The sequence below is a fragment of the Azospirillum sp. UENF 112521 genome, assembly GCF_058780665.1.
Genome location: NZ_JBSNCI010000002.1, coordinates 336390 through 380000, shown reverse-complemented (window position 1 = coordinate 380000; position 43611 = coordinate 336390). Strand labels below are relative to the sequence as shown.

At 69.1% G+C, this 43611-nt stretch carries 47 protein-coding genes, 1 pseudogene and 1 riboswitch (2 of these 49 running past the window's edge); of the genes and pseudogenes, 24 read left to right on the top strand and 24 right to left on the bottom strand.

The genetic code is table 11. The features are described from left to right. The 3 genes from ACWPN8_RS03980 to ACWPN8_RS03970 form a co-directional block, all read right to left on the bottom strand. Positions 1 to 767, bottom strand: the 5' portion of a protein-coding gene (locus ACWPN8_RS03980) for a potassium channel family protein (RefSeq protein WP_109449522.1). It extends 271 nt beyond the left edge of the window; only the first 767 of its 1038 coding nucleotides appear in the window; the start codon lies at positions 765 to 767; the stop codon falls past the left edge of the window. Between the two features lie 160 nt (positions 768 to 927). Beyond that, complete coding sequence (locus ACWPN8_RS03975; protein WP_492239973.1) at positions 928 to 1542, bottom strand: 2-hydroxychromene-2-carboxylate isomerase; 615 nt, start codon at positions 1540 to 1542, stop codon at positions 928 to 930. Between the two features lie 102 nt (positions 1543 to 1644). Continuing rightward, a complete protein-coding gene (locus tag ACWPN8_RS03970) occupies positions 1645 to 2358 on the bottom strand; it encodes a response regulator (protein WP_042696260.1) in 714 nt (237 codons plus the stop codon). 251 nt (positions 2359 to 2609) lie between these two features. On the opposite strand from ACWPN8_RS03970, the gene ACWPN8_RS03965 reads away from it, so the two are divergent. The 4 genes from ACWPN8_RS03965 to ACWPN8_RS03950 all read left to right on the top strand — a co-directional run bounded on the left by ACWPN8_RS03965 (position 2610) and on the right by ACWPN8_RS03950 (position 5387). Beyond that, on the top strand, positions 2610 to 2795 hold the full coding sequence (locus ACWPN8_RS03965; RefSeq protein WP_109052013.1) for a hypothetical protein: 186 nt from the start codon (positions 2610 to 2612) through the stop codon (positions 2793 to 2795). Between the two features lie 46 nt (positions 2796 to 2841). Continuing rightward, positions 2842 to 3087 carry a hypothetical protein gene (locus tag ACWPN8_RS03960; RefSeq protein WP_492239972.1) on the top strand — a complete coding sequence of 82 codons (246 nt, stop codon included), beginning with the start codon at positions 2842 to 2844 and terminating at the stop codon, positions 3085 to 3087. 129 nt (positions 3088 to 3216) lie between these two features. Further along, positions 3217 to 4473: a hypothetical protein gene (locus ACWPN8_RS03955; RefSeq protein ID WP_492239971.1), complete on the top strand. Its 1257-nt coding sequence runs from the start codon at positions 3217 to 3219 to the stop codon at positions 4471 to 4473. Beyond that, positions 4374 to 5387, top strand: coding sequence for a hypothetical protein (locus ACWPN8_RS03950; RefSeq protein ID WP_492239970.1), 1014 nt, complete (start codon positions 4374 to 4376; stop codon positions 5385 to 5387). Before ACWPN8_RS03955 ends, ACWPN8_RS03950 begins: the two co-directional genes overlap by 100 nt. Before the next feature lie 43 nt (positions 5388 to 5430). Here ACWPN8_RS03950 and ACWPN8_RS03945 read toward each other — a convergent pair whose 3' ends face one another. The 5 genes from ACWPN8_RS03945 to thiO all read right to left on the bottom strand — a co-directional run bounded on the left by ACWPN8_RS03945 (position 5431) and on the right by thiO (position 8849). Beyond that, positions 5431 to 5895, bottom strand: a complete 465-nt coding sequence (locus ACWPN8_RS03945; protein WP_492239969.1) for a hypothetical protein — start codon at positions 5893 to 5895, stop codon at positions 5431 to 5433. A 29-nt stretch (positions 5896 to 5924) separates the two neighbouring features. Further along, complete coding sequence (locus ACWPN8_RS03940; protein WP_098740586.1) at positions 5925 to 6368, bottom strand: PaaI family thioesterase; 444 nt, start codon at positions 6366 to 6368, stop codon at positions 5925 to 5927. A gap of 168 nt (positions 6369 to 6536) precedes the next feature. Next, entirely contained in the window at positions 6537 to 7337 is an 801-nt protein-coding gene (locus ACWPN8_RS03935; RefSeq protein WP_492239968.1) for a thiazole synthase, read from the bottom strand. Between the two features lie 112 nt (positions 7338 to 7449). Next, entirely contained in the window at positions 7450 to 7671 is a 222-nt protein-coding gene (gene thiS / locus ACWPN8_RS03930) for a sulfur carrier protein ThiS (RefSeq protein ID WP_492239967.1), read from the bottom strand. Further along, positions 7668 to 8849 (bottom strand): glycine oxidase ThiO, encoded by a 1182-nt coding sequence (thiO, locus tag ACWPN8_RS03925; protein WP_492239966.1) that lies wholly within the window; start codon positions 8847 to 8849, stop codon positions 7668 to 7670. The genes thiS and thiO overlap by 4 nt, the downstream gene beginning before the upstream one ends. Then, a riboswitch (TPP riboswitch) is annotated at positions 8841 to 8940 on the bottom strand. It overlaps the preceding gene by 9 nt. 280 nt (positions 8941 to 9220) lie before the next feature. On the opposite strand from thiO, the gene ACWPN8_RS03920 reads away from it, so the two are divergent. Beyond that, complete coding sequence (locus tag ACWPN8_RS03920; protein WP_492239965.1) at positions 9221 to 11272, top strand: methyl-accepting chemotaxis protein; 2052 nt, start codon at positions 9221 to 9223, stop codon at positions 11270 to 11272. Between the two features lie 33 nt (positions 11273 to 11305). Here the strand turns inward: ACWPN8_RS03920 and ACWPN8_RS03915 are convergent, their stop codons facing one another. Further along, entirely contained in the window at positions 11306 to 12850 is a 1545-nt protein-coding gene (locus tag ACWPN8_RS03915) for a Y-family DNA polymerase (protein ID WP_492239964.1), read from the bottom strand. 187 nt (positions 12851 to 13037) lie between these two features. Between ACWPN8_RS03915 and ACWPN8_RS03910 the strand changes: the two genes are divergently transcribed. The 6 genes from ACWPN8_RS03910 to ACWPN8_RS03885 all read left to right on the top strand — a co-directional run bounded on the left by ACWPN8_RS03910 (position 13038) and on the right by ACWPN8_RS03885 (position 18732). Continuing rightward, positions 13038 to 13598, top strand: a complete 561-nt coding sequence (locus ACWPN8_RS03910) for a hypothetical protein (protein WP_492239963.1) — start codon at positions 13038 to 13040, stop codon at positions 13596 to 13598. A 119-nt stretch (positions 13599 to 13717) separates the two neighbouring features. After that, the gene (locus ACWPN8_RS03905) at positions 13718 to 14212 is read left to right on the top strand and encodes a HupE/UreJ family protein (RefSeq protein WP_492239962.1); all 495 of its coding nucleotides are present in this window, start codon (positions 13718 to 13720) and stop codon (positions 14210 to 14212) included. Between the two features lie 109 nt (positions 14213 to 14321). Beyond that, positions 14322 to 15599, top strand: a complete 1278-nt coding sequence (locus tag ACWPN8_RS03900) for a TAXI family TRAP transporter solute-binding subunit (RefSeq protein WP_492239961.1) — start codon at positions 14322 to 14324, stop codon at positions 15597 to 15599. 150 nt (positions 15600 to 15749) lie between these two features. Then, the gene (locus ACWPN8_RS03895; protein ID WP_109453048.1) at positions 15750 to 16211 is read left to right on the top strand and encodes a GNAT family N-acetyltransferase; all 462 of its coding nucleotides are present in this window, start codon (positions 15750 to 15752) and stop codon (positions 16209 to 16211) included. A gap of 114 nt (positions 16212 to 16325) precedes the next feature. Next, positions 16326 to 16994, top strand: a complete 669-nt coding sequence (locus ACWPN8_RS03890) for a glutathione S-transferase family protein (protein WP_109449542.1) — start codon at positions 16326 to 16328, stop codon at positions 16992 to 16994. Between the two features lie 94 nt (positions 16995 to 17088). Next, positions 17089 to 18732 carry a hypothetical protein gene (locus ACWPN8_RS03885; protein WP_492239960.1) on the top strand — a complete coding sequence of 548 codons (1644 nt, stop codon included), beginning with the start codon at positions 17089 to 17091 and terminating at the stop codon, positions 18730 to 18732. A 24-nt stretch (positions 18733 to 18756) separates the two neighbouring features. Here ACWPN8_RS03885 and ACWPN8_RS03880 read toward each other — a convergent pair whose 3' ends face one another. After that, the gene (locus ACWPN8_RS03880) at positions 18757 to 19467 is read right to left on the bottom strand and encodes a TetR/AcrR family transcriptional regulator C-terminal domain-containing protein (RefSeq protein WP_109449546.1); all 711 of its coding nucleotides are present in this window, start codon (positions 19465 to 19467) and stop codon (positions 18757 to 18759) included. A 113-nt stretch (positions 19468 to 19580) separates the two neighbouring features. Here ACWPN8_RS03880 and ACWPN8_RS03875 point away from each other — a divergent pair, with 113 nt between their 5' ends. After that, on the top strand, positions 19581 to 20225 hold the full coding sequence (locus tag ACWPN8_RS03875) for an MSMEG_1061 family FMN-dependent PPOX-type flavoprotein (protein ID WP_492239959.1): 645 nt from the start codon (positions 19581 to 19583) through the stop codon (positions 20223 to 20225). Between the two features lie 166 nt (positions 20226 to 20391). Further along, positions 20392 to 22272, top strand: coding sequence for a molecular chaperone HtpG (htpG, locus tag ACWPN8_RS03870; RefSeq protein WP_109449551.1), 1881 nt, complete (start codon positions 20392 to 20394; stop codon positions 22270 to 22272). A 109-nt stretch (positions 22273 to 22381) separates the two neighbouring features. On the opposite strand, the pseudogene ACWPN8_RS03865 reads toward htpG, so the two are convergent. Then, positions 22382 to 23509 (bottom strand): annotated as a pseudogene (locus ACWPN8_RS03865) (sensor histidine kinase); the annotation flags it as partial. A 460-nt stretch (positions 23510 to 23969) separates the two neighbouring features. On the opposite strand from ACWPN8_RS03865, the gene ACWPN8_RS03860 reads away from it, so the two are divergent. From ACWPN8_RS03860 to ACWPN8_RS03845, 4 genes are all read left to right on the top strand, one after another. After that, on the top strand, positions 23970 to 24401 hold the full coding sequence (locus ACWPN8_RS03860) for a Fur family transcriptional regulator (RefSeq protein WP_042701979.1): 432 nt from the start codon (positions 23970 to 23972) through the stop codon (positions 24399 to 24401). Positions 24402 to 24600: 199 nt separating this feature from the next. After that, on the top strand, positions 24601 to 24966 hold the full coding sequence (locus ACWPN8_RS03855) for a hypothetical protein (protein WP_109449555.1): 366 nt from the start codon (positions 24601 to 24603) through the stop codon (positions 24964 to 24966). A gap of 99 nt (positions 24967 to 25065) precedes the next feature. After that, the gene (locus ACWPN8_RS03850; protein ID WP_492239958.1) at positions 25066 to 25812 is read left to right on the top strand and encodes an HAD family hydrolase; all 747 of its coding nucleotides are present in this window, start codon (positions 25066 to 25068) and stop codon (positions 25810 to 25812) included. Between the two features lie 76 nt (positions 25813 to 25888). Beyond that, positions 25889 to 26263, top strand: a complete 375-nt coding sequence (locus ACWPN8_RS03845) for a response regulator (protein ID WP_492239957.1) — start codon at positions 25889 to 25891, stop codon at positions 26261 to 26263. 76 nt (positions 26264 to 26339) lie between these two features. On the opposite strand, the gene sigJ is transcribed toward ACWPN8_RS03845, so the two are convergent. From sigJ to ACWPN8_RS03795, 10 genes are all read right to left on the bottom strand, one after another. Then, on the bottom strand, positions 26340 to 27263 hold the full coding sequence (gene sigJ / locus ACWPN8_RS03840; RefSeq protein WP_492239956.1) for an RNA polymerase sigma factor SigJ: 924 nt from the start codon (positions 27261 to 27263) through the stop codon (positions 26340 to 26342). Then, positions 27260 to 27712, bottom strand: coding sequence for a carboxymuconolactone decarboxylase family protein (locus ACWPN8_RS03835; protein WP_492239955.1), 453 nt, complete (start codon positions 27710 to 27712; stop codon positions 27260 to 27262). Before ACWPN8_RS03835 ends, sigJ begins: the two co-directional genes overlap by 4 nt. A gap of 98 nt (positions 27713 to 27810) precedes the next feature. Further along, positions 27811 to 28068 (bottom strand): hypothetical protein, encoded by a 258-nt coding sequence (locus ACWPN8_RS03830; protein WP_109449563.1) that lies wholly within the window; start codon positions 28066 to 28068, stop codon positions 27811 to 27813. A 16-nt stretch (positions 28069 to 28084) separates the two neighbouring features. Beyond that, positions 28085 to 28549, bottom strand: a complete 465-nt coding sequence (locus tag ACWPN8_RS03825; RefSeq protein ID WP_492241369.1) for a DsrE family protein — start codon at positions 28547 to 28549, stop codon at positions 28085 to 28087. 57 nt (positions 28550 to 28606) lie between these two features. Next, the gene (locus ACWPN8_RS03820) at positions 28607 to 29395 is read right to left on the bottom strand and encodes a HesA/MoeB/ThiF family protein (protein ID WP_247873157.1); all 789 of its coding nucleotides are present in this window, start codon (positions 29393 to 29395) and stop codon (positions 28607 to 28609) included. A gap of 98 nt (positions 29396 to 29493) precedes the next feature. Then, positions 29494 to 30285 carry a hypothetical protein gene (locus ACWPN8_RS03815; RefSeq protein WP_492239954.1) on the bottom strand — a complete coding sequence of 264 codons (792 nt, stop codon included), beginning with the start codon at positions 30283 to 30285 and terminating at the stop codon, positions 29494 to 29496. Positions 30286 to 30439: 154 nt separating this feature from the next. Then, positions 30440 to 31399 carry a cysteine synthase A gene (gene cysK / locus ACWPN8_RS03810; protein WP_109449569.1) on the bottom strand — a complete coding sequence of 320 codons (960 nt, stop codon included), beginning with the start codon at positions 31397 to 31399 and terminating at the stop codon, positions 30440 to 30442. A gap of 110 nt (positions 31400 to 31509) precedes the next feature. Further along, the gene (locus ACWPN8_RS03805) at positions 31510 to 31965 is read right to left on the bottom strand and encodes an RrF2 family transcriptional regulator (protein ID WP_012972993.1); all 456 of its coding nucleotides are present in this window, start codon (positions 31963 to 31965) and stop codon (positions 31510 to 31512) included. A gap of 200 nt (positions 31966 to 32165) precedes the next feature. Then, complete coding sequence (locus ACWPN8_RS03800) at positions 32166 to 32474, bottom strand: DUF2218 domain-containing protein (RefSeq protein ID WP_492239953.1); 309 nt, start codon at positions 32472 to 32474, stop codon at positions 32166 to 32168. A gap of 36 nt (positions 32475 to 32510) precedes the next feature. Beyond that, positions 32511 to 33152 (bottom strand): PadR family transcriptional regulator, encoded by a 642-nt coding sequence (locus ACWPN8_RS03795; protein ID WP_492239952.1) that lies wholly within the window; start codon positions 33150 to 33152, stop codon positions 32511 to 32513. Positions 33153 to 33358: 206 nt separating this feature from the next. On the opposite strand from ACWPN8_RS03795, the gene ACWPN8_RS03790 reads away from it, so the two are divergent. The 6 genes from ACWPN8_RS03790 (at position 33359) to ACWPN8_RS03765 (ending at position 40115) form a co-directional block, all read left to right on the top strand. Continuing rightward, entirely contained in the window at positions 33359 to 35287 is a 1929-nt protein-coding gene (locus tag ACWPN8_RS03790; protein ID WP_492239951.1) for a hypothetical protein, read from the top strand. A 115-nt stretch (positions 35288 to 35402) separates the two neighbouring features. Next, positions 35403 to 36407, top strand: a complete 1005-nt coding sequence (gene trxB / locus ACWPN8_RS03785; RefSeq protein WP_492239950.1) for a thioredoxin-disulfide reductase — start codon at positions 35403 to 35405, stop codon at positions 36405 to 36407. Between the two features lie 121 nt (positions 36408 to 36528). After that, a complete protein-coding gene (locus ACWPN8_RS03780; protein ID WP_492239949.1) occupies positions 36529 to 37539 on the top strand; it encodes an ABC transporter permease in 1011 nt (336 codons plus the stop codon). Then, complete coding sequence (gene nikC / locus ACWPN8_RS03775; RefSeq protein WP_492239948.1) at positions 37536 to 38456, top strand: nickel transporter permease; 921 nt, start codon at positions 37536 to 37538, stop codon at positions 38454 to 38456. Before ACWPN8_RS03780 ends, nikC begins: the two co-directional genes overlap by 4 nt. A gap of 4 nt (positions 38457 to 38460) precedes the next feature. After that, positions 38461 to 39333, top strand: coding sequence for an ABC transporter ATP-binding protein (locus tag ACWPN8_RS03770; RefSeq protein ID WP_492239947.1), 873 nt, complete (start codon positions 38461 to 38463; stop codon positions 39331 to 39333). A 5-nt stretch (positions 39334 to 39338) separates the two neighbouring features. Next, on the top strand, positions 39339 to 40115 hold the full coding sequence (locus ACWPN8_RS03765) for an ABC transporter ATP-binding protein (RefSeq protein ID WP_492241368.1): 777 nt from the start codon (positions 39339 to 39341) through the stop codon (positions 40113 to 40115). A gap of 22 nt (positions 40116 to 40137) precedes the next feature. Here the strand turns inward: ACWPN8_RS03765 and ACWPN8_RS03760 are convergent, their stop codons facing one another. The 3 genes from ACWPN8_RS03760 to ACWPN8_RS03750 are packed head-to-tail and all read right to left on the bottom strand — an operon-like array spanning position 40138 to position 42610. Continuing rightward, positions 40138 to 40383 carry a helix-turn-helix domain-containing protein gene (locus ACWPN8_RS03760; RefSeq protein ID WP_014248848.1) on the bottom strand — a complete coding sequence of 82 codons (246 nt, stop codon included), beginning with the start codon at positions 40381 to 40383 and terminating at the stop codon, positions 40138 to 40140. A 31-nt stretch (positions 40384 to 40414) separates the two neighbouring features. Beyond that, positions 40415 to 40690 carry a BrnT family toxin gene (locus ACWPN8_RS03755; RefSeq protein WP_492239946.1) on the bottom strand — a complete coding sequence of 92 codons (276 nt, stop codon included), beginning with the start codon at positions 40688 to 40690 and terminating at the stop codon, positions 40415 to 40417. A 51-nt stretch (positions 40691 to 40741) separates the two neighbouring features. Then, positions 40742 to 42610 carry an EAL domain-containing protein gene (locus tag ACWPN8_RS03750; protein ID WP_492239945.1) on the bottom strand — a complete coding sequence of 623 codons (1869 nt, stop codon included), beginning with the start codon at positions 42608 to 42610 and terminating at the stop codon, positions 40742 to 40744. A 614-nt stretch (positions 42611 to 43224) separates the two neighbouring features. On the opposite strand from ACWPN8_RS03750, the gene ACWPN8_RS03745 reads away from it, so the two are divergent. Next, a protein-coding gene (locus tag ACWPN8_RS03745) for a helicase HerA domain-containing protein (protein ID WP_492239944.1) crosses the window boundary here: on the top strand, positions 43225 to 43611 show its beginning. 1164 nt of this gene lie beyond the right edge of the window; the window shows 387 of its 1551 coding nt (coding positions 1-387); the start codon lies at positions 43225 to 43227; its stop codon lies beyond the right edge, outside the window.

Sequence of the window (43611 nt, the reverse complement as noted above, 5' to 3'; positions counted from 1 at the left end):
GCGCCGAACAGGATGATGCAGAGCGAATAGAAGGTCAGGAAGGCGAAGGCCGGCAGGACCAGACGGGCCGATTGCTGGAAGAAGCCTTCGAACAGCAGGCCGGCATCGAGCAGGAAGATGGCGATGTCGCGCGACACCAGGGCGACGATGACGGCGATGGCCGACATGGCCAGCAGGAAGATGGCACCGATGGCCTGGGTGTCCATGTCCTGTTCGGGCACCAGGAAGGTCAGGGCGCCGATGCCCCAGACCGGCGCCATCCACAGGAAGACGCGGTCGAAATGGCCACCCTCGCGCAGACGCCGCGACATCACGATCCGCCGGATGTCCTCCGCCCGCCACCAGGCGCCGCCGAGGAAGGCGACCAGCGGCAGGACGAAGGCAATCGCCTGGATCAGCGGGCTGATGTTGTGGAAGTTGCTTTCGGCGAAAAAGACGAAGATGCAGGCATAGACGCCGATGAAGTTGGTCAAAGCCAGGGTGAAGAACTGGCTCCCCGGAAACAGGTAGTGGAAGGCGCCGACCACCAGCCCGACCGATCCCAGCAGGACGAAGGTCAGGTCGCCCGACACCGACCGGATCGACAGGGCGATCAGGCCGAGCAGCAGAGCCGTCAGCAGCGCCCCGCCCAGCCAGGACTTCGACGCCCCCCGGCCGCCATGCCCACCCCCATGCCCGCCGCCATGATTCCCGTGCGAACCGCCGGGCGGGACTGCCGGGGGCGGGCTGGAGGTCCGGGGACGGCGGTCGGGAACGATCTGATCCATGGGGCGGTAAACCGAAACGAGAGCAGGCACCGCGGCCGGCGCCCAACCGAAAGTCTTAGCCCATGGTTATAGCGGTTTGCCGGCCCCGACCGTCAGCACTTTCCGGCCCCGGATGACGATGCGGAGGCCCGGCTTTACCCGATGTCCTTGCCAGCCGCCCTTACCAGCCGCCGGTGGCGAGCCAGCGGTCGACCATGTCGAGCCGGTCCCAGCCCCAGAAGGGTTCGCCATCGACGATGAAGAAGGGCGAGCCGAAGACGCCGCGCTCCACCGCATCGTCGACCTCGCTGCGCAGCCGGTCCTTGACCGCCGGATCCTGGATGGCGGCGGTCACCGCGGCGCTGTCGATGCCGAGGCTGCCCAGTGTCTTCGCCGCGATCTCCGCCACCGTGTCGGCCGGGCCGATGTCCTGCCCCTCGCCGAAATGGGCATGATAGATGGCGCGGGCCAGCAGCTTGGCCTGCTCCGGATGCTCGTCGGCCAGCCAGTAGAAGGCGCGCGAGGCGGCGACGCCGTTGGCCGGGGCCGAATCGGGGAAGGTGAAGGGCGCGCCGGTCAGGCGGGCGATGCGTCCGACATCCTGGGTCAGATACTCGCCGCGCAGGGGCTGCTCCAGGTTCGGCTTCATCCCCGTCACCTTGAAGATGGCGCCGAGCAGGACTGGGTGCCAGGTGACGGTGCGGCCGTGCTTCGCCGCCAGCTCGTCGATGCGCAGGCTGGCGAAGTAACCGTAGGGGGAGCCGAAGTCGAAATAGAAATCGATGGGATCAGGCACGCGCGTTTCCTCTCCGACAGGTTTTCAGGAAAGGCTAACGCGGGCGTGGGAAGGCGTCCAGGGTGGCGTCCGGGGGAGCCACGGACAGGGATCGACAGGCCCTCAGACGGTGCGGACCTTGGCGTCGAAGACGTAGCCGGCGCCACGCTCGGTCTTGATGATGCGGGGTTCCTTCGGGTTCGCCTCGATCTTGCGGCGCAGGCGGAGGATCAGCACGTCGATGGAGCGGTCGAACACCTCCGCCCCGTCGACCCGGGTGAGGTCGAGCAGCTGGTCGCGGGTCAGCACCCGCTGCGGCCGCTTGACGAAGGCGGCGAGCAGGCCGAACTCCGCCTTGGTCAGCTCCACCTCGCGCCCCTCCTGGCCGCGCAGGCGCTGGGCGGTGAGGTCGAGTTCCCAGTTGGCGAACTGCACGACGGCGCGCAGTTCTTCCGGGCTGCGGGCCGGGCGGGCGTCGTTGGAGACGCGGCGCAGCACCGCCTTGATGCGGGCCAGCAGTTCGCGCGGGTTGAAGGGCTTGGTCAGGTAATCGTCGGCGCCCAGCTCCAGCCCGACGATGCGGTCGACATCCTGATCCTTGGAGGACAGGATGATGACGGGGATCTGCGATTCGGTGCGGATCTGGCGGACAAGCCCCAGACCGTCGCCGTCGGGAAGCCGCAGGTCGCAGACCACGAGATCGACAGGCTCGCCATCCAGGGCCTGCCGGGCCGATGCGGTATCCTGCGCCGTCGTGACCCGGTACCCTTCTCCCGCCAGATATGAGGCCAAAAGCTCCCGAATCGGCTCGTCGTCGTCGACCGCGAGAATATGCATGCCTGTTACCTCCCCAAACCTTCTTATCTCACGCGCGAGCGCCACGCAATGCGTTACAACCCCGTAACAGCCGCGGCTCTTTCGCCCACCGCGTGAGTTGGTTGAAACCCCCTGCCGCACCAGCGACATAAAAGTACCCTTGCGCGGACATTAACCAGAAACACGTTGCGGTTTAAATCCAGACCATCGAACAGGGACGGTCGCCCGCCAAGGGGCGACGGACCAATGCCGTGATGGGGGACTGCACCGCCATGTCGAACATCGATCATTGCCTGGAACGCCTGGCGCTGCTCGACCGCGCCGACCGCCTGCTGAACGAGGTGCGGGTCTATGGGCAGCATGGCCCGATCCGCGAAACGCTGGCGCAGCACCGGCTGCTGCTGGGGGAGGCAAGGCGCCATCTCGACTCGGCACGCTCGGTCGGACGGCCGGGCTGACGGGCCGGACGACAGGCCGCTGAAAGATAGAGACAAGGCCACGATCATGTCCGGCTGCACCGTCCCGGCACTGCCGATGCCGCACCAGCGCACCGCACCGCATGCCCCGGCCCACTCCCCGGCTCACCATAGGACCGCGAGGCGCCTGCCCGCCGAGGGCAACCGCCGTCCGGTGGCGGAGCGCTGCAGCCACCACCAGGGCTGCACGCCGAACCCGGTGCAGGTTGCGACCCTTAACGGCGCGCCGCTGTGGCGCACGATGATGGAACGCTGGCTGACAGCAGCGCCCTGACGGCGGCACCCTGACGCTCGGGCCCCACCCTTGCGGCCTTACCTGCCGCCTCCGGCAACGCTCTCCCTAATCCCGCCCGAATTCGCGCTTATGCCGACGGTCGGGAGCAACAGAACCGGAGAGACAATCATGACCCGTGCCATCCTTCTCGCCTCCACCGCCCTGCTGATGGCGGCCCCGGCCGCCTGGGCCGCGGCGGACGGACCAACCGGCGGGCAACTGGCGCTGACGCGGGTTCTGCTGTCCACCGGCGGCGTCGGCTATTTCGAATATGAGGCGACGGTCAGCGGCGATGCCGACCTGTCGCTGGAGGTGCGGCGCGATCAGGTCGACGACGTGCTGAAAAGCATCGTCGTCTATGACGACAAGGGCGGTGTCGGCACCATCGGCCTGCCCGGCGCCGAACCGCTGGACACCGCCTTCCGCGAACTGCCCTTCTCGGCGGGCGACCTCACCTCGCCCGCCGCTCTGCTGAACGCGATGCGCGGGGCGGAGGTAACGTCCGGCGGCTCCCGCCAGCTGACCGGCCGGCTGATGTCGGTGACTGAGGAGACGGTGCGGCTGCCGGGCAGCGACGGCGCCACCGCCACGCGCCACCGGGTGACGCTGATGACCGCTGACGGCCTGCGCCAGCTGGTGCTGGAGGAGGCCGATGCCCTGCGCTTCACCGATCCGGCGGTGCAGGCCCAGATCGACCGGGCGCTGTCGGCGGTGGCGGACAATGCCCGGCGCGAGCGGCGGCAGCTGACCGTGCACAGCCGGGCGCCGCAAGGGGCGCCGCAGGATGGGCAGGCCGCCGGCGAGCGGCGGGTCCGGGTCGGCTATGTCGCGGAGATGCCGCTGTGGAAGGCGACCTACCGGCTCAGCATGACGCAGACCGGGCAGCAACAGAGCGGACAGCCGCAGACCGGGGCGGCGAAGGAGGGCAGCGGCGCCCTGCAGGGCTGGGCGGTGCTGGAGAATCTCAGCGGCGAGGATTGGAAGGGCGTCGATCTGACGGTGGTATCGGGCAATCCGGTCACCCTGCGCCAGGCGCTCTACACCCCCTACTTCGTCGAGCGGCCGGAGGTGCCGGTGGAGGTGCTGGGCCGGGTGCTGCCCACGGCGGACGAGGGCACGGTGACGCTGAACGACGCCCATCCGGCGATGCGGCCGCAGTCCGAACTCTCGCGTGCCGCAGCGCCGCCCGCCGCAGCGATGGCCGCTCCCCGCCCCCCGCACCGGCCCCGATGGAAGAGCCGCTGGCGAAGGTGGCGCCCTACGGCAGCGCCGCCGGGACACCGGCGATGGCTGCGGTGCGCGGTGCCGATGCCGGTGCCGCGGAAGGCGCCCAGGTGCTGTTCCATTACCCGCAGCCGGTCAGCGTGCCGAACGGCGGGACGCTGATGATGCCGATCGCCGTCCGCAGCCTGCCGGTGGAGCGGGTGGCGCTCTACCAGCCGGGCACCGATGCCCGCCACCCGCTGGCGTCGCTGCGGCTGCGCAACGACGGCGACACCGCCCTGCCGCCGGGTCTGCTGACCTTCTATGACCGGACCGGCGGCGCCGGGATGGAGACCAGCGCCTATGTCGGCGACGCGCGCATGGCGACCCTGCCGGCGGGCGACAGCCGCCTGCTGTCCTTTGCCGTCGACCAGGCGGTGACCATCGACCGCGAGGAGAAGCCGAGCCGCCGGCTGTCCCGCGCCACCCTTGCCGACGGCGTGCTGACCCTGTCGGTCACCGACCGGCAGAGCACCACCTACACGGTGGCGGGCGCCCCGGACGCCGACCGCAGCGTGGTGATCGAGCATCCGCGCCGCCCCGGCTGGGATCTCGCCGAGCCGGCAAACGGCAAGCCGGAGGCGACAGCCGGCGCCTACCGCCTGCCCCTGGCGGTGCCGGCCGGCAAGACGGTGACGCTGACCGCGACGCTGGAACGGCCGCGGCAGGAGCGGATCGTGCTGACCGATCTGAGCGCCGACCAGATCGCCGCCCGCGCCTCCGCCCCCGAACTGCCGCCGGAGGTGCGTCAGGCGCTGACGACGCTGGCCGGCCTGCGGTCGGCCGTGGCCGAGAAGGAGCGCCGCATCGCCGAATTGGAGGACGAGCGGACGGAGCGCATCGCCGACCAGGACCGCCTGCGCGAGAATCTGAAGGCCCTGCCGGCGGGCAGCGACCTGCACAAGCGCACGCTGGCCAAGATGGGAGAGGCGGAGAACCGCCTGGACGGCCTGGCTCGCGACCTGACCACCGCCCGCGCGGAGGCGGAAAAGGCCCGACAGGTGCTGCGCGAACGGGTGAAGGCCCTGGCGATCTGAGAGGAGGGGGGCGGGGGTCCGCCCCCCTTTCGCGCTTTTGTCCTTACAGCGTCGTCGCGCTGCAATAGGCCCAATCCTCGCCCTGCAGGCCGAAGAAGGCGGCGACCGGCTTGCCGCTGGACCGGTCGACGACGACGCGGAAGCGGCTGCCGGTGCAGGTGCCCTGGGCCTGCTTGGCGACCGGGACCTTGACGTGCTTGGACTTCAGGCAGGCTTCCGACATCTTCGGCGGGTTGGCCGGGCCGTCCACCTTCTTGCCGTTCAGCACCATGTAGTAGCTGGTGGCCTGCCCGCCCTTGACGTCGGCCTTCACCTCGATCTTGCCGAAGCGCGACTTGTAGAGGCCGGCATCCTGTTCGCCGTCCGGCGCGCCGCCGGGCAGCGAGCGGAAGGAGATGGCGGCGCAGGAGGGTGGGTCCTTGGCCTCGGCCGGGGCGGCGGCCAGAACGGCGAAACCGCCGGCCAGCAGCAGGGCGGCGGGCACGGACAACAGACGGGCAGACAGCATCGAAAAGCCCTTTCGAACCGGTTGAAACGTCATTTCGGCATCACGCAGAAGGTGGTCTGCTGCATCAGGGCACAGTCCTTCTCGACACCGCCGTCCAGCATCGACACCTCGACCTGGGTGATGACCAGGGTGCGGCCCGGCTTCACCACGCGGGCGCGGGCGATCATGACGTCGCCCTTGGCCGGCGACATCAGGTTGATCTTGAACTCCACCGCCAGCACTTCCGCCCCGGCCGGCATCAGGCTCAGGGCCGCATAGCCGCCGGCATTGTCGGCCAGCGTGCTGACCATGCCGGCATGGAAGAAGCCGTGCTGCTGCGTCAGGTCGGCACGGAAGGGCAGACGCATCTCGCAGAAACCCGGCTCCATCGCCGCCAGTTCGATGCCGAGCGTCTTGCAGATCGGCTGCTGTTCAAAGGACGCGAAACAGCGCGCCTTCCAATCGGGAGTGCGGGGTTCAAAGGTGGCGGGCAAGGCAAGGGTCTCCGGCAGAGGGGTGCCAAGGGGGGAGTGCCAAGGGAGGCGGTGCGCCACAGCCTGCGTCAGCCGCCCCGCAGGATCAAGCGGCCGAACGGAGTGCGCGTCACCTTGCCCACCACCTTGCCCACCCTGGCCGCCCCGGCGGCCTATGACCGACCGCCGTCAGCCGCCGATCAGGCCCATCTGCGGGCTGGACGGTTCGGCATGGGCGCGCATCGGCATGCGGCCGGCCAGATGGGCGGCGCGGCCGGCATTGACCGCGTCGCGCATCGCCGCCGCCATCCGCACCGGATCGCGCGCCTTCGACACCGCGGTGTTCAGCAGGACGGCGGCGCAGCCGAGCTCCATCGCCAGCGCCGCGTCGGACGCGGTGCCGATGCCGGCGTCCAGCACCACCGGCACCGGGCTGCGGGCGCAGATCGTCTCGATGGCGTGCGGGTTGCGGATGCCCATGCCGGACCCGATGAAGGCCCCCAACGGCATCACCGCCGCGGCCCCCAGGTCGGCCAGCTTGCGGCAGGTGACGGGGTCGTCGTTGCAGTAGGGCAGCACGACGAAGCCGTCATTCACCAGCTCCTCGGTCGCACGCAGCAGTTCCTCCACGTCGGGATAGAGCAGGTCGCGGTCGCCGATGACCTCGAGCTTGATCCAGGGGGTGTCCAGGGCCTCGCGCGACAGCTGGGCGGTCAGCACGGCTTCCTTGGCGGTCATGCAGCCGGCGGTGTTGGGCAGCAGCCCGACCGGCCCGGTCGGCCGCCCGGCGGTGGCGCGGGCCAGCACGTCGACGAGGCTTTCCGAATAGCCGTCCAGGCTGATGCGGCGGATCGCCAGCGTGACCAGTTCGCTGCCGCTGGCCGCCAGCGCGTCGAGCATCACCTGCTGGTTCGGATAGCCGGCGGTGCCGAGGAACAGCCGTGAGCCGAGGCAACGCCCGGCGATGGTGAGGGTGTCGGGTTGGGACATGGGGGGAGCCTTTTGATAAGGCCCTCCCGCGCAAGCGGTCCGGGGATACCCCCCTCTCCCCGGGGGAGAGGGGATCCTTCCCGGGCTGGTCGCGGGAGAGGGAAATTCAGGGTCAGCCGCCCTGGATCGGGCGGACGATTTCCAGGCTGTCGCCGGGCTGGAGCAGGGTCTCGGGCCAGCGCCGCCGTGGGACCACGGCGCCGTTCAGGGCAACCGCGACGCCCTTCGCGCCCTCGGCGATGCCGCGCCCGGCCAGGAACTCGGCGACGGAGGCGGCGGACAGCGGCTCTTCGCGGCCGTTGACGCGGATGGCTTCACGTGAAACGGCGCTCATGCGGCGGCTCCCGCGGCAACGAAGCGGTCGGCGGCGAAGGGGCGCAGCAGCGGGTCGGTCTCGCCGGTCAGCACCAGGCGGGCGATGCCGTCGGCGGTCACCGGGGTCAGCAGGATGCCGTTGCGGTGGTGGCCGGTGGCGTGGATCAGGCCGGGAATGCCGCTCTCGCCCAGGATCGGCGCATCGTCGCGGCTGCCGGGACGGAAACCCGCCCAGGCTTCCTCGATGGGCAGTTCGGCGATGCCCGGCAGCGCCCGCCACGCCCCCTCCAGCAGGGCGAACTGCCCGCCGGCGGTCAGACGGTCGTCGAAGCCGCGCTCCTCCGTCGTGGCGCCGATCAGCAGCCGGCCGTCCAGCCGCGGGATCAGGTAGGTGCCGGGCGTCCACACCACATGGCGCAGCAGCGGCAGACGGGGGTCCATGCGCAGGCAGACCATCTGCCCCTTCACCGGACGCACCGGCGGCTTCGCGGCGGGCGGCAGCCCAGGCACGCCGGCCGACCACGCCCCGGCGGCCAGCACCACCCGGTCGGCCCGATGCAGCGTTTCGGCAACCCGCACCCCCACGGCGCGGCCGCCCTCCACCGCCAGCGCCACCTCGCCGCATTGCTCGTGCAGGCGGGCGCCGGCAGCCACGGCGGCGCGGCGCAGGGCGGCCGCGACCTTGCGGTTGTCGACCTGATGGTCGCCGGCACAGAACAGGGCGCCGGCGACACCCGGTTGCAGGAAGGGTTCGCGCCGCCGCACCTCGGCCCCGCTCAGCCACTCCACCGGCAATCCAAGATCGCGCTGGAAACCGTGCAGGAAGCGGACCTTCGCGGCATCGTCGGCGGTCAGCGCGATGACCATCGTGCCCTCGCTGCGCAAATCGACGGCCATGCCGCTCGCCGCCTCGAGAGCGCGGGCGAAGTCCGGCCACAGGGCCTGCGACGCGCGGGTCAGCGGCAGCAGCCCCTCCTCGCCCGGCTCGGTTTCGACGCAGGCGGCCAGCATCCCGCCGGCGGCATGGGTGGCGCCGCGCCCGGCCTCCCCCCGCTCGAAGACATCGACCCGGCAGCCGGCCGACGCCAGCCTCCAGGCGATGGCGAGGCCGATGCAGCCGGCGCCGACGATGGCAATGGAGGGACGGAGTCCGGATTCAGAAACGGAAAAAGAATGTGATTCTGGCGCATGGATCATGCGGCGGCTCCCTTCGCTGGAATTACCCAGACAGGTTCGATGGGTGTGTTCTCAGCCGCGCGACCACCGCACGGCACCCCAGGCCTATGGATTGCCTTATGCCAATCTTCCGCTGGCCCCACAAGCGGAATCGACCGTTGCCCGGCTTCGCCACCCAAGGCCGCCGTATCAGCCCACAGCTTCAGCCCGGCCTGAACCTGACGATGGATGCGGCGACAGGCCGCAGCCGGATACGGAGTCCCCCGACAGGAAACGCTACCAATCGGCAGCTAGATTGTCGGCAAAATGAGCCATACCCGGGCACTCACAGCCGCAAACGGGCACCGCCGGTGCGCGGAATGAACAACGAAGACGACCGAGGATTCGCCAGCATGCTGTCTTTCTTCCGCTCGGACTCTCCGACCGCCCCCGTTTCCGGCACCCCGGCTGGCGGGCCCGAAGCGGCAGCGCACGCCGCCGGACCGGCGGAACAGCCGATCCGCAGCCTGTGCCTGCCGGCGGAGCGGATCGGTGCCGCGGCGCTGGAGGGGCTGACTTTCGCCGCCGGGGCACCGGCGCTGGTCGTCGGCTTCGTGTCGCCGCATGTCGATTTCGCCGCCACCGCGCGGGCGGTCCGCTCCGCCCTGCCGGCGGCGACCCAGCTGGTGCTGGTCTCCAGTGCGGGCGAGCTGTGCGCGGCCGAGGGCCAGCCGCTCTACCGCAAGGCCGGCGACCGCTGGGACAGCGTGGTGCTGCAATCCTTCAGCCCACGCCTGCTCGCCGGGGTCAGCATCCAGTCGGTCCCGCTGCATTGCGACGACCTGCGCGGCGGCCGGCCGACCCGCGACGTGCCGGCCAGGGTGGAGGCGATCCGCGGCGAACTCGACCGCATCCGCGTCCCCTTCCCGGTCGACAGCCATGACACGGTGGCGCTGACCTTCATCGACGGGCTGTCGGCCAGCGAAAGCTGGTTCATGGAGGCGGTCTACCGCTCCGGCCATTTCCCCTGCCTGTTCATCGGCGGCTCGGCCGGCGGCAAGCTCGACTTCCGCAACACCCATCTGTTCGACGGCCAGCGCGTGCTGGAGAACGCGGCGGTGACGGTCTTCCTGAAGATGGCACCCGGCATCCGCTACGGCATCTTCAAGTCGCAGAATTTCCGGCCGACCCAGACCCGCTTCGCCGTGGTCGACGCCGACCCGATGCGCCGCATCGTGCGCAGCGTGATCGACCGCGACGGCTTCGAGGTCGTCGGCTTCATCGACGCGCTCGCCAAATCCCTGCGCTGCAAGCCGCAGGAGCTGCCGGGCAAGCTGGCCAAGAACACCTTTGCCATCGAGATGGAGGGGGAGCTGTTCGTCCGCTCCATCTCCGGCTTCGATTTCGAGAAGGGGGAGGTCGCCTTCTACTGCGACGTCAATCCCGGCGATTCGCTGTGCCTGGTGGAGGCGACCGATTTCGTCCGCCAGACCGAGGACGACCTCTCGGCCTATCTGCGCGGCAAGCCGCGTCCCCTCGGCGCCATCCTGAACGACTGCATCCTGCGCCGGCTGAACAACCCCGACCAGCTGTCGCGCGTCCATGCCTTCGACGGGCTGGCCGCCGCCGGCTTCTCCACCTTCGGCGAGCTGCTGGGCATCAACATCAACCAGACCCTGTCCGCACTGATGTTCTTCGAGGTGCCGCCCGGCGCCGCGTTCAGCGACGACATGGTCGACCGGTTCGCGGTGCATTACGCCCGGTTCCAGAGCTATTTCATCGCCACCCGCTACAACCGGCTGGAGCTGCTGAGCCGCATCCGCAACAGCGTGATCGAACGGATGCACAGCTATCTCGACGCGCTGGTGACGCTGACTGGCGGCGTGCAGGAGACCGCCAGCTATGCCGCGCGCATCGGCGGCTCGATGTCGGCGATCGAGGCGACGCTGAACCGCCACGCCACCCTGTTCGACGGCCACGCCGACCGCAAGGAGGCGCTGGTCCGCGAATTCAACCAGCTGTCCACCGTGGTGAAGAGCATCGAGAAGGTGCTGGCGGTGATCGACGGCATCGCCAGCCAGACCAACCTGCTGGCGCTGAACGCCACCATCGAGGCCGCCCGCGCCGGCGAGGCGGGCAAGGGCTTCGCCGTGGTGGCGGCCGAAGTGCGCAAGCTGGCCAACGACACCAAGCAGACGCTGGCCGACACCCGCCGCGCCATCGACCAGGTGGTGACCTCCGTCCGCTCCGTCGGCGGCCAGCTCGACGACACCAGCGCCCGCATGGACGAAGCCGCCACCGCCTCGCAGGAGTTGCAGACCGACATCCATGCGGTGATCGACGAGGTGGAGGGCGCCCAGAAGGCCATCGAAGACCGCCTGTCCGACATGAACGACCATGCCCGGCGCATGGAGGACATCAACCGCTACATCGCCTTCCTGAAGCAGCTCGACCGGGCGGGGTGAGCGGGCGGGGTGAGCGGGCGGCGTCCCGGCGCCTCACCCCAAGAACCCGTGCAGGAACCAACGCGGGGGCTCGTCGGGCCGGTACAGGCCGGCGCGGAACAGCCAGAAGCGCCGGCCGCCGTCATCCTCGACCCGGTAGTAGTCGCGCACCGCCAGCCCCAGCGATCCTTGCCCGCGCCACCATTCGCATTCGATCCGCTCCGGCCCCTCGGCCCGGCGCACACGGTGTGGCACGCCGCGCCAGACGAACAGCAGCGGCGGGTCGTCGGGCAGCGGGGCGGTGGCCTCCACCGGCTCGGGCGGGGTCAGCAGGCGCAAGGGGCGCACCTGCCCGGCCGGCCAAGGCTTCGGCGCCGGCAGGCGCTCCATCGGCGGATGCGGCGCCACGCAGCGCTCCGGCAGCCAGCTTTCCCGCGGCACCAGCCGCAGCACCGCCCGTTCCCCCAGCCGCAGCGCCAGCCGGTCGACCAGCTCGGCCAACTTGTCGTCATTGCCTTCCTCACCGCCCTCCTCCCCGTCGATTGCGGTCTGGACGGCGGACAGCGGTCCCGTCTCCGTCGCCGACAGCACCAGGGTTTCCAGCCCCGGCCCCGGCTCGATCCGTTCCAGCAGAGGGGCGAACAGCCGGGCAAGCGCCGCCGGGTCGCGCGCCGGGCGGCTGGTGCCGAGCGTCAGGCTCTGCGGGTCGTCGTCCACCCGCTGGTCGGTGCGGTGGGCGTCCAGCCGCAGCCGGCGCGCCCCCTGCCCTGCCGCCTCCAGCCCCTTGCATAGCCTCCCCAGCAGATGGCGCAGCGCCCCGGCAATCGATTCGGGCGTGGCGATCGGCTCGGCGAAGGTCAGGCGCTCGCGATGGTCCGGCACCGGCCGGCGCGGGGAGATCGGCTCGTCCAGCCGGCCGAAGGCCTGATCGTACCGTTGCATCAACCTGGCTCCGAACCGCGCCGCCAGCCCCGCCCGCGGCATGGCATGCAGGTCGCCGATCCGGCGCAGGCCCAGCGCGTGCAGCCCCTCCACAATCTCCGCCGGCAGCCGCAGGGCGGCGAGCGGCAGACCATCCAACGCCTCGCGACGCCGCTGCTCCGGACTGCCGAACCGCACCAGCCCCCAGGCGGCGGCCGGGGTGTCGGCGATGGCGGCGCGGGCGGCGAAACCGGCGGCGCGCAGCCGGCCGGTGAGGTCGGCGGCCAGCGCCGGCTCGCCCTCAAAGAGATGGGCGCAGCCGGTGATGTCGATCACCACCCCGTCCGGCTCGTCCGCCGCGGTCCAGGGGCTGTAGCGCCGCGCCCAGTCGGCGATGCGGCCGAGCAGGGCCGCATCGGCCTCCGGCGTCGCCTCCGCCACCTCCAGCGCCGGTTCCAGCGCACGGGCATCGCTGAGGGTATGGCCGGGAGCGATGCCCAGCATCGCCGCCGCCCGGTTGACCGCGACCACCACCCGCCGCTGGCGCTCCGTCCGCAGCAGGACGAAGGGGCGTGCGCGCAACTCCGGCGGCATGAGCCGTTCCCGCGCGTCGGTCGGCAGGCGCGGCAGCCACAAAGCGAGGATGCGGCGCTTGGGTCTCTCCGCCCGGCGGAACAATCCCCTCTCCCCCGATCCTCTCCCCGGGGGGAGAGGGGGACAAGGGCGGGTGGGGAGGGGGATGCGTCATAAGAAACCCGACAATCAGGAACAAACAAAGAACATCTTAGCGCCGGCTTGGCTGCAAGGGGAGTCCCTCCTTTGGGGTCATCTTGCCGAAACGATCAGCAATGCCGACATTCCATCAATGACCCCACCTCTCCCATCGCTCGCCATTCGACTGACGCCGCTCCTTCTCCTGCTGGCGACAAGCGCCTGCGCGCCGACGGACCTGCGCGACGACAATCCCGGCCGCGCCCAGGCCTTTCCACCCGTCTACAACCAGACGGTCGTTCCCGGCGGGGGCGAGCGAAGAACCTGGAGCCAGATCCAGGCGGAGCAGTCGCGGACCGGCTCCAGGTCCGCCGCCACGGCACAGTCCCGCAAAACCAGCGACAGCCAGAGCGACGACCGGCAGATGCGCCGCGACCCGGACGGCACCGACCAGCCGCCGCCGAAACGCCGCCGCGGCAGTTCGTCGCCGCCGCCCGACCCGGCCGCCCTGCCCCAGCCGCCGCGCCCGATCCCGGTGCCGCCCCCGCCCTCGTCCCAGAGCGCCACCGACGCCTTCAAGCGCGACCTGATCAGGCCGGAGGTCGACCGCATGCGGACCGACGACGCCATGGGCCGGCTCGACCCGCTGGGCCAGCGCGACCTGATGCGGCGCGAGAACGACCTGCGCCAGTTCGGCGACCCGCTGGCACGGTAGCGGCCACCCTGCGCGCCCCGGCAGCGCCGGTCCTGACGGCTTGACCCCGCCCCCGCTCAGCCGCCATACCGGCAGCTGGAGCTGGACAGACAGCTGAACGGACGGGGGGATGCGGGCGCATGACGACGGTGACGGGGGCCTTCGGCAACGGGCTGACCACGCCGGTGTGGGTGCTGCAGCATCTGCTGGGCATCCTCGGCATCGGCCTGTGGGCCGGACAAGCCGGCGGCACCGCGGTGTGGCAGGTGCCGGCCGCCGCGGTGACCGCCGCGCTGGCGGCGGGCTTCGCCGCCCAGATGGGCGTGCGGCTGCCCTATGCCGCGCCGGGACTGGCCGCCTCGCTGGTGGTGGTCGGGTCGCTGGTGGCGCTGGGGGTGCGCGCGCCGGCGGTGGTGGCGGTGCTGATCGCCGCGGTCGCCGCGGTGTTCCACGGCCATGCACATCAGGGACCGCCGCTCTACTGGGCCGGTTTCGCGTCAGGGTTGATGCTGGTCGCCTGCGGCGGGCTGGGTCTGTCGATTGCGGTGACGCAGGCCGAGTCGGACCGGGCCGTGCGTTTGTGTGGCGGTGCGGTAGCAGTCGCCGGCGTTCTCGACCTCGTCGGCGTGATTTGACCGGATGCGCCTTGAAATGACAGGGGTGCGCGGAAATCTTTGAAGGCACGACCTCCCCTCCCCGCCCGTCCCGCTTGGGAGGCACGGGCCAGACGAACGGAACGATCCGGTGTCCCGCGCAGCCGCCAAAGCCTGCCCACCCTCACCGGGGCTCCGCTCTCCGGGAGCCGGGCCGCATCCCGATGCGGCTCCCCTGCCTCACCTCGGCCTGACTCACCTCGGCCTGACCCGCCGCCATCTGCTGGGCGGGCTGATGGGAGGCGTGGCCCTGGCCCCGTTGCCGGGCGGCGGATTGCTTGGAAATCCGGCCACCGCCCAGGATCTGCGCTATTTCCGCATCGGCACCGGCACCACCTCCGGCACCTATTTTCCGATCGGCGGGCTGATCGCCAACGCCATCTCCAACCCGCCGGGCTCGCGCCCCTGCGACAAGGGCGGAAGCTGCGGCATCCCCGGCCTGATCGTGGTGGCGCAGGCCAGCAACGGCTCGGTCGACAATGTCGAGATGCTGCGGGCGGGCACGGTGGAGGCCGGGTTCGCCCAGGCCGACGTCGCCTATTGGGCCTACAGCGGCACCGGCAGCTTCACCGGCAAGCGCCCCTTCACCGAGCTGCGCTCGCTCGGCATGCTCTATGCGGAGGCGATCCAGATCGTCGTCCGCTCCGACGGCTTCATCGACCGCATGGCCGACCTGAAGGGCCGCAGCATCTCTGTCGGCGAGGAAGGCTCCGGCACTCTGGTCGAGGCGCGGCTGATCCTGGACGCCTACGGACTGTCGGAAAGCACGATCACGCCGCTCTACCTGAAGCCCGGCACCGCGGCCGACCGGCTGGCGAAGGGCGAACTGGACGGCTTCTTCATGGTCGGCGGCTATCCGGTGGCGGCGGTCAGCGACGTGGCGGCGCGGGTGCCGATCCGTCTGGTGCCGCTGGACGGCGAGCCGGCCGACCGGCTGCTGCGCGGCCAGCGCTTCTACATCGAGCAGGAAATCCCGGCCAACGCCTATCCCGGCAGCGCCCCCACCCCGACGCTGAGCCTGGGGGCGGAGCTGCTGACCCGCGCCGACCGCGACCCCGACCTGATCTATGGCGTCGTCCGCGCGCTGTGGCACGAGAACACCCGCCGCGTCCTGGCCGACGGGCATCCGCAGGGCCGCAATTTCGATCCCGCCCGCGCGGTCGCCAACGTCTCGGTTCCCCTGCATCCGGGGGCGGAGCGCTTCTACCGCGAGGCCGGCCTGCTCGGCAGCGCCGCCAACGAGCCTGCCCGTCCGCCGGCCGGCGCGGCCGACACGCCCCCCGCCGCCGGGGACAAGGCAGGGAACGGGACTCCTCCTGCCGAGAAGAGCGCCACCGGGAAAAGCAGCGAAGACAAGCCCCAGCGCTGACCGCCGGCTGATCGCCAACCGATCGCCCGTTGGTCGCCAACTGGCCGGACAGGACGAAAGGACCGTTTCCGCACGCCCTTCCTGTGGAATAATCTGACCGGTATCCGGTTGATCCGCGCGATCGGGCGCAACGGACGGAAGGAGACAGGCATGACGGCCGGCGAAGGGGTGCGCATCGCGATCCGTTCCGCCCGCGACGCCGACTCCGCCCGCTGTGCCGAGATTTTCCTGCACGGCCGCCGCCAGGCCTTCTCCTGGCAGCCCGCCGACCGGTTCGGGCTGGACGATTATTACGACTGCGTCCGCGAGGATTCGGTGCTGGTGGCCGAGACGGACGGGACGGTGGTCGGCTTCGTCTCGCTCGATCCAAAGGCCGGCATCATCCACAACCTGTTCATCGACCCCGGCTGGCGCAAGCGCGGCATCGGATCGGCCCTGCTGCGCGAGGCGCTGGGACTGCTGCAGGGCGCCGCCGGCCCGGCCGAGCTGGCCTGCGCCGCCCGCAACGCCGACGCCCGCGCCTTCTACGAGCGCAACGGCTGGATGCCGGTCGGCGAAGCGTCGAACCAGCCCGACGCGCTGGTGCTCTACCGCCTGTCGCGGGCGGGGTAGATGGCCGCTCCCCTCGCCTTCCCGCTTGCCCCGCGGAACTTCCTCCAACGAGACGATTTGGCTCGGATGCGCGGGCTGTTTTCGCTTGCCGCGTTGCGGTAAAGTCCCGCCGCCATGCGAACCCTGTACCACCACCCGATCCACGCCCTGTCGCGCACAGCGCGCGTGATGCTCGCCGAGAAGGGCCTGCCCTTTGAACCCGTGGTCGAAAGGCCGTGGGAACGGCGGACCGACTTCCTGAAGCTGAACCCGGCCGCCGAGGTTCCGGTGCTGGTGGAGGAGGACGGGACGGTCGTCGCCGGCGGCCTCGCCGTCATCGAATATCTGGAGGAGGCCTATCCCGACACCCCCCTGCTGCCGCGCGAGATCGCGGCGCGGGCCGAGGTGCGGCGGGTCGCCGACTGGTTCCTCCACAAGTTCGAGCGCGAGGTGGCGGAAAACCTCGTCGGCGAAAAGCTGATCAAGCGGCTGTCCGGCCAGGGCCACCCCTTCGCGCCGGCGATTCGCGCCGGGCTGGCCAACGTCACCTACCATCTCGACTACATCGCCTTCCTGTCGGAGCGCCGGCCCTGGCTGGCCGGGTCGTCCTTCACCCTGGCGGACATCGCCGCCGCGGTGCAGCTGTCCTGCCTCGACTATATCGACAACGTGCCGTGGGACCGCAGCCCGGAGGCCAAGGACTGGTACGCCCGGATCAAGTCGCGCCCCAGCTTCCGCGCGCTGCTGGCCGACAACATCACCGGCTGCCCACCGCCCAAGCACTATGCCGACCTGGATTTTTAATATCCTGTTTGGATTTCGCCCAAGAGGGGCATGGACCGGCCGAGCGTATCAAGATTAACGTGCTCCCTAAATCGTAGTTGGGAGTAGTTGCTCGATGCGTCTCCGCCTTTCTTCGCCCGCTCCGGCCCTGCCGGTCCGTTCCCTCAGGCCCGCCCTGATCGCCGGCGGCATGCTGGCTCTGGTGGCCGGCTGGTCGCCTGCCCAGGCGGCACCGGCCGTCGACGATGCCGGCGCCAAGGCGCTCGCCGCGTCGCTGAAGAAGGATCTGCCCCGCTGGTTCCCGCCGCCCGCCGAGGATGGCGAGGGCATCGGCTTCGAATGGGAGGGCGAACCGACGGTCAAGCCGGCCGGCGACCATTACGACGTCGCCCTGCCGCGCCTGTCGGCCGAGGATGCGGAAGGCACCCTGTTCGACATCGGCACCATCCTGCTGGCGGTGACGCCGAAGGACGACAGCCAGTACGGCGTGTCGATCACGCTGCCCAGCGCCATGAAGGTGCAGAACCTCGACGACAACGACGACTATGTCGATGCCGCCACCATCACCATCGGCAAGCAGTCCTTCACCAGCACCTGGTCGGGTGCGCTGGAGACGCTGCTGACGGTCGACGGCGCCTTCAACGACCTGGCGGTCACCGCCGCCAACGGCAAGGGCAAGGTCTCCATCGCCACCATGACCATGGTGCAGGATCTGAAGCCGGAGACCGGGACCAACGGCGCCACCCTGTGGAGCGGCCCGGCCGCCTTCGCCTTCGGCGGCCTCTCGGTGCAGGACGACAAGAACAAGGAGCTGTTCAAGATCGGCGGCGTCACCAGCGAGGCGACCTACACCCGCGTCGACCTGACCAAGGTCAGCGCGCTGCAGAAGCTGTCCGAACAGACCGCCGCCAAGGGTGTGGCACCGACCAGCTCCGAACTGCTGCCGAAGCTGCAGGGCATGTTCGGCGGCATCAGCGGCGCGATGCGCCTGTCCAACCTGTCCTTCGTCAATCCGGAGGACGGCACCGCGGTGGCTCTCGGCCATCTCGCCTTCCGCAGCGGCCTGACCGATCTCGACCAGGCGATGTCCGCCGTCAGCATGGGCATCGAGGCGCGCGACTTCACCATGACGCCGTCGCCGGCCCCGGTCGCCTTCACCCCGCGCGCCTTCGAGATGAAGCTGTCGGTCGCCAAGCTGCCGAACAGCGCCCTGTGGAAGGCCTTCACCGAGCTGGCCAAGTCCGCCGAGGCTGAAGAGGCCCCGCCGGCGAAGAAGGGCGCCAAGCCCAAGGCGGCAGCACCCGCGTCGCCCTCGGCGGACGTGGTCATGCAGCAGGCGATGGCCGCGATGGGCGAAGCCGGGACCGAGCTGCGCATCGACGCGCTGAACCTCGACACCCCGGCGACGGCCGGCACCGCCACCGGCGCGGTCAAGGTCGCGACCCAGGCCGCCTTCGGCGTCACCGGCGGCGCCACCGTCCTGCTGCGCGGCATCGACGCCGCGGTGAAGGCGATGCAGCCGGCCCCCGGCGCCAAGCCCGACAAGGAGACCCAGGATCTGCTCGCCGGTCTGGCGATGGTGCAGGCCCTGGGCCAGGCCGGCAAGGACGACACCGGGGCCGACACCCGCACCTACAAGATCGACATCACGGAGGCCGGACAGCTCCTGCTGAACGGCGCCGACATGACCGCCCTGCTGGCCGGCGGCAGCGAACCCGCCCCGGCTCCGGCCCCGGCGGAGAAGCCGAAGAAGAAGTAAGCCCGGCAGACGGCACGCCGAGCTTCAGCCCGGCGAAGCCCCCGATTCCGGCAACCCCGGATCGGGGGCTTTCTTTTGGGGATTGGAGCCGGGAACAGGAACGGCAGCCCTCAACCCGTCGATCAGGCGGTCCAGACCGAACCGGAAGCGGGCGTCGTCGTCATTGTCCGCGATGAGCAGCCTCACCGTGGCGGCGGCGTGGGGATAGCGTGCCTCCTGCTCCGCCGTCAGCTGCTGCGCCACCCGTTTCAGGTCGATCCCCTCGCCCTTTCCGCCCGGGGGCGGCAGCGTCGCCTGTTCCTCGATGGTGAAGCCGATCACGAAATACAGCATCGTGAACAGCATGTGCGCCGCCGTTCGCTCGTCGGCGCCGGCCGCGCGCAGGGTCGCGATGGTGCGGTCGCTGATGCGCAGAACATTGTCCATGACCGGGAAGGTTCCGGCATAGACCCGCGCCCCGTCGCGCCTGGACTTCAAGGCACGGCGGAACTCCGTCGCCATCTCCCGCAACCACGCGTCCCAGGGCAGGCCGGCATCGGCGGGAAGCCTCATCTCCGCCAGCAGGGCGTCGGCCATCGCGTCGAGGAGCGCCTGCTTGCCGGCGAAATGCCAATAGAGCGACGGCGCCTGGATCCGCAGAGCCCCGGCGAGACGCCGCATCGTCAGCCCCTCGATCCCGACCTCGTCGAGCAGAATCATCGCAGCATCAATGATGTCCTGTCGCTGCACACGCATGGCCCTTGAGTCCGCCTCTTCCTGCCGGGATTGACAAACTAACGCCGTTAGGTGAAATCTAACAACGTTAGTTTACCCGTCGCCGCGCTCCGCGGCCCAGCAGAGGAACGCCCATGGACCCCCACCGCATCCACACGGTCGAGGCGCTAAGGCAGCTCTACGACATGCCGTCCGAGCGCATCGTGAAGATGAGCTTTCCCTTTCTGGACGATCACTGCCTGCGCTTCGTCGCCGAATCCCCGCTGGTCTTCGTCGCCACCATGGCGGAAAGCGGGATGGACTGTTCGCCGCGCGGCGGGCGTCCGGGCTTCGTCCATGCCGAAGACCGCCAGACGCTGGCTCTGCCCGACTGGCCCGGCAACAACAAGCTCTCGTCGATCACCAACATCCTCACCTCCGACGGCGGCTGCGGACTGGTGTTCCTGGTGCCGGGGGTGGACATCTTCCTGCGGGTCAACGGCATCGCCACCGTCACCACGGCCCCGTCCCTGCTCGACCGGCTGAGGGAGGAGGGACGCACCCCCAAGGCCGCCATCCGCCTGTCCGTGCGGGAAGCCTTCTTCCATTGCGGCAAGGCGCTGCGCCGCTCGCATCTGTGGCAGCCGGACGATTGGTCGGTGCCGCGCGACATGCCGTCTCCCGGCCAGGTGGTGAAGGACCAGGCGGGATTGGCGGACCTGTCGGTCGAGCAGATCGACGCGATGTACCGGAAGGGACTGGCGGAACAGCTCTACAGCGAATCGCCGCATATGGAATGAAGGCCGGAGGACGGAGACGGGACCGCCGGTTTGGGCCCCTTCACCGCGACACCCCGCCGCACACCTCCCGCGGTTGCATGGCACAAGCCTCTTGAACGGCGGGGACGCTTTCACATATCTCCGCCGTCTTGACGCCCACCCGTGCAAAACCAACGAAGGTGCCCCCATGACCGAGGAACGGCTCAGTTTTCAAGCCGAGGTCAGCCGTCTGCTCGACATCGTCGCCCACTCGCTCTACAGCGAGAAGGAAGTGTTCCTGCGCGAACTGGTCTCCAACGCGTCGGATGCCTGCGACCGCCTGCGCTATGCGGCGCTGACCCAGCCGGAACTCTCGGCCGACGATCCGAACCTCAAGGTCCGCCTGCTGGTCGACAAGGACGCGCGGACCCTGACCGTCGCCGACAACGGCATCGGCATGAACCGCGACGATCTGGTCGAGAATCTCGGCACCATCGCCCGTTCCGGCACCGCCGCCTTCATGAAGTCGCTGGAAGGGGCCGAGAAGGGCGACGGCAAGAAGGACGTCAACCTGATCGGCCAGTTCGGCGTCGGCTTCTATTCCGCCTTCATGGCCGCCGACAAGGTCACCGTGCTGACCCGCAAGGCCGGCGAGGCCACCGGCTGGCGCTGGGAGTCCGACGGCAAGGGTGAATTCACCATCGCCGAGGCCGACGGCCTGCCGCGCGGCACGCAGATCGTCCTGCACCTGCGTGCGGGCGACGACGAATATCTCGACGAGGCCCGTCTCGGCGGCATCGTCCGCAAATACTCCGACCACATCGCCATTCCGATCCTGTTCGGCGAGGGCGAGGAGGCCAAGGCGCTGAACAGCGCGTCGGCACTGTGGACCCGGTCGAAGTCGGAGATCACCGCCGACCAGTACAAGGAATTCTACCACCATGTCGGCCACGCCTTCGACGATCCGTGGCTGACCCTGCACTGGCGGGCGGAAGGGGCGCTGGAATACACCAACCTGCTCTATGTGCCCTCGACCAAGCCCTTCGACCTGTTCGACCCCAAGCGCGCCCACCGGGTGAAGCTGTACGTCAAGCGCGTCTTCATCACCGACGCGGCGGAAGGGCTGATCCCGCCCTACCTGCGCTTCCTGCGCGGCGTGGTCGACAGCGAGGATCTGCCGCTGAACATCAGCCGCGAGATGCTGCAGCACAACCCGATGCTGGCCAAGATCAAGGCCGGCATCACGCGGCGCGTCCTGTCGGAGCTGTCGAAGAAGGCCAAGGACAGCGAGAACGCCGCCGAGTACGACAGCTTCTGGGAAAACTTCGGCGCGGTGCTGAAGGAAGGCCTCTATGAGGACTACGAGCACCGGGACGAGCTGCTGAAGCTGCTGCGCTTCCGCACCACCGCCGGCGAGGATCTCGTCTCGCTGGAGCAGTATGTCGCCCGCATGAAGGAGGGCCAGGACGCCATCTTCACCATCAGCGGCGACGACATCGACACCCTGCTGCGCAGCCCGCAGCTGGAAGGCTTCAGGGCCAAGGGCGTCGAGGTCCTGCTGCTGACCGATCCGGTCGACGAGTTCTGGATGCCGTCGGTCGGCGTCTATGAGGGCAAGCCGTTCAAGTCGGTGACCCGCGGCGGCGCCGATCTCGGCAAGATCAAGGGCGAGGAGACCGAGAAGCCGGAGGAGAAGACCCCGGAAGGCGAGCTGACCGACCTGCTGGCCCTGCTGAAGCTGACCCTGTCCGACGCGGTGAAGGATGTCCGCAAGTCCGAACGCCTGACCGACAGCGCCGTCTGTCTGGTGGCCGACGACAACGACATGGACATGCACTTGGAGCGCCTGCTGAAGCAGCACAAGCAGCTGAACGGCGAGGTCGGCAAGCGCATCCTGGAGATCAACCCGTCGCACGCCCTGATCAAGCGGCTGGCCGACCGGGCCAAGGGCAGCGGCGCCACCGACGCGCTGGAGGATGCGGCCTGGCTGCTGCTCGACCAGGCCCGCATCGTCGAGGGCGAGCCCCTGCCCGACCCCGCCGCCTTCGCCCGCCGTCTGGCGAGCGCGATGGAGAAGGGGCTGGCGTAAGGGTCGCCTGCACCGGGAAAGTCTGAAGGAAAGCCCCCCTCTCTCCGGAGACGGGGGGCTTTTCCGTTCTACCTTCCGCTTCCCCCCGCCCCACCCGCCGGGGCGGGAAGACCAGCGAGATGGTGGTGCCCTCGTCGCGGCGGCTGACCACGTCCAGCCGGCCGCCATGCAGCTCGATCAGCCGCTTGGTCAGGGGCAGTCCGAGACCGGTGCCGACCTGGCTGCGGGCCAGCGCACTGTCCACCTGCCCCCAGGGCTCCAGCGCCTTGGCCAGCTCCTCCCCGGTCATGCCGATGCCGGTGTCGTGCACCGACAGCCAGAGCGTACCGTCCGCCGCCACGCGGCCGCGCAGCGTCACGATCCCGTCGGCCGGCGTGAACTTCACCGCGTTGGACAGCAGGTTCAACAGCATCTGGCGCAGCTTGCGCTCATCCGCCCGCAGCGGCGGCAGGTCCAGCGGGACCGCGGTGGCGATGCTGACGCCATGGCGCGCGGCCCGTTCGGCCAGCAGCCGCGCCGTGCCGATCGCCACCCGCACCACATCCACCGTCCCGTCCACCAGCTCCAGCCGGTCGGCATCGGCCTTCGACAGGTCGAGCAGGTCGTTGATCAGCTCCATCAGGTGCCGGCCGCTTTCGGCGATGTCGCGGGCATATTCGCGATAGAGCGGAATGGCGTGCGGTCCCAGCACCTCCTGCTCCAGCAGTTCGGCGAAACCCATCATCGCCGTCAGCGGCGTGCGGATCTCGTGGCTCATGTTGGCGAGGAAGGCGGTCTTGGCGCGGATCGCCTGCTCGGCCTGCCGGCGCGCCTCGTCCAGCTGGCGGGCGCGCAGTTCCGTCTGTTCGGCGGAGCGCGCCATCAGCCCGGTGACCGTGCCGACGCCCAGATAGCGGTCCTGCTCCACCACCAGGAAGCCGGTCACCAGCGCCGCCGGCTTCAGCCGCGCCAGCCGCCGCCCGATCTCCGCCAGCGGAGTAGCGCCGTCGATCAGCAGCGGATGCGGGTCCATCAGCTCGGTGACCGATTGCATGCCGCCCCCCTCTCCGCTGCCGTCCGGCAGCAGCCGGCCGCGCTCCAGCAGTCCGGCGACACGGCCGTCGCCGTCGACCACCGGCAGGGCGGCAAGCTCCGGCTGGCGCTGGAACCGGGCAAGGGCGGTGGCGCAATCCTGCGAGGAGGAGAGCGGAGCGACCGGAACGGCCAAACCGGCCGCTGTGAAGGCGGGTTCGTCCATATGCGGCTCCGCCGTGAACGAAGAGGTGGAAGGCGGGAAATCGAACGGCGTCACTGCGGCTTCCCTCCCTCCTGTCGGGCATTGTCGGGCCCGGTGGATGTCCGGCAGGCGCGCCGCCCCGGATCGGACGGCGCTGCCTTGGGGGAAAACCTAGCAGCGGATTATGAGCAATTGGTTTCCGACCCGCTCCATGGCGGCATCGCCCAATAGCCTGAAAGTATTATGCCCTTGGCCAAAAAAGCCTCCTCCGCTCGGCCGTCCGGCGGGAACGTGGGTGTTTGAGAATGTCTGCGAAACACAGTATGATGGTCGGGTATTCGGGGTGCCGCGAACGGCTGGCCGGGGCGAACTGAACGATCGCCTCCGTTGCCGGCTCTTTCCGCTGGCGTTCCGGGCATCAGGGAGACCGGAGGGGCGAACCGCCGCCCGTCGAACGAAGACAGGATTACAGGGGATGTCCATGCCCTCGCGCCTCGAAGAACTGTGCGTGAAGAAGGGATTGAAGATGACCGACCAGCGCCGCGTGATCTCGCGCGTGCTGTCGGAGGCGACGGACCATCCCGATGTGGAGGAGGTGCATCGCCGTGCATCCGCCATCGACCCGCGCATCTCCATCGCCACCGTCTACCGGACGATGCGGCTGTTCGAGGAGGCGCATGTCATCGACCGGCTCGATTTCGGCGACGGCCGCGCCCGTTACGAAGAAACCAGAACCGATCATCACCATCATCTGATCGACGTCGACTCAGGTGAAGTCATCGAGTTCACCAACGATGAAATGGAACGGCTGAAGGAAAGCATAGCCCGCGAGTTGGGCTATGACCTGATCGGCCATCGGTTGGAACTGTACGGCGTCCCGCGCAAACGCCGTGCCGACAAATCTGAGTCTTAACTATATACGGAACTCATTTCCGATACGCACAAGGGGTGGCGGCTGACGTCGCCACCATCCGGAATCGCCACCCGCATGACGGGTGGGTCAGGCGATCATCGCTTGCGGGGTGCATCGGGTGCCGGTCTGGACCTTGCGGGGCGCTGGCCCAAGGTTAGGCGAGGAGCAAACCTCAAAACAGACCGGAACCGGCCTCACCATGGATGACCGTCCCAACAACCGCCAGGGGCAGCCCCCCCACACCCGGCCCGAGAGCCCGCCGAGCACCGCCGGGCCCGCCTCCCCGACCCCCGACCCCGTCCTGGAACGGCTCGACCGCCTGTCGGATCTGCTGATGCGCCGCATCGACCGGCTGGAGGAACGGGTCCGCAGCCTGGAGCAGGACAATGGTGAGATCATCAACCTGCTGATCGCCGTCAAGGCCGGGCTGGAGGAAGCGTCAGGCGACCTGATCGCCCAGCTGGAGGAAGCCGACGACGGCACCGGGCAGGACGACGGCTCCGAGGACGGCTCCGAGGACGGACCGCTGTTCGAGGTGCCCTGCGGGCCGACCATGCTGCATTGACCCGGACGCGCCATCCGCCTCCGCATCGGGTCAGGTCTTCCTCGATGTCGACCTGAAACTCCTTGCCCGCCGCCCTGTGGCGGCCGGATAACTGCGGTCATGCAAACGACGTCATCCCCGCCGCCCGGCCTGGAGCCTCAAGCCGGCATCGCACTGCCCCTGCCTCTGCCGACGGCAACGCCGGAGTCGATCCTGGCGGCGATGCCGGACTCGCAGGTCTCCGGGCCGGCCGGCGTCGCCTTCTTCGACTTCGACGGGACGCTGATCCATGGCGACAGCCTGCCGATGTTCGTCGGCGAGGTGATCGGCCGGCGCCGTGCTGCCCTGGCGCTGGCCGATGCCATCCGCTCTGCCCTGCACCGCCATGTCCGCGGCCGCGGGCCGGGCTGCGACTTTCCGGGCTCGGTCAAGGCGATCTACCTGAAGCGCACGCTGCACGGGCTGCCGGTGGCCGACGCGCTGGCCGCGGCCGAACGCATGGTGCCGCGCGTGCGCTGGCACCAGCCGATGCTGGACGTGCTGACCGAGCATCGCCGCCAGGGCCGCCGCGTGGTGGTCGCCACCGGCGCGCTCGACCTCTACATGCCGGCGCTGCTGCGCGGGCTGGAGGTGGACGATCTGCTGGCGACCGGCATGGAGGTGGTGGACGGCAGGCTGACCGGACGGCTCAGCACCGCCAACTGCGTGCGGCTGGACAAGGCGGAGCGGGTGACCGGCTGGATCGCCGGCCATGGCCCGGTCGCCGCCACCTGGGGCTATGGCAACCATCCCAGCGACCTGCCGATGCTGGCGCTGATGCACAAGGGCGAAGTGGTCCGCATTCGACGAAGGTCGAACCGCAGGTAGCAGGCGTTTACAACCCCGGCGCCCGCCCGCATACTCCGTCCGTCCATAACAAAAACATGATGGACGGAGGAGAACCGTGGCTTTCAGCATCGAAGCCGACATCCGGATGCCGGGTTACGGCGGACGCCGTGCGGTGATTGCCGATGCCGACCGCGTCCAGCGCGAGGCGCTGGCCGGCCATCTGTCCGGCCGCGGCTTTCAGGTCTCGCAGACCGACGACGCGCTGGAGGCGCTGACCATCATCGGTGCGGAGGCGCCGGCCGTGGCGCTGCTTCCGCTCGACCATGAGGGCGACGACGGCGACCGCGCCGCGGCGCTGGCGGCGATGCTTTATCCGCAGACCCGCATCCTGATGACCGGCCCGCGCATGCCGAACCTGCCCTTCCCCATCCTGCCCCGTCCGGTCGATCTGACCGCGCTTGACCGCTGGCTGGACGAGGCGACGGTTTAGATCGGATCGCGTAAAATCGGGATCGATTTGAAGCGTGAATCCGATCGTTAAATATAAAGCTATAGCTCGGTGCGTTTCATATTAAACGCACCGAGCTATAAAAGCCGGCAACGCGCTCCAGCTTTTCCGGGTTGGCGATCTGATAGACCCGCAGGATCCTGTTGCCGGTGCCGCCGCAGGGGGCGATGTCGAAGGCCAGGACGCTGCGGAACGCCCCGCCCAGCTCGGCCAGCAGCCCCGGCCCGCCATTCACCCGCACCGGGACGAAGCCGAAGCTGATGCCGCGCTTGCGCTGGACGCCGATCAGGAAGCGGGCGATGCGGTCGGCGCCGAACAGCGGGTTGACCGCCGTCCGCACCATCCCGCCGCCGTCGCTCAGCCATTGGGCGTCGTCGGACAGCAGGGCGACGATGGCGGCATAGTCGCGCCGGACGCTGGCCTCGGCGAAGGCATCGGCCAGGCGCCGCCCGGCATCCGCGGCGGCCGGCTGGCCCCAGGCGGCGGGCTCGGCCAGTCTGGCGCGGGCGCGCCGCATGATCTGGCGGCAGGCCTCCACCGACTTGCCGAGCATCGCCGCGATCTCCGCGTAATCGAGGTCCATCGCCTCGCGCAGGACGAAGACCGCCCGCTGGTCCGGCGCCAGCCGTTCCAGCAGCAGCAGCATCGCCAGCGGCACCGACTCGGGCTCCATGCCGTCCTCCGGCTCCGAATCCCAGCCGGCGACCTCCGGTTCGGGCAGCCACAGCCCGTAATAGCGCTCCCGCGCCACCCGGGCGGACCGCAGCCGGTCGAGCGCCAGCCGCGTCACCAGGGTGGTGAGATAGGCGGGGGCCGACCCGACGCTGCCGGGCGCCACGGCCGACCAGCGCAGCCAGGCGTCCTGCACCGTGTCTTCCGCCTCGGCCACCGAGCCGAGCAGCCGGTAGGCCAGGGCGCGCAGCCGCGCCCGCTCGCCCGCGAAGGCGGCGAGCGCGGTGTCCGGGTCGGCCAGCGCCGTCACGCCGCCATCCCGATGGCGGTGCCCTCGATATGCTGGGCGATGCCGATGCGGTTCCAGGCATTGATCTGCGCCGCCGTTACCGTCAACTGGGCGATCTGCTCGGCGTTGAAATGGCGTTGCAGTTCCCGGTACGCCTCATCGATGCGGTCATGCTCGGTGCGGGTCAGCACCTCCGCCCAGGCGAAGGCGGCGCGCTCGTCCGGCAGGAAAAGGTCCGACCGCTCCCACCCGGCAAGGGCGGCGATGCGCTCTTCGGACTGGCCGTCGTGACGGGCTTCCTTGCTGTGCATGTCGATGCAATAGGCGCAGCCGTTGATCTGCGACACGCGCAGGTCGATCAGGTGGACCAGCCCGGTCGGCAGGCCGCTGCTGCGGATGGCCTTGGAGGCGGCATACAGCGTGGCGAACAGGGACGGAGTGTCGGCAGCGACGGTGAAACGGAAAGCCATGGTGTTCATCCTCGTCTGGAGTGTCATCGCCCCCATGACGGGCCGCGTGTCTCCGGCGTGACGCATGCCTGCCCTGCGCTCCACTCAAGCCCTGGCTTTCAGGCGTCGCTCAGCATTCCCACCGCCTCGCGCAGGATGGCGACCTTGGCGGCGAACCGCCCCTCCGGGTCGCTCTCGTCGATCAGCTGGATCATGATGCCAAGGGCATGCGCGACCCGCGGGGCCATCCCCGGCCGCTCCCGCAAGCCGGTGGCAAGTGCGGCCAGTGCCGGCCGGTAGGGTCGCCCCTCGAACCCGTCGGTGGCGATCGACTCGAACCGGTTGGCGAGGTCGAGGATCTCGCGGTTGTCGCTCATGACCGTTCCAGCATCGTCAGACGAACAGCATGGCGCCGCCGCCGGGCGCCTCGTTGAGGAAGGTGACGACGCCGCCGCTGGCGACCGGCACATCCGCCCGCAGGGAGACGCCGGGCGGCAGCCCCAGCGCCCGCAGCCCCATCTCGCAGGCCATCACCGTGACGCCCATGGCGACGCAGGCCTCCAGCAGTTCCTCGAAGGTGGCGAGGCCGTGGGTGGCGAAATAGCGGTCGCGCGCCACCGGCGTGCTGCCGTCGTCGGCCGGGTCCAGGTCGTGCCAGCCCAGCACGCCCGGCTCCGTCTCATGGACCAGGGCGCGCAGCGCGCGGCCGGTGAAGAACAGCGTGACCTTGCGGTTGGTGGCCGCCGCGGCGCTGGCCATCACCAGGGCGTAATGCACCCGGTCGAAGCCGCCGGCGAACAGCACGATGGACAGGGCCGGCGTCCCGCCGGCTCCGGCCGCAGGGATAGTCTCCGGCATGGTCTCAGGCAGGGCAGTGGACATGATGGCCGCCTCCCATGTTTGCCACGGCGCCCGTCAGTGGGCGGAGAGGTCGTGGATCGTCCGATGATCGCCGCAAAGCGCGCAGTCGGGATCCCGCCTGATGGTTATGCGCTGATAGGACGCATAGAGCGTGTCCATCATCAGCAGGCTGCCCGACAGGCTCTCACCCAGCCCCAGCAGTTCCTTCAGCACCTCCGTCGCCTGCAGCGAGCCGACGGAACCGGCCAGCGCCCCCAGGACGCCGCCTTCCGAACAGGACGGCACGGTGCCGCGCGGCGGCGGTTCGGGGAACAGGCAGCGATAGCAGGGGTGCGGCGCCCCCAGATGCGCCTTGAAAGTGCTCAGCTGCCCGTCGAAACGCAGGATCGCCGCCGACACCAGCGTCCTGCCGGCCAGGAAGCAGGCATCGTTCAGCAGGAAGCGCGTGGCGAAATTGTCCGACCCGTCGGCGACGAGGTCGTAGCCGGCGATCAGATCCATCGCGTTGTCGCGGTTGATCCGCGTCCGGTGCGCCTCGACCCGGACATCGGGGTTCAACGCCCGGATGCGGGCGGCGGCGCTCTCCACCTTCAAGTGGCCGAGCGTCGATTCGTCGTGGATCACCTGCCGTTGCAGGTTCGACAGATCGACCGTGTCGTCGTCGACGATGCCAATGGTGCCGACGCCGGCCGCCGCCAGATAGAGCAGCAGAGGCGCGCCCAGGCCGCCGGCACCGACGACCAGCACCTTGGATCGCAACAGCTTTTCCTGGCCGATGCCGCCGACTTCCGGCAGGACGATGTGGCGGGAATAGCGGTGAAGCTGGGTGTCCGTGAAGTCCATGGCCCGCAGCATAGCGCAAGGACGGGCCGTTGCAGCAACATTCGATGCCGCGATTTCCGAGAAGCCGGCAGCGCGCAATCGCCGCGATGGGAAAACCGTCAGGCCTTGGTCGAGGTCGTCGACCCTTGGGACGCCCACTGCTGCAGGCGGGCCTGCCGCTCGCGCAGCGTCTTCTGGATGGCGCTTTCCTGGCCGCTGCCGAATTCCGTCAGGTCCGGATTGCGCGGCACCAGTCCGAGCCGGAAATCGGTCGGCGACTTCAGGTCGGACGGCGGCACCACCACCATCGAGTATTGGCCGGGTTGCAGCTTGTAGGTCGGCTTTTGCAGGAAGTTCTGCTGGGAGTCGGGCTTGCCCGAGTCGCTGGCGGCGACCACCTTGCCGTCCTTGTCCATCATCGCCCAGCGCGTGTTGGGCAGCGAGATGTCGGCGGTGAAGGTGCCGCCCTGCACGACGTTGAAGGTGTGCTTCTGGACGCCGGTGTCGCCGTTCCCCGGCGGCTGGGCGGTGCCCTTCAAGGTCGCGCCGCCTGCCGTCACCAGGACGTTCTGCCGCTCGGTGACGTCCATCGAATAGTCGCGCACGCCTGCCGCGCGGTTGGCCTGCGAAAAGGTCGCCGTGTAGGTGCCGGGACCGAGCCGCGCGCTGGCGTCCGCCGTCGATTCGTTCGACCGCAGGGTGGTCACCACCTCGTTGCGTTCGTTGCGGATTTCGACGTTGGTGAAGCTGTTGTTGATCTTGAAGTTGTATTCGCCGGCCTTGCTGACCGTGAAGCTCTGGCTGTCGGCGTTCGCGCCGTCGGCGCCGACCCCGGTCGTCTTCCCCTTGAACTGGGAGAAGGAGCTGCTCGACAGGTTCGGGACGTAGGTGGACGTGGAAATATCCGACATGGCGGTCACTCCCCTGCGTCGGCACGGACGGAAACGACGTTGCTGATGCCGGGGAGTTTAGCCGAATTCGCAAAATCCGTCAAATTTCGGACGGGAATTTCGCCTTCAGGCTGCGGAGCGGGGACGGAGCACGTCCCCACCCTGCTAACCCTTCTTATTCCAGCCCTTCGAACAGGGCGGTCGACAGGTAGCGCTCGGCGAAGGACGGCAGGATCACGACGATCTGCTTGCCCTCATTCTCCGGACGGGCACCGATCTCCAGCGCGGCGGCCAGCGCCGCACCCGACGAGATGCCGACCGGCACGCCCTCCAGACGGGCAACGGCACGAGCGGTCTCGAAGGCGCGCTGGTTGGAGATGCGCACCACCTCGTCGATCAGCTCCTTCTTCAGGATGTCGGGCACGAATCCGGCGCCGATGCCCTGGATCTTGTGCGGGCCGGGCATGCCGCCGGACAGGACGGGGCTGTCCTCCGGCTCCACCGCCACCGCCTTGAAGGAGGGCTTGCGGGACTTCAGGACCTCGGCGGTGCCGGTCAGCGTGCCGCCGGTGCCGACGCCGGAGATCAGGAAATCGACCTGGCCGTCGGTGTCCTTCCAGATCTCCTCCGCCGTGGTGGCACGGTGGACGGCCGGATTGGCGGTGTTCTTGAACTGCTGCAACAGATAGGCGTTCGGATCGGCGGCCAGGATCTCCTCCGCCTTGCGGATGGCGCCCTTCATGCCTTCCGCCGCCGGGGTCAGCACCAGCTCGGCGCCCAGCAGCTTGAGCATCTTGCGCCGTTCCACCGACATGCTTTCCGGCATGGTCAGGATCAGCTTATAGCCCTTGGCGGCGGCGACGAAGGCCAGCGCGATGCCGGTGTTGCCGGAGGTGGGCTCGACCAGCGTGGTGCGGCCGGGGGCGATGGTGCCGGCGGCCTCGGCGGCCTCGATCATGGCGCGGCCGATGCGGTCCTTGACGCTGGCCAGCGGGTTGAAGAACTCCAGCTTGCCGATGATCTGGGCCTTCACCCCCGACTCTGCGGCGAGACGGTCCAGCCGCACCAGCGGCGTGGCGCCGATCGTGTCGAGGATGCTGTCGTAGATCTTGCCGCGGAACTCCGGTGCAGCCATGATTCCACCTCTGAGATTTGTGTTATATGTGATTTCAACACCCCAGGCGGAGCATTATCCAGCAGAGGGAGCCTGTCAAACGGGAAGTGGTGCCACCCAAGTCCCCCGCGTCAGATGGTGAAGTCGATGCGGTCCTCGGTCTCGCTCTCCACCCCGGCACGCCGCGCGCGCATGCACAAATCCTCGATGGTGATGGTGTCGAGCTTGGCCATGCACTCGTCCTGGAGTTCGCCCCACAGCGGGCGCACCACCTGATGGCCCAGCACCGAACCCGCCGGCTCCTCGATCGGATCGGTGGCGGTCTCCATCGCGCGGACGACCTTCACGATCTCGCCCAGCGTGATCCGCCGCCGCTCGCGCGCCAGCCGGTAGCCGCCGCGAGGGCCCCGCACGCCGGCCAGCACGCCTTCGCGCACCAGCTGTTGCAGCACCTGTTCCAGATAGCGCTTCGGGATGCCCTGGCGCCGGGTGATCTCGCCGGATTGCACCGGCTCGGTGCCCGCGTTGTAGGCGATGTCGAGGACCGCCTCGATGGCGAACATCAGCTTCTTGGAGATGCGGAGCATCACGAACGACTCCCGGTATTCTGACCGTGGGTGGCCGACGGTGGAACCACCATCCCCTCCCCCACGTCCGCCTGTTGGTTAAGAACCGTTTTACACCGTCGATGCGGTAATTCTCAACAGGATTTGTCGCAGACAGACTCGGGAAAATGCACCGCCTCGTCCGGCGGGGTGCCGCCACCCCACCCCATCAGCCCACCCCATCATCCCACCGGCGTCCAGGCCACCTCCCCCAAATCCCGGACCAGAGTCTCTTCACGGAAGGCGAAGCGCTTGAGATGGTCGATCACCACCTCCTGCATGCGCTCCATCTGTCCGGCATCCTCGATTTCAATCGTCAGGGTCAGCCCCGCGTCGTCGGCCGCCATCCGGCAGCGGCGGTCGGCGGCGAAGGGAACGAGCCCCTGGGTCTCGTCATGGACGACCTCGAACTTGTGCGCCCAGTGCTTGCACAGCTGGGTCATGTAGCGGCGCCCGTTCGGGGTGGCGATGCGTGCGGTGGATGCAGCCATGGTCCTGTCTCCTGTCCGGCCCGATGCGTTCGATGCTCAGATGCGTTCGACCTTGCGGGCGGCGTCATCGATGATGTCGGCGACGGCCTGGGTCTGCTCCGCCGTCAGGTCGCCGCGCGACAGCCGCAGCCGCAGGGCCAGCTTGAAATTTTCGATGGCGCGGTGGATCTGCGGCGAGGATTCGCGCTGCTGCCGGGCCCGCGCATGGGCGATGCGCTCGCGCACCGCGGCGACCGACGGCTCCGCCGCCTTCAGCGCCTCCGCCCCTTCCGGCGTGATCTCGTAGAGCTTCTTGTTGCCCTCGGTCGCGCCGACGCGGATGTGGCCCTGCTCTTCCAGCAGGGTCAGGGTCGGGTAGACGACGCCGGGGCTGGGGCTGTAGGCGCCGCCGACCATCTCCTCGACCGTCTTGATCAGGTCGTAGCCGGAGCGCGGCTTTTCCGCGATCAGCCACAGCAGGACGAGGCGCAGGTCGCCATGGTCGAAGACCCGCCGCTCGCCGCGGCCGCCGCGGCCGTGACCGCCCAAACCATGACCGCCCCAACCGTGACCGCCCCAACCTTCCCCGCCGCCGCGATGCCCATGGCGACCGTGACGGCCGCGTCCGTCCGGAGCCTCGTCCTCGAAGTCGGGACGCGAGAAGCGGCGGCCGTGTTTGTGAAACAGATGCCGAAGCATGGAACCCTCATCAGATGCAGTTTCGATATAACGAAAACTTAGATATATCGAAACACGCTCTCTGACAAGGGGGAAGCGTTCGGCGGCACACGCATCGGGCGGACACGGCCCGGACAAATCGCGTCCGTCCGCAAATCACTGTCGCCCGCCCGGCCGAAGCGGCTATAACCGACGCCCCGGCTTTGCTTTCGCGCGTGTGTGCCCTGATGTCCCTTCGGATCGAGACCTTTTCCAACGTCACCGGCGGTTCCAGCTTCTTCAAGGCGGTGGGCCACCCGCTGGCGGCGCCCAAGGCGGCGATCCTGATCGCGCGGCTGGCCTCCTTCGGCCCGGTGGCGGTCTACGACCCGCTGGGCCTGCTGTCGGGGCTGGCGGAGTTCTACGACCTGTCGTCGATCGATTTCTGCGGCATCTATGTCCAGGACGTCGAGAAGGTCGGACAGGAGGTGTTCGGCCATGCCGCCCGCCCGGTCACCGACCTGCCGTCCAGCGGCGCCCGCACCGTCTTCGTCGTCGCCTTCGATTCGCAGCGCCTGGAAGGCCACATCGCCCACCTGATCCCGAAGCAGGCCGGCGTCGTCTCGCTCGACGCCATGCGCGTGCCGGAAGACATGCTGAACGATCCCGGCCACTACCTGTCGAAGTTCAACTGGGCGACCAACTTCGCCTGGTTCCGCGACGGCGACGGCCACCACACCCGCGTGGTGTCGGCCAACTACTGGCCGCGCTACGGCGCCAAGGGCACCCGGCTGTGGGCCTGCCTGTTCGACGGCGAGGGCCGCCCCATCGCCGACTGGACGGAGCCGATGCCACCGACCGACGGCACCGTGGTGATCGACAGCCGGCAGGTGCGCGAACGCTTCAACCTGTCGCCCTTCTGCGGGTCGCTGTTCCTGCACATCATCGGCGCCGCCGGGCATGACGTGGTGAAATACGCGCTCGACACCTATGGCGACGACGACAGCGTGATGTCGTGCACCCACGACGCCAATGCCTGGCCCGCCGACCTCTATGCCGGCCTGCCCGCCCCGCGCGAGGGCGAGCGCGTGTCGTTGTGGATCCAGAACAGCCACCCGACCCCGATTCCCGCCGGCGCCGTCGGCCTCAACCTGATGGGCTCGGCCGACATCCGCACGCTCGACCGGGCGGTCCCGGCCTTCGCCACCCTTGAACTGGACGTCGCCAGCCTGTTCCCCGAGGCCCGCTGGCCCCAGCAGTTCGAGGTGCAGGCCGGCAAGCATTTCGTCCGCCCGCGCTACGAGATCGCCGCCGCCGACGGCCGCCGCCGCATGGCCCACGCCAATGTCGAGCGCACCGACCTGAAGCCGGACCCAAAGCTGCCGCTGCTGACCGGCGGTGCTGTGGACAAGGGCGTGGTGGGCAAGGGCCACATCCTGCCGGCGCCGCTGCTGCCGATGGGCCGCTGGCGCACCGTTCTACTGCCGACGCCGATGAGCACGGCGCAGACCGAGTTGCCGGTGAAGGCGGTGGTCTACGACCGCAACGGCGCCGCCGTCGCCGAGCACCGCTTCGGCAACCTGAAGCGCTCCGACAGCGTGGCGCTGGACGTCACCGGGCTGGTCGCCGACAAGACCGTCGTCGATGGCTGGGGCCATGTCGAGCTGGTCTATGATTTCGATGCCGGAACGATTGCCGATGGCTGGCTGCATGCCCTGGTCCGTTACGAAGACGTAACGACCGGCCATGTGGCTGAGACCAGCTTCGGCAGCCACATGTTCAATATGGCGATGGTCTACCGCGACGAGCCGCAGAGCTACCATGGCCGCCCGCCCGGCCTGTCGACCCGCCTGTTCCTGCGGCTGGGCACCGACCCGTGGGACACGCTCTGCCACCTCGTCTACCCTGCCTCGACCCAATGGCATGCCACCTCCGACACCGGCCTCGTGCTGGTGCGGCGCGACGGGGTGGAAGTGGCGCGCAAGCGGCTGGCGATCCCCTGCGGCGGCTCGCATTTCTGGCGCTATCGCGAGATGTTTACGGAAGCGGAACGGTTGGCGGCGGGCGATCACGCCTATGTGCTGATCCGCGACACCACCTGCCGCCTGTTCGGCTACCATGGCTGCCTTGCGGCCGGTGACAGCGCCTTCAGCCTCGACCATATGTTCGGCTTCTAGGACCGATCGCGGAAAGGCGGACTCGCCTTGACGCGTGAATCGGCCCGTAATGCAAAGCTCAGAACCGTTCCAACACGCACATCGTCATTCGCCGATACACTGCGGGATCAGACCCATGGCCACCACGCACCACACCAAGGTCCTCATCATCGGCGCCGGCCCGGCCGGCTACACCGCCGCCATCTATGCCGCGCGTGCCAACCTGGAGCCGCTGATGGTCCAGGGCATGCAGCCGGGCGGCCAGCTGATGATCACCACCGATGTGGAGAATTTCCCCGGCTTCGCCGATCCGATCCAGGGCCCCTGGCTGATGGAGCAGATGCAGAAGCAGGCGGAGCATGTCGGCACGAAGATGGTGTTCGACCTGATCACCGACGTCGACTTCACCAAGCGTCCCTTCGTCTGCAAGGGCGACAGCGGCGACACCTACACCGCCGACAGCGTCATCATCGCCACCGGCGCCCAGGCGCGCTGGCTCGGCATCTCGACGGAAGAGATCTACCGCGGCTTCGGCGTGTCGGCCTGCGCCACCTGCGACGGCTTCTTCTTCCGCGGCAAGGAGGTTGCGGTCGTCGGCGGCGGCAACTCGGCGGTCGAGGAGGCGCTGTACCTGACCAACCACGCCAGCAAGGTCACGGTCATCCACCGCCGCGACGGCTTCCGCGCCGAGCGCATCATGCAGGACCGCCTGTTCCGCCATCCGAAGATCGAGGTGGTGTGGGACAGCACGGTCGAGGAGATCGTCGGCGAGGGCGACGGCACCATGGGCAACCCGCGCGCCGTCACCGGCGTCCGCATCAAGAACGTCAAGTCGGGCGACGAGCGCGTCATCCCGGTGGCCGGCGTCTTCGTCGCCATCGGCCATGTGCCGGCGACCGGCATCTTTCAGGGCAAGGTGGAGATGGACGAGTCGGGCTACATCGTCACGGTGCCCGATTCGACCGCCACCAACATCCCCGGCGTCTTCGCCGCCGGCGACGTGAAGGACAAGGTCTACCGCCAGGCCGTCACCGCCGCCGGCATGGGCTGCATGGCGGCGCTGGAGGCCGAGCGCTGGCTCGCCCACTACGAGCCGGCCGCCGGCGCGCATGGCGACCAGAGCCCGGCGGGGACCTGGTGAGCTGAAGCGGTCCGCCCCCTCCCCCCAATCGGGAGAGGGGGCGCCCCCTTACGCCCTTGACGGTCTTTGCACAAAGCTCCGACTGTGATTCCCTGATGCGTCCAATCGCGAGGGAGTCCTCTTGCCTACGCTGAAACGCGGCCTGACCCTGCTGGTCACGGTGGCCGCCACCCTGCTGGGCCTGCTGCTGGTCACGTTCCTGATCGGCCGGGTCGTGCCGATCGATCCGGTGCTGTCGGCGCTCGGCGACCGCGCGAATGCCGACAGCTACGCGCAGATGCGCACGCAGCTCGGCCTCGACCTGCCGCTGTGGCAGCAGTTCCTCCGCTATGTCGGCGACGTGCTGCAAGGCGACCTCGGCACCTCGGTGCTGACCTCCCGCCCGGTGCTGGAGGATGTGCTGCGCGTTTTCCCGGCGACGCTGGAGCTGGCGACGGTCGCCGCCATCGTCGGGGCGGTGCTCGGCATCCCCGCCGGGGTGTTCGCGGCGGTCAACCGCGGGCGCTGGCCCGACCATGCCATCCGCCTTCTCGGTCTGCTCGGCCATTCGGTGCCGATCTTCTGGCTGGGGCTGATGGCGCTGCTGCTGTTCTACGCCAAGCTGGACTGGGCGCCGGGGCCCGGACGGGTCGACGTCTTCTACGAGGGGATGGTCGATCCGGTGACCGGCCTCGTCACGGTGGACGCCCTGCTGGCCGGCGATACCGACATCTTCTGGAACGCGGTCGGGCATCTGGTCCTGCCCTCGGCGATCCTCGGCCTCTATTGCGTCGCCTACATCGCGCGGATGACGCGCGGATTCATGCTGGACCAGCTGCGCCAGGAATACATCACCACCGCCAGGGTGAAGGGCCTGTCCGAGACCCGCGTGGTCTGGGGCCATGCGCTGCGCAACATCACGGTGCCGCTGATCACCGTCATCGCCCTGTCCTACGCCAGCCTGCTGGAGGGATCGGTGCTGACCGAGATGGTGTTCGCCTGGCCCGGCCTTGGCCTCTACATCACCAATTCGCTGCTCAGCGCCGACATGAATGCGGTGCTGGGCGGGACGCTGGTGGTCGGTGCGGTCTTCATCGCGCTGAACCTGCTGTCCGACCTGCTCTACCGCCTTCTGGATCCCCGGGCCCGATGACCGCGCGCACCGATACCTCCTCCGCCGGCTGGCGGGACTGGCTGACCACCGACACGCCGCAGTCCCGTGCGCAGGCCCGGCTGGGCCGTGCCTGGGCCGGCTGGACCGCCTTCCGCCGCAACCGGCTTGCCGTCGCCGGTCTGCTGATCGTGCTGACCCTGGTCATCGTCGCCGCACTGGCGCCGGTGCTGGCGCCCCACCACCCCTATGCCCAGGATCTGAACAACCGGCTGATGCCGCCCAGTGCGGCCCACTGGCTGGGAACCGACGCCTTCGGCCGCGACATCCTGTCCCGCCTGATCCACGGCGCGCGGCTGACGCTGATGATCGTGGCGCTGGTGGCGGCGACGGCGCCGCTGGCCGGTCTGGTGATCGGCACGGCCGCCGGCTATTTCGGCGGCTGGGTCGACACCGTGCTGATGCGCATCACCGACATAGCCCTCGCCTTCCCCAAGCTGATCCTGGCACTGGCCTTCGTCGCGGCACTCGGCCCCGGCATCGAGAATGCGGTGATCGCCATCGCCATCACCTCCTGGCCGCCCTATGCCCGCATCGCGCGGGCGGAGACGCTGACCGTCCGCCGCGCCGACTTCATCAGCGCCGCCCGGCTGCAAGGAGCGTCCAGCCTGCGCATCATCCTCGGCCACATCATGCCGCTCTGCATCGCCTCGCTGATCGTGCGGACGACGCTGGACATGGCCGGCGTAATCCTGACCGCCGCCGGTCTCGGCTTCCTCGGCCTCGGCGCCCAGCCGCCGCTGCCGGAATGGGGGGCGATGATCGCCAGCGGCCGGCAATATGTGCTGGAGCAATGGTGGGTCGCCGCCATGCCGGGCCTCGCCATCTTCATCGTCAGCCTGGGCTTCAACCTGCTGGGCGACGGTCTGCGCGACGTGCTGGACCCGAAGGGGGACTGAAGCCATGGCCGACAACAAGACGGCGCACGACGCCCCCCTGCTGGAGGTCTCCAACCTCCGTGTCGCCTTTCCCACCCGCACCGGCATGGCCGAGGCGGTGCGCGGCGTCTCCTTCTCGCTCGGCCGGGAGAAGCTGGGCATCGTCGGCGAGTCGGGCTCCGGCAAGTCGATGACCGGCCGCTCCATCCTGCGCCTGGTGCCGCCGCCCGGCCGGGTCAGCGCCGACCGGCTGGCCTTCAACGGCGAGGATCTGCTGGCGGCGTCGCCCAGGCGCCTGCGCGAGATCCGCGGCCGGCGCATCGCCATGGTCATGCAGGATCCGAAATACTCGCTGAACCCGGTGATGACCGTCGGCCGCCAGATCGCCGAGGCCTACCGCGTCCACAGCAAGGCCGGCGCCGCCGAGGCGAAGCGCCGCGCGCTGGAGATGCTGGCCGCCGTGCGCATCCGCGACCCGGAGCGGGTCTATGACCGCTACCCGCACGAGGTGTCGGGCGGCATGGGCCAGCGCATCATGATCGCGATGATGCTGATCCCCGACCCCGATTTGCTGATCGCCGACGAGCCGACCTCGGCGCTCGACGTCACCGTGCAGATGCAGGTGCTGGCGATCCTCGACGACCTCTGCTCCCAGCGCGGCATGGGCATGATCTTCGTCAGCCACGACCTGAACCTCGTCGCCTCCTTCTGCGACCGCATCCTGATCATGTATGCCGGCCGGGTGGTGGAGAGCTGCCGCGCGTCGGAACTGCACGCGGCCCAGCACCCCTACACCCGCGGCCTGCTGGCCAGCCTGCCGCGGATCGACGAGCCGCCGGGCGACCTGCCGGTGCTGAGCCGCGATCCAGCTTGGTTGACCGATGGGCGGGGAGCCTGATGACGATGATCGACATCCAGGATTTGCAGGTCCGCTTCGGCCGGGGCGCCGACGCCGTCACCGCGGTGGACGGCGTCACCCTGTCGGTGCGGGAAGGCGAGAGCTTCGGCCTCGTCGGCGAGTCGGGCTCCGGCAAATCGACGGTCCTGCGCGCGGTCAGCGGCCTGAACGACGAGTGGACCGGCCGCATCGCCGTCGCTGGCACGGAACAGGGGCCGAAGCGCCAGACGGGCTTCTACAAGCTCTGCCAGATGGTGTTCCAGGATCCCTACGGCTCGCTGCACCCGCGCCACACGGTGGACCGCATCCTGGCGGAACCCATCGCCATCCATGGGTTGGGCGATGCCGATGCCCGCATCGACCGGGTGCTGCGCGATGTCGGGCTCGGCCCCGCCTTCCGCTTCCGCTACCCCCACCAGCTGTCGGGCGGCCAGCGCCAGCGCGTCGCCATCGCCCGCGCCCTGGTGCTGGAACCCCGGGTCCTGCTGCTCGACGAACCGACCTCGGCGCTCGACGTGTCGGTGCAGGCGGAGATCCTGAACCTGCTGCGCCGGCTGCGGGCGGAGCATGGCCTGACCCTGGTGCTGGTAACCCACAACCTCGCCGTCGTCGCCAACCTGTGCGACCGGCTGGCGGTGATGAACCGCGGCCGTCTGGTCGAGGAGATGAGCGTCGAGGAGTTGCGCCGCGGTGCCGCGCGCCAGCCCTACACGTTGCAGCTCCTGCGTGCCAGCCAGGGCTACGACCGCGCGACGGCGGAGAGCTTCCGGGATTATGCGTGAGAGGGCGCCCTCCGCTTCGCACTCACTCGGCCGCCAGAACCTGGGCGACCATGTCCGGCTGTTTTTCGATGACGCGCAGGTAGGACGCGACGGCGGCATCAGGCTCCCGCCGCCCCTGCTCCCACTCCTGCAAGGTGCGCAGCGGAATGCCGAAGCGCTCGGCGAAGGCTTCCTGCGACAGACCGGTCGAACGACGGACCCGCTTCGCCAGAGGCGGATGCCTCATGGCGGCAAGTTGCTCGTCGGTGAAAGTTTCGTGGTCGCTCATCGGGATCACCTTGGGTCTAGGATGCCGTTGCTCAAGCGTTGGCCTTGAAATAGTGGGCTGCTTCGCGTTTGTCGGCCTCCCGCACGGAAATGAATTTTACCCCCTCCGCACGTTCAGTATAGGTGACGGCGTAGACCTTGCCTTTGACCATGCCCAGCGCGTTGAAGCGCTCCTCGCCATAATCCATGGACAGATCGAGAGCTTCGATCAGATCGCGGTCACGAAGGACCTCGGCCCCAAAGGACAGGTCCAAGCCGTGCTTGCGGCGATTGAGCAGGTTCTTGACTGGATCGAAAGGCTCGCCCATGGAAACCAATACTACGTCATTGACGGAGTTTGCACCAGGGGGGATGTCACTTCAACCCAGCCGCACCACGAACAGCTTGTCCTCCGCCCCCTTGGCGGCGGACTTGTGATCGGCGATGGCGGCGTTGATGGCGTCGGGGGTCAGCCCATCGCTGCCGGGTGGGATCACCACGGCGACCCCGCTGGCCGCCAGCAGCGGGAAGCGCCGCACGGCGCCATAGCGGTCCTTCGCCAGGAAGCCGCCGCTGACCCTGGTTTCGGCGTCGTACAGGCTTTCGGCGTCGGAGCGGAACAGGGCCAGCAATTCCGCCAGCCGGGCAAGCACCTCGCACTCCGCGCCGCCGCTGACGCCCAGGAAGAAGTCGTCGCCGCCGATATGGCCGGCGAAGGCGTCGGCGTCGATGGCCGCCCCGGCGCTGCCGGCCCAGGCCTTCAGCCGCTCGCTGAACATCAGGATGGCGCGGTCGCCCTGGCGGAAGCCGAAATTGTCGTTGAAGGGCTTGAAGTTGTCGAAATCCAGATAGGCCAGCACATGGCCGCGGCCAGGGTCGGCCAGCGCCCCTTCGATGTGGCGCAGGATCGCCGCATTGCCCGGCAGCCGGGTCAGCGGGTTCTGGTCGGTCGCCATCGCCAGGTTGCGCTCATGCACCAGCCGCAGCAGCGCACCGCTCGACAGCACGCCGGCATAGGCGCCGCCCTCGACGATGACGATGCCGTCGGCCGCCGACTCGGTGGAGAAGGCCTCGATCACCCGGTCCAGCGGGGTGGAGATGTCGCAGACCGGCGAGCGGATGACCAGATCGTCCAGCCGGTCGCCCAGGCCGCGGTTGCGCAGCAGTTCGCCGCCGAAGCGCGAATAGACGAAGCGCTTCAGGTCGCGCTCGCGGATCAGGCCGAGCGGCCGGTCATGCTCGTCGATGATCGGTGCGATGGCGGCGCTGCCGTCGCGGCGGAAATAGTCCAGCAGCTCGGTCTTGCGCGAGTCGACCCGCAGCGGCGGCAGCCGTTCGATCACCTCCGACAGGCGGCGGTGCGACTCGCTGGGCTGGCGGCGGTCCTTGCGGTTCAGATCCTCGACCACCGGATAGCGGTTGGGCAGGGCGGCCAGATCGACGCGCGGCCGGGCGATCAGGAAGCCCTGGGCGAAGTCGCAGCCCAAATCCCGGCAGGTGTAGAACTCGGTGACGGTCTCCACCCCCTCCGCCACGATCTGGATGCCCAGCGCATGGGCATGGCCGGCCAGCGCCGCCACCAGCGCCCGCTTGCGCGCGTCCGCATCGATGCCAGCGATGAAGAAGCGGTCAATCTTCACATAATCGGGCCGCGCCTCGTACAGCGTGCGCAGCCCGGAATGCCCGACACCGAAATCGTCGATGGCGATGCCGGCCCCGCTCTGGCGGAAACGGTCGACCGCCGCGTCCACCGCGACGCCGCTGGGCACCGGGCGGCTTTCCGACAGCTCCAGCACGATGCCGCTGTTGCGCAAGGCGGCAGGGTCGCGGGCAAGCCAGGGCGCGTCGGGACGGCCGATCAGCCGGGCGTCCAGGTTCAGGAACAGCTTTGCCTCGTTCCAGCCCGGCAACGCGCGATAAGCGGCGACCGCCTTGGCATGCAGCGCGGTTTCCACCGTCGCCAGCAGGCCGGCGGCCTCGGCGGCGTCCAGCAGCTCGCCCGCGTTGGCGAAGCCGGTGCGCTCGAAGCCGCGCAGCAGCGCCTCATAGCCATGGCAGCGGCCGGAGCGCAACTGGACGATGGGCTGGAAGGCATAGCGCAGGGATCCCACCGCCGAGGCCCAATCGAACGATGCGGCATCATCGTCAGCGGAGCGGACGGCGTCCCAGCCCGCGCCATAGGAGTCGGCACGGTCGCTGTCCGGCCTTGCGGTTTTGGCTCCGGCTTTTGTGGTGGTCAGCACAGTCATCGCTCGGTCCGCCAGCGCCGATCGCGCATGGGGTCGGCATCCGCTTGTAACAGAGCTTGTTTGCGGTTTCATGACCGAAGGGTCACGTTGTTGTGCAACGCGATTACCTGCCTGAGAGGCGGGAGCCGGATCGGACCGGAAACTCTGGTTGATCAGATCCACTCACGCACACGGTGCGGTGGAATGCCGGTTACCCGCTCCACCCGCCATCGCTATGCATGCAATGGTGGGAACCGGGCGGCGGAGTGGCCACCGCCCGCGTCCCACCTACCGGGGAGCACTGAGTGGAAAAAGCACTCGTACTCCTGGTCCTGGTGCTTCAGTTGATCAAGGCGATCCTCGATCTGCTGAAGTAACCGGACCGGACAGGAGGGTGCGGTTGGCGCCGCACCCTCCTGTCCGCAAGAATATGGTCAAGCCGCCCTCTGCCGCAAGATCCAGCCCACCACCGGAGCGCTCATCCGCACCGCTCCGGCTCAATCGGCCGGAGAATGATCGCCCGGCCCCGGCCGGCTTGTCCCGAATCGAATCCTCGTATCGCCGCGCCCGCCTGCGCTATAGGAAGGCCCCCTCTTTCAGAGTGGCGGTTCGGGTTTGAGCGGGAGGCGAGCGGGATGAAGGTCGGCATCGACATGGGGGCGACGAACGCGGGCAGCGCCGCGACTCTCGACCTGGAGGAGTTGCTGGCGACCCGTCTGCTGGTTCAGGGCAATTCCGGTTCCGGCAAGTCGCACCTGCTGCGCCGGCTGATCGAACAGAGCGCCCCATGGGTGCAGCAGGCGGTGATCGACCCGGAGGGCGACTTCGTCACGCTGGCCGAACGGTTCGGCCATGTGGTGGTGGAGGCCGACGCGCACAGCGAGGCAGCATTGCAATCCGTCGCCGCCCGCGTGCGCCAGCACCGCGTCTCCGTCGTCCTGAACCTGGAAGGGCTGGACGCGGAAATGCAGATGCGCCATGCCGCCGCCTTCCTCGGCGGGCTGTTCGATGCCGACCGCGAT

What these genes read in the sequence shown, in the direction of transcription:
- ACWPN8_RS03970 (WP_042696260.1), bottom strand. Translation starts at nt 2,358, where the DNA reads ATGCATATTCTCGCGGTCGACGACGACGAGCCGATTCGGGAGCTTTTG.
- ACWPN8_RS03965 (WP_109052013.1), top strand. Translation starts at nt 2,610, where the DNA reads ATGTCGAACATCGATCATTGCCTGGAACGCCTGGCGCTGCTCGACCGC.
- ACWPN8_RS03960 (WP_492239972.1), top strand. Translation starts at nt 2,842, where the DNA reads ATGTCCGGCTGCACCGTCCCGGCACTGCCGATGCCGCACCAGCGCACC.
- ACWPN8_RS03955 (WP_492239971.1), top strand. Translation starts at nt 3,217, where the DNA reads ATGACCCGTGCCATCCTTCTCGCCTCCACCGCCCTGCTGATGGCGGCC.
- ACWPN8_RS03950 (WP_492239970.1), top strand. Translation starts at nt 4,374, where the DNA reads ATGGCTGCGGTGCGCGGTGCCGATGCCGGTGCCGCGGAAGGCGCCCAG.
- ACWPN8_RS03945 (WP_492239969.1), bottom strand. Translation starts at nt 5,895, where the DNA reads ATGCTGTCTGCCCGTCTGTTGTCCGTGCCCGCCGCCCTGCTGCTGGCC.
- ACWPN8_RS03935 (WP_492239968.1), bottom strand. Translation starts at nt 7,337, where the DNA reads ATGTCCCAACCCGACACCCTCACCATCGCCGGGCGTTGCCTCGGCTCA.
- thiS (WP_492239967.1), bottom strand. Translation starts at nt 7,671, where the DNA reads ATGAGCGCCGTTTCACGTGAAGCCATCCGCGTCAACGGCCGCGAAGAG.
- thiO (WP_492239966.1), bottom strand. Translation starts at nt 8,849, where the DNA reads ATGATCCATGCGCCAGAATCACATTCTTTTTCCGTTTCTGAATCCGGA.
- ACWPN8_RS03920 (WP_492239965.1), top strand. Translation starts at nt 9,221, where the DNA reads ATGCTGTCTTTCTTCCGCTCGGACTCTCCGACCGCCCCCGTTTCCGGC.
- ACWPN8_RS03910 (WP_492239963.1), top strand. Translation starts at nt 13,038, where the DNA reads ATGACCCCACCTCTCCCATCGCTCGCCATTCGACTGACGCCGCTCCTT.
- ACWPN8_RS03905 (WP_492239962.1), top strand. Translation starts at nt 13,718, where the DNA reads ATGACGACGGTGACGGGGGCCTTCGGCAACGGGCTGACCACGCCGGTG.
- ACWPN8_RS03895 (WP_109453048.1), top strand. Translation starts at nt 15,750, where the DNA reads ATGACGGCCGGCGAAGGGGTGCGCATCGCGATCCGTTCCGCCCGCGAC.
- ACWPN8_RS03890 (WP_109449542.1), top strand. Translation starts at nt 16,326, where the DNA reads ATGCGAACCCTGTACCACCACCCGATCCACGCCCTGTCGCGCACAGCG.
- ACWPN8_RS03885 (WP_492239960.1), top strand. Translation starts at nt 17,089, where the DNA reads ATGCGTCTCCGCCTTTCTTCGCCCGCTCCGGCCCTGCCGGTCCGTTCC.
- ACWPN8_RS03880 (WP_109449546.1), bottom strand. Translation starts at nt 19,467, where the DNA reads ATGCGTGTGCAGCGACAGGACATCATTGATGCTGCGATGATTCTGCTC.
- ACWPN8_RS03875 (WP_492239959.1), top strand. Translation starts at nt 19,581, where the DNA reads ATGGACCCCCACCGCATCCACACGGTCGAGGCGCTAAGGCAGCTCTAC.
- htpG (WP_109449551.1), top strand. Translation starts at nt 20,392, where the DNA reads ATGACCGAGGAACGGCTCAGTTTTCAAGCCGAGGTCAGCCGTCTGCTC.
- ACWPN8_RS03860 (WP_042701979.1), top strand. Translation starts at nt 23,970, where the DNA reads ATGCCCTCGCGCCTCGAAGAACTGTGCGTGAAGAAGGGATTGAAGATG.
- ACWPN8_RS03855 (WP_109449555.1), top strand. Translation starts at nt 24,601, where the DNA reads ATGGATGACCGTCCCAACAACCGCCAGGGGCAGCCCCCCCACACCCGG.
- ACWPN8_RS03850 (WP_492239958.1), top strand. Translation starts at nt 25,066, where the DNA reads ATGCAAACGACGTCATCCCCGCCGCCCGGCCTGGAGCCTCAAGCCGGC.
- ACWPN8_RS03835 (WP_492239955.1), bottom strand. Translation starts at nt 27,712, where the DNA reads ATGGCTTTCCGTTTCACCGTCGCTGCCGACACTCCGTCCCTGTTCGCC.
- ACWPN8_RS03830 (WP_109449563.1), bottom strand. Translation starts at nt 28,068, where the DNA reads ATGAGCGACAACCGCGAGATCCTCGACCTCGCCAACCGGTTCGAGTCG.
- ACWPN8_RS03825 (WP_492241369.1), bottom strand. Translation starts at nt 28,549, where the DNA reads ATGCCGGAGACTATCCCTGCGGCCGGAGCCGGCGGGACGCCGGCCCTG.
- ACWPN8_RS03820 (WP_247873157.1), bottom strand. Translation starts at nt 29,395, where the DNA reads ATGGACTTCACGGACACCCAGCTTCACCGCTATTCCCGCCACATCGTC.
- ACWPN8_RS03815 (WP_492239954.1), bottom strand. Translation starts at nt 30,285, where the DNA reads ATGTCGGATATTTCCACGTCCACCTACGTCCCGAACCTGTCGAGCAGC.
- cysK (WP_109449569.1), bottom strand. Translation starts at nt 31,399, where the DNA reads ATGGCTGCACCGGAGTTCCGCGGCAAGATCTACGACAGCATCCTCGAC.
- ACWPN8_RS03805 (WP_012972993.1), bottom strand. Translation starts at nt 31,965, where the DNA reads ATGCTCCGCATCTCCAAGAAGCTGATGTTCGCCATCGAGGCGGTCCTC.
- ACWPN8_RS03800 (WP_492239953.1), bottom strand. Translation starts at nt 32,474, where the DNA reads ATGGCTGCATCCACCGCACGCATCGCCACCCCGAACGGGCGCCGCTAC.
- ACWPN8_RS03795 (WP_492239952.1), bottom strand. Translation starts at nt 33,152, where the DNA reads ATGCTTCGGCATCTGTTTCACAAACACGGCCGCCGCTTCTCGCGTCCC.
- ACWPN8_RS03790 (WP_492239951.1), top strand. Translation starts at nt 33,359, where the DNA reads ATGTCCCTTCGGATCGAGACCTTTTCCAACGTCACCGGCGGTTCCAGC.
- trxB (WP_492239950.1), top strand. Translation starts at nt 35,403, where the DNA reads ATGGCCACCACGCACCACACCAAGGTCCTCATCATCGGCGCCGGCCCG.
- nikC (WP_492239948.1), top strand. Translation starts at nt 37,536, where the DNA reads ATGACCGCGCGCACCGATACCTCCTCCGCCGGCTGGCGGGACTGGCTG.
- ACWPN8_RS03770 (WP_492239947.1), top strand. Translation starts at nt 38,461, where the DNA reads ATGGCCGACAACAAGACGGCGCACGACGCCCCCCTGCTGGAGGTCTCC.
- ACWPN8_RS03765 (WP_492241368.1), top strand. Translation starts at nt 39,339, where the DNA reads ATGATCGACATCCAGGATTTGCAGGTCCGCTTCGGCCGGGGCGCCGAC.
- ACWPN8_RS03760 (WP_014248848.1), bottom strand. Translation starts at nt 40,383, where the DNA reads ATGAGCGACCACGAAACTTTCACCGACGAGCAACTTGCCGCCATGAGG.
- ACWPN8_RS03755 (WP_492239946.1), bottom strand. Translation starts at nt 40,690, where the DNA reads ATGGGCGAGCCTTTCGATCCAGTCAAGAACCTGCTCAATCGCCGCAAG.
- ACWPN8_RS03750 (WP_492239945.1), bottom strand. Translation starts at nt 42,610, where the DNA reads ATGACTGTGCTGACCACCACAAAAGCCGGAGCCAAAACCGCAAGGCCG.